Origin of the sequence: Candidatus Bathycorpusculum sp. (genome assembly GCF_009778815.1) — an archaeon.
GTDB classification, from domain to species: domain Archaea; phylum Thermoproteota; class Bathyarchaeia; order Bathyarchaeales; family Bathycorpusculaceae; genus Bathycorpusculum; species Bathycorpusculum hydrogenotrophicum.
Genome location: NZ_WRFL01000008.1, coordinates 1 through 53,663, shown reverse-complemented (window position 1 = coordinate 53,663; position 53,663 = coordinate 1). Strand labels below are relative to the sequence as shown.

The following is a 53,663-nucleotide window of genomic DNA, read 5'->3' as shown; positions in this document are numbered from 1 at the left end:
ACACCAATTAATCTGAAAAACCCACCGGCAACCCCAGCCGCACTTATCAATTTAATACATTGATTAGCAGAAATAACAAGAGAAGACCCTGTAAGCTGAATATCATTTGCAAGAGTAATAACTGCAGAAACCCCTGCCGTAGCATTATTGATGGCATTTCTAAGTTCAAACTCTGTTCTAACAGACATAAGTATCCCCCAGAGAAGAAAGCCTAACACATGATGCCAATACACAGCAAGATAAAGAAGAAAATCGCAGTACAAACAACCGATTTGCATGAATATCGTTTAACTCAAATTGGAATTTTCCAAAATTCATACACAGCCCATCCCACATTACTAAACATACAATACTATAACAACATATAAACAGTCACATATTAGATATCATATGAAATAATACAATCGAAGGAAAAATCAGTAATTTTTGTGCTGGGTATGAGTTAAGCAGAGCAACAGATATTTAGGATAAAATGAAAAGTAGGAATACAAAAATAAGGAAGGACTATTGGACGAGTTCGACGCGGCGTTTGCCACGTGCCATTGAGGAGGTTCGGATTTTTCCGCTGACCTCAAGGTTTAGTAAGAGCTCGTTGAAGTCTTTGAATCCTAGGTCTTCGTATTCGTCTTTGAGTTGGTCAAAGAGGTCATCGTCTGCCATGTCGCCTTTTTTTTGCAGAACTTCTAGGAGGTAAAAGAATGCTGGACGGGTTTTCCAGGTTTTCATTTGGGGCATAGCGATTCCTTCGTGTTATGCAACTGGGGTTGCTGGCTTTTGTACTTGTCGGATTTGTTGCATGAAACTCTTGTACCATTTCTCCATGTCAGGTGTGATTGAGGGTCCCATTTCTTTCATTGCGTCTTGGAAGTCTTTCATGGTGACGTTTTGAGAGTTTATGTCGCGTCGCAGGGAGTGCATGGCGGCTTCACGGCACAGTGATTCTATGTCTGCGCCGCTGTAGTATTTGGTTTGGGTGGCGAGTTGGTTTAGATCGACGTCGGGGCTTGTGGGCATGTTTTTGGTGTAGATTTGGAAGATTTGGAGGCGGCTTTTTTCGTCGGGTTCGGGTACGTAGATGAGGCGGTCTAGTCTGCCGGGGCGTATGACTGCGTTGTCGACCATGTCGGGGCGGTTGGTTGCGGCGATGACGACTATGTCTTGGAGGGTGGTGATACCGTCCATCTCTGTGAGGAGTTGGCTTATGACGCGTTCAGACATACCGCTGTCGCCCATGCCTAGGCCGCGTTTGGGTGTGAGGGAGTCGATTTCGTCGAGGAATATGACTGCGGGTGCGGCCATGCGGGCTTTGCGGAAGACTTCTCGGATGGCTTTTTCGGATTCGCCGACCCATTTGCTAAAGACTTCGGGGCCTTTTATGGAGATAAAGTTGGCTTCGGATTCGGTTGCGACTGCACGTGCTAGGAGGGTTTTGCCGCAACCGGGTGGGCCATACATTAGGATGCCTTTGGGTGCGCGGATGCCCATTTTTGTGAACATCTCTGGGTTTTTGAGGGGCCACTCGACGGCTTCTTTTAAACGCTGTTTGACGTCTTCTAGGCCGCCGGCTTCGTCCCAGTGTACGGTTGAGACTTCGATGTAGACTTCGCGCATAGCGGTTGGGGTGACTTCTTTGTAGGCGCCCATGAAGTCGTCCATGGTGACTTCCATTTTTTCAAGAACTTCGGGGGGGATGCGTTCTTCTTCGAGGTTGATTTGGGGGAGGTATCGGCGAAGGGCTTTCATGGCGGTTTCTCTGCTAAGGGCGGAGAGATCGGCACCTGTGTATCCGTGGGTCATTTCGGAGAGTTTGTTGAGATCGACGTTTGCTTCGGCTAGGGGCATGCCGCGGGTGTGGATTTGGATGACTTCATAGCGGCCTTTTTTGTCAGGAACGCTGATTTCGATTTCGCGGTCAAATCTGCCGGGTCGGCGCAGTGCAGGATCGAGAGCGCCTGGGCGGTTGGTTGCACCAATTACGATGACGTTGCCTCGACCGGAGAGTCCGTCCATTAAAGCTAAGAGTTGGGCGACGACGCGTCGTTCGACTTCGCCTGTGACTTCTTCGCGTTTGGGGGCGATGGCGTCGAGTTCGTCGACAAATATGATGCTGGGTGCGTTTTGTTGGGCTTGTTGGAAGATTTCACGCAGACGGGCTTCGGATTCGCCGTAGAATTTACTCATGATCTCGGGGCCGTTTATGGAGTAAAAGTTGGCTTCCGATTCGTTAGCTACCGCTCGGGCAAGCAGGGTTTTGCCGCAACCGGGTGGGCCGTGGAGCAAGACACCTTTGGGTGGTTCAATTCCTAAGCGCTGGAAAAGCTCAGGGTGTCTTAAGGGGAGTTCAACCATTTCTCGGACGCGCTGAAGCTCTTCGTGTAGGCCGCCTATGTCTTCGTAGGTTGTTCGGGGTAAGCCTTTGCCTTCAGGGGCGGGTTCGTTTAGTATGGTTAAGCGCGTCTCAGTTGTGACTTTGATGATACCGTGAGGTCGGGTTTTTGAGACCATAAAGGGTATGGCATGGCCTAGCATCATAACCAAGGTGGTGTCACCCTCAACCAAAGTGCGTTCCATTAGGCGGTTTCGAACAAAGCTGGTAAAGTCATCATCGACGTTAAGACGCATATCCACCGGCGCTAAGGTTAGAGCCATGGCGGTTTTGACTTTGGCAGGTCGGATAACCACATACTCATTTATGGCTACACCGCTGTTTTTGCGGGTAAATCCATCGATGCGGATGACATCGCGATTTTGGTCTTCGCTATAGGCGGGCCAAGCAATCGCACTTGTCGTACGTTTGTTAACAATCTCGATTACATCCCCAGCACTTATCCCCAGCTTTTGCATTGTCCGCTGGTCGATGCGTGCAATACCTCTGCCGACATCTCTTTGTCGTGCGTCTCCAACGCGTAATTGAACTTCACTCATCTATAAGGCTCCAAATAATTGTGTCACTTAAAGTGTCTGTTTGAAAAAGAACGCTTAACATATATAAACTTTAAAGCGGTACCGCCAAACAGCTAAACCGCATAGCTGAAAGGAAAAATAAAACAAAAAAGGGTTAATCGCGGCTGGTTCGCCGGATATTGAAAGCCTCTGCTTGGCTGACACCGGGAATTTTAGCAAGCGCAACCTCAAATTCTTCAACAAGCCCATCTAAATTCTCAGGAAAACGCACCTGAACCAAAAGCGCCACCAAACCAAACGCAATATCCTCAGTACCCCAACCCTCAATAGATGCAGCCTGAGGCAAAATAGCCTTAACTTTTTCTTTTAGAGGCTCAAAATCTTTGACTATATCTTCAGGGAAAACTTTGTAAACAACAAGAATAGCGCCCATCTAGTTCCCTCTATGGCCCTTGAAAACCGCAATTAGGACACTTAAATAGTCTGCCAAACTTGCGGCATTTACCATCGCGCTTAATTTGAATCTCACCGCAGTTAGGACATAGAAACTTTGTCGATTCGCTCCCCGGCGGAATAGGTTTACCGCAACTTGTACATGTGACCAGTGATAGTTTTTCCGACATAACTGACACTTCTTTATTTGCGAAATATTTGGCAAGCTCCCTTATAACTGCTATGCTCAAAAAACCCCCATAAACACCAAACAAACAAACAACACCCACCAAAAACAGAAACCAACCCAAACAAGCACTCAACTTTAACTTGACCCACAGAATTGTGAGGAGCAGTTATGGAGGGTTAAAGGGAAAAGTTTTATGAATTTTTAAAAATACAGAGCTACAGAGACATAAAAACATAAATGCCTGCCCTGCAAACTATTGAGCAGTGCGTCTATGACAGAACAAGAGCAAAGAACAACCGAAGTATTGGATCGAACAACACAAATTAAAATAGTCAAACTTTACACTGAACTTCGAATCAACATAGCAGGATTTTTCGGTTGTTTTATTGGCACTATAGCTTCAATAATCCTCGTGCTTCAAATATTGTCAATCAATATTTGGGGGGTAAATTCAACCAATTTAGGGGTTGTTTTTGGAATAGCGGGTTTGTTGTGTGGTTATGGTGCATATTCATTTATAGGAAAACTCAAAGTTACTCGTAAAAAGATCAATGAACTAACCTAAAAACACAGGCTTATTCCCCCAAATTGTGGTCAAATTGAGGCACTCAACAACCACCCACGCAACAAAGAAAACCAACACTCAACCAACACAAAAAATCAAAACAGAAATACAATAAAATCCCTCAAACCCCACAACCAATTTAGCAACAACCACCACGTGATTTGAACTCTAAAGTAGTGCTTTATATTTTGGTTTTTAGCATACACTGACAAGAAGCGAATACTCATGTCTGATACTGGTGTAACCGTTAAAAAAAACGAAGACTTCAGCGAATGGTACGTTGAAACCATTCTAAAAGCTGAATTAGCCGATTATGCGCCTGTGAAGGGTTGTATGATTATTCGACCCGACGCCTATGCAGTTTGGGAAAAAATCCAAGAAGTCATCAACCAAAAAATCAAAGCCACAGGCCACCGCAACACCTACTTCCCCATGTTCATCCCCGAGGCCTTCCTCAAAAAAGAAGCCGAACACTTCGAAGGCTTCACCCCTGAGGTCGCATGGATCACCCAAGGCGGCGAAACCCCCCTAGAAGAAAAACTAGCCGTTCGCCCCACAAGCGAAACCATCATGTATGCCATGTTTAGCAAATGGATCCGCAGCTGGCGTGACCTGCCCCTTAAAATTAATCAATGGTGCAACATTGTACGCTGGGAAACCAAAGCCACCAAACTCTTCCTACGCACCCGCGAATTTCTCTGGCAAGAAGGCCACACCGCCCATGCCACCCAAGAAGAAGCCGAAACCGAAGTGCTCTGGGCCCTTAACATGTACAAAGAAGTCATAGAAAATTACCTCGCCATCCCCGTGCTCATCGGAACCAAAAGCGAGAGCGAAAAATTCGCCGGCGCCAACTATACCACCGCACTAGAAGCCATCATGCCCGATGGCAAAGCACTCCAAATGGGAACCAGCCACAACCTAGGACAACACTTCGCCAAAGTCTTTGATGTCAAATACATCGGAGAAGACAAACAAGACCATCAAGTCTGGCAAACCAGCTGGGGCATCACCACCCGACTCATCGGCGCCATGATCATGGTCCATGGCGATGACAAGGGCTTGATTATGCCACCCAAAGTCGCACCCACCCAAGTCATCATCGTACCCATCCCATTTAAAGGCCAAGAAGCAGAAGCCATCGACGCAAAAACCAAAGAAATCGAGACCACCCTCAAAACCAAAGGCATAAGCACCATCCTTGACAACCGAGCCGAATACACCCCGGGATGGAAATTTAACCAATGGGAACTAAAAGGCGTCCCACTGCGCATCGAGATTGGCCCCCGAGACGTAAAAAACAACCAAGTGGTTATGGTACGACGAGACACCGGCCAAAAAACATTTGTCAAAGACCCAGACATACCCGCCACTGTCGAACAACTCTTAGCAGATATTCAAGACAATATGCTAACCAAAGCCAAAACCATCCTTGCCGACAAAACCACCACGGTACAAACCTATGAGGAATTCAAACAAATCGTGGAAAGCAAAGGCGGCTTTATAAAAGCACCCTGGTGTCTTGACCCCAAATGCGAAGCAAAAATAAAAGAACAAACAAGCGCAACCATCCGCATCCGACCATTCCAAAAAGAAGAACCAACCACACCCTGCATCTTTTGCGGCAAAGAAGCAAAAGAAGTCGTCTACTTCGCCAGGTCCTATTGACCTGCCCCGCTTTCTTTAATTTTTAGTGCTCTGAGCCATATTTATGGTTGTATCGTTTGTTTTACTATGGCTTAGGTGGGAATGTTTATTTTTTGGGTCTGCGAGTTCTCTGGAGTACAGGTAACGGTATGTCAGGCATCAAAGTAACTAAGCGGGCAAGTAACATTGAATATGCCATACGGGACGTAACAATCTACACCAAAGACCTCATAGCAAACAACAGAAAAATTTACAATCTAAACATTGGCGATCCCGCGGCATTTGACTTCAAAACACCCCCCAGCCTAAAAGAAGCGCTCTGCCAAGCCATAGCCCAAGAAGACAACTATTACTCACCCTCAGAAGGCCTGCCTGCACTGCGAGAGGCAGTGGCACACAAGGAGAAAAAAATCAACAACGTCGACATAACAGCCGATGATGTTTTAGTTACCGAGGGTATCTCAGAGGGTATCCAGATGCTTTTGGGCGCCATTGTAGAGAAGGGAGATGAAATCCTCTTTCCGGGTCCAACCTATCCACCCTACATCAGCTACACCCGCTTCTTTGATGGTACACCGGTCTCATATGAAACCATCGAAAAAGAAAACTGGCAACCAAATATTGATGATCTGCGCAAGAAAGTAACTAAAAAAACCCGTGCGATTGTATTAATCAACCCCAACAACCCAACCGGGGCAGTCTATAACCACAAAACCGTTAAAGAGATCCTCGACATTGCTGGTGAAAACGATCTCCCGGTTATAAGTGATGAAATTTATGATCAGCTGACCTATGAAAAACCCTTTGTCAGCGCCGCCAATGTAACCACTGATGTTCCTGTGGTGATCTTGAATGGGTTTAGCAAAGTCTATCAGATGACCGGCTGGCGATTGGGCTACATGTACTTTAAAGGAAAAAACAAACATCTCGATGCACTCAAAGATGGCGTAGAAAAGCAGTGCCGTATACGCATCTGCGCCAACACGCCAGTTCAAATCGCTGCAACAGCTGCACTCAACGGACCTCAAGACTTTGTCAAAGATATCGTAGAGCGGCTAAAACAAAGACGTGACTTTAGCCATAAACGCCTAAACGAAATCGAGGGTGTATCTACCACCAAACCCGAGGGCGCCTTCTATATTTTCCCCAAAATCGAGGGTATTGGCAAACGATGGAAAGACGATAAAGACTTTGTGATTTCACTACTCAAAGCAACCGGTGTACTAATCGTTAATGGTAGCGGCTTTGATCCAGTGTATGGCAAAGATCATGCACGTATTGTTTTTCTGCCACCCATCAGCGAATTAGAAAACGCCTACAACGCCTTAGAAGACTTTATCAAAAAGGGACAATAACAAAGTAGCAGATAGGAAACAAAAAAGGGTTTCCCCTTTTTAGATTTTTGTTCCGTTTTTGGGGTCAGCGATTACGCTTTGGAATTCAACTACCAATTTTTTGGTGATGGGTCCGGGTTTGCCGTCTCCGATTATACGTTTGTTAACTTCACGGATAGGTACCACTTCCATGGCGGTTCCTGTGAAGAAAGCTTCATCGGCTGTTAGGATCATAAATGGTGTTAGGTTGGTTATGGTTAGTTTGATGTCGAGTTTTTTACAGAGACCAACTATTGCATCAGAGGTTATGCCTTCAAGTGCACCGGTGCTGTTTGGCGGGGTTAGGACTTCGTTGTTTTTGACTATGAAAATATTTTCACCAACACCCTCAGCGACATAGCCGTTTGGTTCTATGCATATAGCTTCGTCGGCACCGTATGCATTTGCTTCGATTTTGCCCATGACACTGTTGAGGTAGTTGAGGGATTTAATTTCGTGGGTGGTGGCATCCACTGGGTTTCGTCGGACCCAAGTAAACGCTGCAGTTATACCGGTGTCTTTTGCGTTGCCGGCTTTGATGTTTATGGTGTCTGTGATGATTATGATGGAGGCTTTGGGGCATTTGCGGGGGTCTAGGCCCAAATCGCCGATGCCTCGTGAGACTATGAGGCGTATGTAGCTGTCTTGCATTTTGTTTTTGCGCAGGGTGTCAACGACGGCTTGTTCGAGTTCTTGTTTGGTTAGGGGGATGGTTAGCATTATGGCGTGTGCGCTGCGGTAGAGGCGGTTGATGTGTTCTTTTAATTTAAAGACAATACCGTTGTAGGCGCGTATGCCTTCAAAGACTCCGTCGCCGTAGAGAAATCCGTGGTCATAGACGCTGATTTTTGCCTCTGATTTGGGGTAGAATGTGCCGTCGATGTAGATTTGAAGTTCATTGGTCATTATCTTTACTCCTGGTTTGTTATGTTGTTGGGTTGTTGGTAATTATAGGTTGTCACTGTTATTCATACGATTCATTTACATTTGCGCTCTAACCGTGGAATGAGGGTCGTTTTGATAGATAGAGGGGCAGGGGTAGGGGTTTGTAGGGTTTGTTGGCGATTTTCTCGGAGACTTTGATTATGAGTTCTGTGGTTGTTAGGGTTTCTTGTTTGCCTTTTTCTTCGCGGATACGTACTGAGAGGGTGCCGGATGCGATTTCTTTTTCGCCCACTACAATGATGTAGGGGACCCATTCTTGTTCGGCTTCGCGGATTTTTTTCTGCAATGTGGAGGAGGAGTCGTCTATGTCTACACGGATGTTGTTTGATGAGATTTGTTGGGCTAATTGGGTGACATTATCTAGGAACTTGTCAGAGAGGGGGATTAGTCGTACTTGGGTGGGTGAGAGCCATAGTGGCAACATAGGGGCTTTGCCGGTTATTTGTTCGCGGTAGGCTTTTTCTAGAAGTGCATAGATGTCGCGTTCGATAGCACCGCTTGGACTACAGTGCAGGATAAGGGGGTATTGTTTTTCTCCTTTTTCATCGACGTAGGTGATTTCGTAGCGTTTGGCGTTTTCGACATCGATTTGATCAGTGCTTAACGCGGCGGCTTTGTCTTGGTTGTCTACAAAGTTGAGATCCCATTTAAGGGCGAAGTAGAAGAAGCGTTCATTCCAGACCTCTGCAAGCATGGGTTTGCCAAACTTTTGGGCTATGGATGCTATGAATTCTTTGTGTTCGGCGTAGAAGTCTTTGGTGAAGCGTATGGCGATTTCATAGTCGTCTTTTACTAGGCCCATGTTTGAGAGTACATCAAGTGAGAGTTCAAAGCGGGTCATGAATTCGGTTTTGGCTTGGGGGTAATCTGCACAGAATGCATGGCAGTCCGGCATGGTAAATGCGCGCAGGCGTTTTAATCCGACGACTTCGCCGCTTTTTTCACGTCGGAAACTATAGCGGGTGAGTTCGAAGAGTTTGAGGGGGAGTTGCTTGTAGCTGATTTGGGCGTCATGGGCCATGAGGAATTGACCAAAGCAGGCAGCAAATCGTAAAAAGAGTTCTTTGTCCTCGGATTTGAGTACGTATTGGCGGGCGGGGAAACGGTTGAGATAGCTTGCTAGGCTGGGATGGTTAAAGTCATACATGAGGGGTGTTTCAACTTCCATACCGCCGTATTGGGCTACACGCAGGCTCACGTATTGTTCGAGGAGGGATTTTATCATGCGGCCTTTGGGGTACCAGCGGATGTTGCCTGGATCGCTGCCTGATTCATAGTCGGCGATTTCAAGCCTCTTCATTAGGGGTACATGGGGCGGCATTTGGGTAACAGCGCGGGTTTTTTTGATTTCATAGTTAGCAAATTTTTGGAGATTGCCATAGCCTTTGAATTTGAATTCTTCCACAGGCACCAAGCTACCATCGGTTTGGAGGATGTGCCAATAGGATTTCATGGTGTCCTCGGCTTTGAGAGCTGCTGAGACGGGTTCTTCGTCTTTTTTACCCTCACAATTTGGGGTTTCAGCCTGAGTTGAGGCAGCAGTATAACTACGGGCCATCTCAGCTAGCGGATGGCCTTTTATGGCTAGGGTGAACTGTTTGTTCCAGCCAAAGGGAGCCCGAAAAGTCTCTATACCCTTTTGTTTGGAGTAGGCTTCCATGTCTTTTATGAGACTAAATGCCTGATTGGGTTGGGAGAGGTTGCTACTAAGATGTGCAAAGGGATAAATGAGCAACCGATTAACTTTGAGTTTACCCAAAAAGGCTCGGGCATCATCTATGGCGCGCTGCACCAAAGCGGTGTTGTCGCCTTCCTCGATGGCTGTGAAGAGTACCACAACCTCTTCAATGCGAACTTCTTCTTTTGATGCCTCCTCAGCAGTGTTGATTTCTTTTTCAATAGGTTTGAAAACTATGGAGTCAGAATGAAACTGGAGAATACGCATAGAAATAACCTCTAATTACGTTTAGCCGTAGCGCCATTTATCCAGGGTCTTGTCCTTCTTGGATTTCTTTTTGTAATCTTTGTAGTGTTCTTTGCAGATATAAGCACGTTTTTCTGCACTGCCAACGTTTAAACCGGCGGCTTTAACCTTATCAACAGATATAGAACGTGCGGCTTCTCCGCTGCAACCAGATACACTGCATTTTTCACCTTTATCTATACGACCCAAACAAGTCACGCTCAAAGGTAATGTTTACAACCGCTATTATAACGCTATTGCTTAAGTTCCTTTTCATCAACAACAAAACATCCAACAAGAGAATGACCAACTGGTAGAAAAGAAAGTAACATCTAATAATCAGAGCAACATCAATCGAATGTACCAGATGTACGAATTATGCGACGTAGCGTATACATGTCTAAAACACTGAGTGTACTAAGACAGCTTGCGTATAAATTTAGGTAAACATTTCCCTCTAAGGGACTCGTGCCATTTCCAAGATTTTATCCAAAAATATTTCACCACTATTAACTACTCACTATTCACAATCTTATCATCCAAATAATTAACCGCTATACTAACCACCGCTAGACCACTTTAGAGACACCTCAAATAAAAAAGAAACAAGCTTGTCTATGCAACATTTCTTGCAAATGCTTTCGCCAACATATAGATCCGCCATCCAAACACACAAGACAGGTTTGACAAGTCAAGCATTACAAAAACATATATTGCGGGCATATCTTTTTGATGATGATATTCCATGGCATCAGTGACATTAACAACAGCAAAAACGGATGTGCGTATTAATTTAAAAGGTTCGGGCAAAGTAAAGATTGATTGGAAAGATGAAAAAAGTGAAGAACTAACCCTTTTAATGAACGGCTCCACATATACGCATAACTATGCTAGCCCCAACTTGGCAACACATGAAATTTCCATAACTGTCCTACAAGATGGCATGATTACGGGGCTTAGTTGTGATTGTAATGAATTAACTGATGTTTTGGATTTAAGTGAGCTTTTAAATCTAAAGACCCTATTTTGCCATAATAACAAGTTAAATACTTTGGTTTTTGGCTCCAATCTTGAAACATTGGAAACAGTTGTTTGCTATAATAATAACTTGACAAATTTAGATTTAAGCGGGGCCACCAATTTAAACACCATAATTTGTCATACTAACAAACTAAACAGCCTACTGGTCAGTAATTGCGGTAAACTTTTTCACATAAATTGCAGCCATAATAGTTTGTCTAATGAAGAGTTAGATAAGCTACTTGGCTCGCTTAATTCTACTACAGGCGTAACTAAAAATCTCTATATCACCGGTAATCCAGGCACTACCAACTATGACGCAACCATTGCTACAACCAAAAACTGGACAACAGATCAGGACCCCACAAACATTACGCCAACACCATTGCCAATGTCAGAAAACAAGGTAAAAATTATTTTAATGGGAAATCCAGGTTCTGCTGTAATTGATTGGGGCGATGGAACAAACACCAACTATACGCTTTCAGGGGATGAATGTGAGTGTACTTATAGTTATAATAGTTCCGCTTCACGCGAAATTACCATAACCGGCACCACAATTACCCAAATAGAGTGTAGAAAGAACCAGTTAACAGCTTTGAATGTAACTGGAACTCCCGCATTAACGACACTTGATTGTTCTGATAATCAGTTAACGAGTTTGAATGTTAAAAAACTAACAAACCTAACAAACCTAAACTGCTCCAACAACCAACTACCAAATTTGAATATTAAAAAACTAACAAACCTAACAAACCTAAACTGCTCCAACAACCAACTACCAAATTTGAATATTAATGGACTAACAAAACTGACGACCTTGAATTGTGAGACTAATCTGTTGTCACGTTTGAATGCTAGTGGACTAACAAACCTAACAAACCTGGATTGTTCTGATAATCAGTTACCAAATTTGGATATTAATAAACTAACAAACCTAACAAACCTAAACTGCTCCAACAATCAGTTACCAAATTTGGATATTAATAAACTAACAAACCTAACAAACCTAAACTGCTCCAACAATAAACTACCAAGTTTAAATATTAATGGACTAACAAACCTAACAAACCTAAACTGCTCCAACAATCAGTTAAGCAATTTAAATGCTAGTGGACTAACAAACCTAACAAACCTAAACTGCTCCAACAATCAGTTAAGCAATTTAAATGCTAGTGGACTAACAAACCTAACAAACCTAAACTGCGCTTATAATCAGTTATCAAGTTTGAATGCTAGTGGACTAACAAACCTAACAAACCTGGATTGTGAAGCTAATAAGTTAACCCATTTGAATATTGATGGACTGACAAACCTAACGACCGTGAATTGCTGGCCTTACACTGATAGTGAAGATACAGAGAACTGATATAGACACTACCCCTCAACACAGAACAACAAAGCAACCCATACAACACAGAAGGACTGATTAGTCCCCCCCCACTTAGCATACGCTCCATTTACTACCTTGTATGCTACCCCACAAACAACGAAGAACAATAACTGATAAAAATACCTCGCAGGCAACTCAACACAATTCAAATTCAAATTACCGTGTCACCATTATAATACTGAAGTCTACATACAAGCTACTATTTAGCGCCTGAAGATAAAAAAGGCCTGCCAAAAAAGGTTTAGGACGTCTGTTTCAAACCAATATCAGGGTTTACATACACCACACGCCATACAAGCCACACTTTTTGCCACATATTCAACATAACCATTATATTAATATTGCTCATTACCACTTTATACATATAGCATTTCCATAATTCAAACATCTTCCACCCTAATTTCAACAAGGAATAACTTTAATTTGACAACCGTTTAGAAAGTAGACAAGTTATTGTTTGATGCCGCTTTCAGATATGGTTTGGGCTCTTTGGTAGATTTGGTCTTTTTTGCCCATGTATGTGGGTCCTATGCCTTCTACAACAAATGATGCGGCTGCGGAACCCACACAAGCACACCACAAAGACTCTTTTTGTCGTATGTACTCGGCTAGAAAGCCGCCTATAAAGACGTCTCCTGCGCCGGTTGGGTCAACGAGCACTTCGGGTGGATAGGCAGTTATGGTGTATTGGGCGCCTTCGACGGAGAGAAAGGCGCCTTTAGCGCCGTTTGTTATGATGACTGTTTCTATGCCCACATCGTGAAGGGTTCTAATTGCGGCTTTGAGGTCTGATTCGCCTGTTAGGGTGTAGAGTTCGTTTTGGGAGGATTTGTAGATGTTGACTAAACTAAAGATGCCGTTGTCTATGAGGTTGTTTGTGTTTACGTTTCCTTCTTTATCGAAGCTTCGTAACAATCCTTGGGGATCAAGGGAGACTATGTCGGCAGTTTTTTTGAGTTCCTCGGCAACTTCGAGGGGGATTTCGTTGGCAATTGGGGCTAGATGAAGGGCTTTGGCGTGGAAGTCTTGGGGGATATCTTGGGGGGTTAGGGGGTTGCCTTTGCTTTTGAGTTTGAGGGTTCGCTCGTTGAGATCTTTTGTGTAGGTGAGTTCAAAAGCTGTTGTGGATTGTTGGGGGTCTCGGGTTATGGTTGTGATATCGATGCCTTCTTGTTCGAGCCACCAGAGGTATGCTTGGGGAAAGCTGGCACCGATTTTTGAAATTATCATAGCTGATGCGTCGAGCTGTTTTGCGGTAAAGGAGGTATAGGCTGTGGCGCCGCCTAATACGTTAAAGGGCATTTTTCGGGTTGGCAGTACAAGAGTGTCAACTGAGAAGTGGCCTGCTACTGCGATGTCAAAACAGCTTAGTGCCATATTTTAATCAACTCAATAATGAAGTGGTCCTATTTATTTAGAATTAGCCCATTCTAACGATCCCCAACAGAACAGAGGTGGTAAAGTTTTAATATATTTAGTGTCGATTTGCTTTGGCTATGGCATTAGCCCTGGCAGACACCAAAACCGCAACCGCATGGATGCTAATAATGCCTACCATTACAAAATGGAGAGGTACAAAGTGAAGTGGTTGGAATTTGCGCTTTTGGTAGCAGGTGCAGTTGCCGGAGCTTATTTGCGCTATCGCATGGTAGAATCGCCCATAACAATCTGCGGGTTACCCGTAAATATCATGCTTGTAAACGTAGCGGGGAGCTTTATTTTGGGTTTGTTCTCTGTTTTTTTGGTTGCGCTAAATTTGAGTTCGCAGTATGCAATTTTGGTTGCCGTGGGTTTTTGCGGTTCGTTTACCACGATGTCCTCTTTTGCCCTAGAAACCACCACCTTGCTTGAAAAAAATCAGTTAGTGCTGTTGACCCTAAATATCTTGGCAAACGTAGGGTTATCAATTGGTGCAGTCATTGGCGGCAGAGCCACAGCTAACATATTAATGGGAAAATTTATTCACTAAATAGCCAATGTGACCAATGATTTTTGAACATAAATACCGCTCCACAAACATACTCAATATAATCATGAGAACTCACACACATCCCGATGCTTGGAGAGTAAGGTAAGGTATATTAGGAGTTTTTTTCTTTTGAATTCTTGATTTTTGGTGAAATTATGGAGAAAGTAAGAACGTTTACTCTACCCAAACTACCATACGACTACACTGCATTGGCACCCTACATATCTGAGGAGCAACTAAAAATTCATCATACCAAGCACCATCAAAAATACGTCAATGACGCTAATGCTCTTTTTGCCAATATAGATGAAGCTATGAAAACAGATACCCAAATGGATTACTGGGTTAAATTTGGATATGTAAAAACACTCGCTAAAGAACTTGCCTTCAACATAGGCGGCCACATGCTACACACTATCTTTTGGGAAAATATGGCACCCGCAGGCAAAGGTGGCGGAGGAGAACCACACGGAGCTATTGGAGAGCTTATCAACAAAGAGTTTGGAAGTTTTAACACTTTCAAAAAACTATTCTCAGCCGCAGCCGCAAGCACGGAAGGTTCAGGCTGGGCAACCCTTGCTATGCAACCCTGCCTAGAACGACCCATCATAGTTCAGATTGAAAAACACAACATTAACCTCATTCCCAATTTCCAAATTCTGCTAGCCATAGATGTCTGGGAACACGCCTACTACTTAGACTACAAAAATGAACGCCCCAAATTCATAGAAGCCTTCTGGAACATAGTCAACTGGGACAAAGTCAACCAAACCTTAGCCACAATAAAATAATAAAACTGACTTTGTCAGTTACCTTCTTTTTTAACCTGAGTGGTTTGCTCCACCTTTTTAACCTGAGTGGTTTGTTCTACTTCTTTTAGCACTGCACATTGGCGTTTGGTATAGCGAGTTGTTACGCCCTTCTGCAGATAGATCGATACGGCAGCTAGACTTTTGGTTGGGTCATTGCGCATGGTAATGGTGTGTAGATGGAATAGTTTTATGCCCACGGGGTCTTTGGATATTTGTCCGCTGGTTAATTTTAGTGCCAAACTGATGGCGTCATTAATTGAGCCGCCGGCGGCAACGATTTTTATTTTGTCAAACTTGGCCAGACGCAGAAGACTTATGGTAAGCAAGCGTTCAACAGTTGCAACTCGGCTAACACTTACAGTCTGCTCGGTGGTATCACGTAAGTCTTTATCCTCGCGCTCAGCCAATGCGGCATAGTCACCTGCTTCTTTTTGGGAAAGATGGGCTGAAACAGCCGCTACGCGGCCCAAGGCGGGCACTTCAATAGAGGCTATGTCGATATCATCAACATAGACTTTAGCGATATCTGTTGCCATATTGATGGCTGCACAAGCTAAAAACAGAGAATCGTTTAAGCCGACAACATTTACTTCACCTGATTCAAGTACATCAGTTAGCATGCTTTCAACTACATCAGTTGTTTTTGCTGAAGCATCTGTAGGTTTGAGTAGTATGATTTTGCCTGTAAACTCTTGACTCATATCTGCACCAATAATTACTCAGACAACAGCCAATATAACGCTTGCCGATGAAAAACTCCTCAAGGGGTTGGAGTGATCTTTATCGCAGCCGCAGGACACTGCAACTGGCAGGCTAAGCATTGAATGCAGTCTTTTTCGCGGGCAGGATCGGCTTTTCGATTGGACAGCGGATGATCGGGCGTATCGACCATATCGTAGAGTGCAACAGGACAAACATCAGCACACACCCCATCACCAACACAAACATCCCAGTCCACCGCCACATTAGTTCCGTGAATTCCAAGTTTAGCAGGAGACTCAACAGGCCCCCAAACTTTATGACCTCTATGTTCACTTACAACTTGACGTCTAGTTTGAAAATCAGAATCAATCGGCAAAAATTAGTCACCATAACAATTTAGAAAAAGACATAGTTAAGGATTTGCTTCAAACTCCAACCCAAAATTTAGACAGATGCACCGAGGAAAAACACAAACGGACCCGGCTAAACAGAGATAAATCATAGAAATGTGGCCATTAGAATTGAACAAAAAAAGAAAAAGGGATTGATTTAGAGTCTGTTTTATGGCTTTTTGTTTAGGATAAAGATCGTTGCAATGCCGACTACTATGATTGCAATGACTATACCGATGACTGCTGGGATAAAGTATTGATCGGTTATGGATGGTTCGGTTGTTGGTGGTGCTTGTGTTGGTGCTGCTTCGTCAACTGCAAAGGCTGAGTGTGAGTTTGAGCCATAGAGACCGCCTGTGCCTTCAAATGAGGCAATCACGGTGTATGGACCAGTGATGTCAGGTATCCAGTTGAAGCTGTAGAAACCGGTTATGTCAGTAGTTGCAGTTCCAATTACGCGTATGTTGTTGTTTGAGTCGATGACACTGATTTTTACGTCAACGCCTGTAAAGTTGGTGGGTTTTGGCTGTTGCATATAGACGTATTCCATCCAGGCACTCATAGATGCATCAGAGGCAACTGGGACTCCGTTGGGGAATCTGGATGCCTGCTCATGCTGGTTGGTGCCTGCGGAGATGTCGGTAACGGTTCCGCTGATAACTACGCTCTGGCCAGCGGTAGCGGCCAGACTTGGAGCGTTTACAGTGGTTTTAGTTGGACCTTTGGCAATGCAGTAGAGTTGGTTGTCGTAGTAGTTGTAGTATACTAGTGAGCCATCGGCTAGAATACTGGTAGAGGTTCCGGTTCCGCCGGTTTGGCCTGCCCAACCTAGCATCTTGTAGATTTCTTCACCGGTAAAAGCGTCTATGCAGTATGTGCAGAAACCCTTGTATAGGGGAGCGTTTGGTGAGTGTTGATTGTTAAAGGCGTAGACTTTTCCATCAGCAATTGCTGATATAAAGGTTGGCATAAGACCCCAAACTGTATCTAAACCGCTGTTTGTATTGTTGTATCTCCAAAGTAATGATCCGTTTGTAGTGTTATAGCAGAAGATTTCGCCGCCAAAGCCTTGTGCATATAGATTTCCATATGCAGTGACTGCTCTTTGACCTGAACCTGAACCGCTACTAAAGTATTGCATTGCGTTGAGGTCTGTTTTTGTTGGACCCCAGAGGAGCTTACCGTCTTTGAGGCTGTAGCCTAGCCATTGCATTGTTTCAGCATCAGTCATAGTCCAAACTCGGTTAACTGGATCGAGAGGACCAAGTGTTCGTGTCATGTTGCCAGATGGTGCAGCATAGGATTGTTTCCATAATAGTTCGCCTACTCGGTCTTCTTCCAAGTTTAGTGCCCAAACTGTGTATGGATCAGGGGTGCCTCTGTTCGTGCTTACGCCCGCGGTTACAGCTGAGGTAGTTCCGAGAATTATGTCACCAGGTAGAACATATGAAATAGTAGGGATAGTAGATGTGCCCGTTAAATCAGCTTTTACAGTTACATTCCATGAATATGCATCGCTACAATCAATGTTTTTGCCTACTGGACGGTATTGTAGAGCGTTAGTGCCGGTTCCCGGTGCGCCTGCGGCAACATTTGGTGCAGCAGTCCAATTCCATAGAGCCAGCCAGCCAGTCTTTGTAGTAGAGTCGTAGTTTAGGAAGTATTTGACAATCTCACCGTTCTCTGTGTACGCAATAGTTCCGCCATTTGGGACACCAGTCAGGTTGAATAGATTATTGCCCGTTAGTGTGTCATATGCTATCCAAGTTTGGTTTGCTATTGGTGAAGTATTGTCATTTGGATCTGTTCGGATGTTAACCATTTGCCATAGGTAGCCGCTTGGTAGGACGCCGTGTTGGTTGGGTGATTCATAGCAGTAGAGTTGACCAAAGGTTGGGTTGATATCGGGGTTTGTCCAGAGTACTTCACCGGTTCTCAAATCCATGCAAGTGTAGGCGCCACCGTTTTGACTGCCTTCTGGGGGTTTGAAGTAAAGTCTGCCATTTACGATTAGTGCATTTACAAATCTGCCTTCGTATGAACCACCTGAATAGTATGTAACACCTTCAATAGCAGTGTCTGATCCACCGACAATACCGCCAGCTTCAAGTGGGCTGGTCCAAAGTATGTGGGAGCTTTCTGGTCCGGTTCCGCTGGACTGCCATAGGTTAAATCCGCTTTGTTGGAAGGTTCCAAGTGAGTTAGAACCCAACCAGTGTGAGGCTATGGTGTACCATAAGAAGTTCTCACCAAATATTGGGCGTGCCCAGTATTCTGTTGGAAGAGGTGTAAGGGGACTTACGCTGACTGGTTCGGTTTGTACTGTTAGGGTTGTTGTTGCGTTAGCAGGCAGGTATTTTATTCCATATCGGCTTTGCTGAGCAGTAGTTGCATTCCAAGTGTATGTTTGTCCTGCATATATGAAAGTCAAGTTGTAGGTGCCGGGTTTAGTAGGTGTGAAGCTTGTCGATTGAACGCCTGTTGTGTCAGAAATAACATCCCAAGTCTTGGTTTCTGTAACGCCGTCGGGGTCTGTTATGATGAGTTTGTAGTCATGTCGTCTAATGTTGTTGGCCTCTGATGCATCAGGTAAGGGAACGTCAACCCACATTGCAACGTAGGTTGTTTGATCTACGCCGATGGGATTGGGCGCTACCGAAACGAATGCATATGATGCCATTTCACCTGAGGTCTGTGCGTCAGCAGGTGTCACTGACAAAAGCGTTGTTGCGACCATGGAGGTTAGAAGCAATATGCTAAGTATAGTCAAGGTTTGTTTTTTCATTTTTTCTTATCTCCTATTTTTTGTAGGCTCTACAAAGTGGCAAATGGGTTTAAACGTTTGTAGCAAGTATAACTGCTGACAAACATCAAATAGGGGCATGATTGGGAAAATCTTTAAAACAGCCAACCACCCCTAGTTTTTAAAGGAGCGAGCCACCATCCAAGACCCCAAAATTCTCGATGCACTAACACAATTAGGACTCACCGAACTACAGGCCAAAACCTACCTAACACTCACACGCATAGACAAAGCAGAAGTAAAAAAAATCTCAAAACTCTCAAATATCGCCAGACAAGACATCTACCGCATACTACCCACCCTTGAAAAGCTCGGACTCGTAGAACAAATTATAGCCACACCCAAACTATACAAAGCCCTACCCCTAAACGAAGGCACCACAAAACTCTTCCAAAAAATAACCGAAGAACACACAAAACTCAAAGACACTCTCACCCTGCTAATAAAAAGCCAAGAAGAAAACCCCACAGACCAAATACAGGACAGCGACACAGAATTTATAATAACCTCAGAAAAAGAACGCCTAATGAGCAGACTAGAAAAACCAATCACTACCGCACATAACTGCGAAATGATGCTCCCCAAAAACACACTAAATTTTATAATATTTAACCTCTATGAAGCCCTAGAAACCGCCGCTTCAAAAAACGCAAAAATACAAATCATAACACAAAAAACAAACCTCAACCCAACCACCGAACGCAAAATCACAAAACTAACCACCTACCCAAACTTTGAAATCAAATACAACCTAACAAACGAAATCAGCATCATCATCCTCAACCAAGAAGAAGTAAACATCGGCCTAACCGACGGAAACGAAATCCCAAACCTATGGACCAACAACCCCCAAATCCTAAAACTATCCCAAACAACATTCAAAACCCAATGGAACAACACCACCACAAACCAAAACAACAACAACCCAACCGAAGAAGAAGAATAACCAAATACCATCGACTGGACAAACCACAAACAACCAACCGCTCAACCCATACCAAAAATCGATCACAAAACAACCCGTCTTATTCATTGAACAATCGCTAGCGGTAGCAACTGCGCTCTCCACAGTTGCACACCACCGCTAAATAACCCAAAGCAACCATCTAACAAATAATACAGGGGTCAGTTAACACCTGTCCAGTTTTTAGACAGGACCAGAACAGTTGGTCGCTGTAGTGTTCTGGGTGTTTAGGGGTTGTTTGAGGGAACAGTTGTGGTTGAAAGGTTTATCTATTTGTTAAATTCGTATTATTTTAGGAAGTTTTATTTTTGGAACAGTTTGATGTTTTAGTTGTTGGTTCGGGTTCGGGAATGTTGGTTGTCTCCGCTGCAGTGGAGCAGGGGTTTAAAACAGCGTTGATTGAGAGCAACAAGATGGGCGGTACATGCATAAACACCGGCTGTGTCCCCTCAAAGATGCTACTCTACCCCGCAGACCTACTCACCAGCTTAGGCGAAGCAACAAAAATAGGTATCAAAATCGACCACAAATCAGCAGATTTTGCCGACATTATGAACCGCATGCGAGCCCTTACCCAACACGACTCAAAACACCTATCCGCCTCGGTGGAGATCACCCCCAACCTAACATGGTTTAAAGACCCAGGCGAATTCATCTCAGACTACACCCTACAAAGCGGCAACCATACCATCAAAGCTAAAAAAATATTCATCGCCTCAGGCGCCCAAACCATCATCCCAAAAATCAAGGGCCTCCAAAACATCAACTACCTCACAAACGACACCGCACTCCAACTCCAAACCCAACCCAAAAGCATCCTTATTGTAGGAGGCGGCTACATCGGCATAGAATACGCACACTTTTTCTCAGCCCTTGGCACCCAAACCACCCTAATCCAACGCGCCAAACACATCCTACCCCAAGAAGAACCCGAAATATCAGAACTCCTGCTAAAAGAACTATCCAAACGCGTAACCATCTATACAGACTATGAAGCCCTCGAAGTCAAAAAAGATGAAAACCAAAACATAACCCTAACAACCCAAAACCAAACAACCAAAACACAAAAAGAACACACCGCACAAACCCTCATGATAGCCACCGGTCGAAGCTCCAATGCCTATCTGCTCAAGCCCCAAAAAATAGGCCTCAACCTCAATGAACAAGGGTTTATCACAGTTAATGAGTATCTAGAAACCAATAAAGAAAACATCTACGCCTTTGGAGACGCCCTAGGCAAACAGATGTTTAAACATGCCGCCAACTATGAAGCAGGCATAGTGTGGCACAACGCAACCCATGATGATCACAAAGTAGCCATGGACTTCAACGTCGTACCCCGAGGCATTTTTACCTACCCCCAAATCGCCGCAGTAGGACTAAGCGAACAGCAAGCCAAACAATACTACAACACCCTAGTCGGTATTGCAGCATACCGAGATACAGCCATGGGCGCAGCTATGGGTTTTCCAGAAGGCTTTGTCAAAGTCATTGTAGAAAAAGAAACCGGCAAAATCCTAGGCGCACACATCATCGGACCCGAAGCAACCGTACTCATCCAAGAAATCACCAACGCCATGGTCAGCGGCAACGGCGACTACAGCCCCATCGCACAAGGCATGCACATACACCCAGCACTAAACGAAGTGATACAAAACGCCTTTATCAACCTACACCAACACACCCAAACCCAACAACAATAACCAACAAAACAAGCGGGCAGATAAACAGTTATATGCGCCCAAATCCCCAGTTTATTGGGGATATTTTTAGATGCAGTTTTTTAAGGTTTCTGGAAAGAAAAATGAACATAAAGTAGCACTCTACGCACTTAGCACTTGCGTGTGGTGCAAATTAACTAAACAATTTTTAAGCGACAACAACATCACCTACGAATTTGTCGACGTAGATCTCCTAGATCCAAACGACAAAACCCAAGTACACCAAAGTATCACAAGCAAAGGCGGAACTCTAAGCTACCCAACCATCATCGTTGATGATAAAACCATCATCACCGGCTTTCGCAAAGACAAACTCAAAGAGGCTCTAAAAATTTGAGCCTAACCCTTGAAACTGTTCGCAAACGCGCAGAAGCCGACGCAAAAACCAACGGCTACTATCTTATCCCACAACCCGAGCTACTCCAGATGTTCCTTGAAGGCCTAAAAACAAACGAAGAACGATTCGGTTACCCCGTTTGCCCCTGCCGCCTAGGCACAGGAAACTTAGACATAGATCGAGATATAATATGTCCCTGTGACTACCGCGACCCTGATGTCGCCCAATACGGCGCCTGCTACTGCCGGCTCTACGTCAACAAACCCACCTACGAAAGCCAAAACCTACCCCAAGTCCCCGAACGCCGACCCAAAGAAAAAATAGACCGCGCCTATGGCACACCCACCCCCCAACAACAACCCTCCACAACAAATACTACACCAACAAACCCCCAACCCCAAACAACTGCACCAAAGCAATCTCCCGAAGTTAAAAAGCGCCTATGGTACTGTAAACAGTGTGGATATGTTGTTTATCGAGAAGAACCGCCCTATGTTTGTCCTATCTGTAGAGCAAAACAAGAAATGTTTACAAAAATCGATGCAACCATAGAATTCAGAGAGCCTCCCGGCAACTCACAGGCGTAATGAAGCCACTTTAACCGTTAGACCCTTGCAGATCCAAGAGTTCAACAAGTTACAGGCACAAATTGTTGTGACACTAAGCTTATTTGATTAGCTTTTGTGTGAGGCACGAAACGATATCACTCTACAATTGGCAATTCCTTGCAGATGTTTTCGTTTTGTTTAATCACCATGTTTAATACTTTGGAAATAAAAGTAATAATCAAAGTATTTGGCGAAGCAAATTGATTGAAGATGAAATCCAAACTTTGTTATATCGTTTCGATAGGTTAAGCACTAAAACAGTTACACCAACCCGATGCTTAATCCTTAGTCTACTTAGCTACTTTATTGATGGAATCCAATATCGAGAACTAAAAGCGGCCCTAAAAATCTCTGATGGAAAACTCATCTCCAATCTCAACCAATTAAAAACCATGGGTTACATCACCAAAACAGCGGTAAAGATCGATAAAAAAACAATCGATGTCTACACCTTAACTGAAAAAGGAAAAAAAGAACTGAACAAAATCATTGAATGGACAAAAGCCATAGAAACAATAACTAACAAGGAGACCTAGAAAATGTCAAAGATTGATAAAGTTATAGCAGTTCTTAAGCATCTAGAGGTATCGCCTAAGATCAAAGATAAACAAGATTATTGCGGGCGTTTCTTCACTCAAAAAACTGTTTTTCTAGCACAAATTTTGGGTATAGACCTAAATTATGTGTTTTCACTCTATATCGCTGGACCTTACTCGAGAGATCTTGCCATTGATTACTATGCTAACGCTGATAAAATAGAAGCAATGAATTCAAATTATACATTGACAGCAAACGAAACAGCCATTCTTGATAGAATAAAAAATTGCTCAAAACTCTATGACAGCATGGCGCTTATGGAAGCAACTACAGCATCCGTATACATAAAACATTGTAAGCCCGAGATATCAGAGGACGATTTATTTGCAACACTCAAAGAGCTCAAACCAAACCTTACAGAATATGACAGATTGATAGGTATACAAAAAGCCAAATATTTGCTCTTTAAACCGAAGTATTTAACTGAGGAGATAAAACAAGAGCTATCCGCTTGGGAAAACATAGATTAGACGGCGTGTTTAATGCATAAAATTCAGCCGAAAGATATTTGGCTAATACAGCTTCCAGATACACAAGCCAACGAACAAACCGGCGTTCGTCCAGCAGTCATCTTGGCAGTTCATTCTGATACAGCTATATCAGTAGTTGTACCTCTGACTAAAAACTTAGAAACACTACGTTTTGAATACACTTACAAAATAGCAAAGTCTCAGACAAATGGGTTAACATTTGACTCAACGGCACTAATTTTTCACATACGTTCGCTGACAAACGGCACCATAAGATTTAAAGAAAAAATTGGAACACTTGAAGAAACTGATTTTAAGAAAATCAAAGAATTAATAAAATCCTACCTTGCAATCACATAAGATAATTAGGGGGTAGTTGATTTTTCGATTTGTATCTCGATTTTATGCCAATTTGCATCTACTCCATGTAGCGTTGTCACCGCACCAGCTATGGTTCCAGCAAGGATCGATTCAACAAACTCGTTTAGAGGGATGCTTTTGTTATCTACAGTTAATTTTACGCCCATTATGCTCACCAAACTAGTTTAGGCAGAGAAAGCAAAAAAGATTGTGCAAACACCCCGCAAAAAACAGATGAATAAAAAGCAGAGTTAAAAACTAGGCGTATAGATAGTGATAGAGGTTTATTTGTGATTGATCTTGAACCCAAAGAGCGCATCCAAAAGATCATAGAGCTTCTTGAACAGCAATATCCCAAAGCTAAAACTGCGCTTACCTACACTACACCCCTTGAGATGCTCATTGCCACCATGCTCTCAGCACAGACCACCGATGTTCGAGTCAATCTCGTAACCCAGAGTCTCTTTAAAAAATATCACACCGCCCAAGATTATGCAAACGCCGATCTAAAAGAACTAGAAGCTGATATCCACTCAACAGGTTTCTATCACAACAAAGCCAAAAATCTCAAGGCCTCATGCCAGATACTTGTGAAAAAATTCGGCGGACAAGTTCCCAAAACCATGGCAGAACTACAGGAATTACCAGGGGTAGCGCGCAAAACTGCCAATGTTGTTCTCTACAACAGCTATGGCATAACCGCAGGTATTGCGGTTGATACACATGTGATGCGACTTTCCAAACGGCTCGGATTAACTGAACAGAAAGATCAAGATAAAATCGAGAAAGACCTCATGGCATTGACGCCTAAAGAAAAATGGATGAAACTAACAGATCTACTAATCTTCCATGGACGCCAAGTGTGCATGGCAAAAAGTCCTCGATGCGACATTTGTGTACTCAACAAAATTTGCCCCAGTGCCTTCACATTCAACTAACTATGAACAATGTTTAGAAAAAGATCAGTTACAACTAACACACTATTATGACGACGTAAATTAGATGATACTTTGCGTTTTTAAGTTAAACCGTGTCAAAACTCATTTTGCTCATAAACCAAACTAAAGACCATGTTCTTAAAAAGAACGCCTAAAGAAAAAGGTGTTCGGAACGGACTATTATATACAGCTCTGAGAAATAGAGGGCGGTGAAAACAAAAAAATGAAAATTGAAAAAAAACTAGTATCTTTAAGCATAATCGCCTTAGTCCTTGGAATAATAACAGTTGTACCCATAGCACTTATGCCCTCAGCAGCAGAACCCCCAGTTCCACAGGGCATCCAAATGTTGTCTGCTGAAGAATTCTATGAGCGCTATGGCACCAACGCAACAGAAGTCATAGCGTATGCTGCTGTTCCTGCCACAGACAAAGATGATTTCGTCTATGAAGAGGCTTGGGTTAAGCTTATACCTGCTGAAGAATTCTATGAGCGCTATGGCACCAACGCAACAATACCGGACCTGACTTTCTGGATGTTTGAATCTGAACCTTTTCGGATGCTTGAATCTGAACCTGGAGCGTAGGTGAATGGATAGCGACGAGTTGGAAGGTTATACGTTAAGTGTTTATGCGTATATTGTTCGTGCAGATAGACCTGTGGGGACAAGAGAGGTGACTCGTGGTGCAGAGCTTAGCAGTACCAGCGTCGCTTACCATCATCTTCAGAAACTAGAAACTCTTGGCTTAATAGAGAAAAACAGCTACGGCAACTATGTCTTAAAGGCAAAAGCATCTGTCGAGGGACATGTGTGGGTCGGCAAAAACCTCGTGCCCCGATTGATGTTTTACTCCTTCTTTTTTATAGGAGCATTCGCAGCAGAAATAAGCCTGATACTGCTCAGTTTATTTATTCTTGATAATTCAATAATTGATGTACGATTCATAGTTTTAGTAGGAATAACATTTGTAGCAATGATGCTATTTAGCATGGAAGGCTTAAAGCTATACCGTAAATTGAATCCTAAAAATGTAAATGAGAAATAACAAAAACGCAGTTTAATCACCTGTGTCATTTTTCAATACATCCACAGACAGTATACAAGTTATGGGGCTGAATTTTCACACAGACACATGCACACGTGTACTCTGGTCTGTTTGACGTTTGTATCCCTCCCTATATTTTAAGGCTTAGACTTTGCGTTATGGGACTGATGGCTCTTTTGACAGCGGTGGGTACGGTTGAATTGTTGCGGAAACAAGCTAGAGGATATTTCCTCACAAATCAGGCGATGGACAATTCACAACTGTAAACGATTGTTGAGGCAATCATTTTATATGGGCAGAGTCTTCCTTTTTATGGACGATTTTTATGGCAATCAAAATTGGTGATAGCGCCCCAGATTTCACTCTGCTCAATGTAGATATGGCGCCTGTTAGTTTACATGAGTTTTCGGGGAACAAAGTTGTTTTGGCCTTTTTTGTAGGCGCCTTTACTTTGACCTGCACCAAAGAAGCATGTACCTTTAGAGATTCTATGGCGCGCTATACAAATCTAGAGGCACAAGTTATTGGAGTGCGCGTTGATGATCCCATAGCAAATAGGGATTTTGCGAAGAAAAATCGGCTACCGTATCCAATTTTAAGTGATCCTGACCGTGAAACCAGTAAACGCTATGGTTTAGAACCTCCCAGGCATGCCATATTCATACTAGACAAAGAGGGCATAGTGCGCTACATCTGGGTTGCGCCAAATCCTGCGATGGAACCAGACTATGGGGAAATCCAAGATATTCTAACAAAAATAAGCTAACATACACAGTTATCAGCCGATCAAGGGGTATAATAAACAAAATAGTTATAGAGCACCTAACCATTAGCCTACAATAAATTAAGCATTGGAGTAACTGTTTATGCCTCAGATTCGTGTAGCAATCGTTGGCGTTGGTAACAGCGCGTGTACTCTTGTGCAGGGAACTCAGTATTACAAAGACGCAAAAGAGACTGAGTCAGTTCCCGGCTTGATGCATGTTAACTTTGGCGGTTACCATATTCGTGACATAGTTTTTGTCGCTGCCTTTGAAGTTAATAAGGATAAAATTGGCAAAGATCTTTCAGAAGCCATCTGGATAAAACCTAATGTGTGTGAGAAATTCTCTGATGTTCCCTATTTGGGTGTAAAGGTTTCACCTGCACCTATCTTGGATGGTGTTGCAACTCATATGCGTGAGGTTTTTAATGTCTATGATGACAGTGCAACCAAAGAAAGCGTCGTTCAAACCCTAAAAGATGCCAAAGCAGAGGTTATAATTAATTATCTGCCGGTGGGCAGCCATGATGCAAGTCGGTTTTATGCTCAGTGTGCCCTAGATGCGGGGTGTGCATTTGTTAATTGTATGCCTGAATTCATTGGCTCAGATGCCTCAGGGGAGTGGCCTAAGAAATTTGAAGCCGCCGGATTACCAGTTTTGGGCGATGACATCAAAAGCCAAGTGGGCGCAACCATACTGCATCGCAACCTTGTGCGGCTCTGCATTGATCGCGGAGTCATCGTTGATGAAACCTATCAACTAAACTTGGGCGGCGATACTGATTTCCAAAACATGACAGAAGAACACCGCCTCAAGTCTAAGCGTATTAGCAAAACTGAGGCCGTGACCAGCTTGGTGCCCTATGCAGTGCCAACCCGTATTGGTCCAAGCGATTATGTGGAATTTTTGGGGAATAAAAAAATCTGCTACATAAGTCTCAAAGGCCGCAAGTTTGGCAACCGCCCCATAAACATAAGCGTTAAACTCGAAGTTGAAGACAGCCCCAACAGTGGCGGTGTCGTCATTGATCTTATCCGAGCTGCAAAAATCGCTCTAGATCGCAAACTCAGCGGTGCGCTAATCAGCATGCCTGCATATGCCTTCAAGCATCCACCCAAACAAATCCCAGACAGCCAAGCACACCAATGGACCGAAGAGTGGATTGCAGGAAAACGCGAACGCTAACCCCGCTCATCTTCTTTCCCACTAAACCTTTTATAGGCTTTCTCTGTTGGTTATCTTAGGAAGCTACAGTTATGGTTAGAGTTGAACAGTACGAAGTGCCCGAGGGCCTCTACTATAGCAAAGATTTTGCCTGGGTTAAAATTGAAGACGGCAAAGCCCGGGTAGGTATTACCGATTATGCCCAAAAAGCACTGCGCGAAATCGTCTACGCCGAACTTCCCAGTAAAGGCACCGAGGTCAAACAAGGCGAACCCTTTGGAACTCTTGAATCAGTAAAATCAGTTTCAGATTTGATTGCAGCCATTAGCGGAACCATCGTAGAAGTCAACGAAGAAGTCCAATCCAACCCCGAGATGCTAAACGACGACCCCTACGATAAAGGCTGGCTACTCCTCATCAACCCCAGCAACATAGAGGGCGATCTAGCCAATCTTATGGATTTTGACAAAGCGGTTGAGTGGCACAGAACACAAACAACAACAGCAAACCAAGAATAATTGGCGAAGAATATGGTGCGGCAAATAGTTATTATTGGAGCTAGTGCAGCAGGTATAGAAGCAGCCGCAGCCGCACGTAAAAAAGACCGCACCGCAGAAATCATTCTTATCACTCAAGAAAAGACCGCGGGATATAGCCGATGTGGCCTGCCCTTTGTCATAGCTGGACACATCCCCAACTTTAGAGATTTAGTGGTTTATCCCCCAGCATTTTTCCAGATGCAAAAACTAGATCTGCGCACCCAAACCAAAGTTAGCGCCATAAACACCAAAGACAAAACCCTAACGATCCAAACCAAAGAAAACAGCACCCAAAGCCTACCCTACGATACCTTGGTGATTGCCACCGGCGCAGAACCCTTTATGCCGTCCATAAAAGGAAAAGAAAAAGCAGGCATTCACTCGCTTCGCACCCTCGAAGATGGCGAAAAAATCGATGCCGCCATAAAAGCAGGTGCCCAATCAGCTCTTATTATGGGCGCAGGACTCATCGGACTAGAACTAAGCGCAGGCTTAGTGGAGCGGGGACTCAAAGTTACCGTAGTTGAGATGCTACCACAGATTCTACCTCAATTTCTCGATGCTGATATGGCAAAGCTAATTCAGCAACACCTCGAAGAAAAAGGAATAACAATTCTGCTAAACACCATAGTAGAAGAATTTTTAGGCGAAACCCAAATCAGCGCAGTCAAAGCAAACGGACAAGTTCTCGAGGCAGATCTGATTATCAGTGCCTTTGGGGTGCGCGCATCAACCAACCTCGCCAAAGAAGCCAATATCCCCTTAGGCGAAACCCAAGCAATTAAAACAAATGCACGCATGGAAACTGAGATCAAAGACGTTTACGCTGTGGGCGACTGTGCCGAAGCCCCCAGCCTAATCACCCATCGCCCCACCTGCGCGCAACTGGGCACTATTGCAGTAAGAGAAGGCAAAGTGGCAGGCACAAACGCAGGCGGCGACTACAGCCTATTTAACGGTGTTTTAGCCTCAGCGGTCACCCAGCTCTTTGATATCCAAGTAGCCAACACCGGACTAACTCAGACTGCCGCACAGCGCAACCGTATCGAAGTTATCACTGCAACTGTGAGCAGTAAAACCAGAGCCAGCTATTTCCCAGGCACCAAACCCATAAAAATCAAACTCGTTGTCGAAAAAGAATCCAAACGCATCATCGGCGCTCAAATCGTTGGAGGCGAAGAAGTCACTCAGCGCATAAACAGTCTCTCCTTTGCCATCCAACAAGGCATGACCATCCAAGAACTCGCCAAAGCAGACACCGCCTACGCACCACCCCTATGCGAAACCTGGGAACCCATGATCCTAGCAGCTGAAATGATCCTTATGAAACTACGCTAAAAAAGAAAAGAAGCAGATTTGCAATTGCTTTGCTATGGGTGTATTCATCGCTTAGAGGGATAGGAGAAATTCTTCTTCGCGGTGTCTATTTTTCAGTAGCTCTTCTGATTTTTGGTTCAATTTTGAGTTAAGCGACGTCTCAATTGTATTCATGTTAGTTAGCAAGCGGTTCATCTGCTCTGCGTTGTCTTTGACTTGGTTGCGTATTGATAAGTCGGTAAAGATGTTATCGAACCAAAAATCGATGGTACGTTGACTAGAGGAGATTTCGTTGAACCCCGACACGGTCAAACCCTCAACATCGTTGAGTTCAGATTGTAAATTGCTTAATTGCGATGAGAGAAGGTGATAATTTTTTTCCGCTTCGTCAATATGAGAATATTTTTTCACGTGAGTGATGATGCCGCCCCGTGTGAATGCATCATATGTTGCCCAATTCTGGGCACTTTTGAGGGATTTAAGCATAGTTTTTACCGTTGATTTAGCATGAGCTAAGGCAGTAATCGCCTGTTCAATCTCAGTTATTTGCGCAATGATAGCATTTCGTTCAGTTTCCAATTCTACATATTGCGCGCCTTCTGACGCAACTTGCTGGTTGCTGACATCGCTCCGCTTGTTTTCCAGTTCTGTTTGGTAGGTTTCTTTGTCAGCTTGCAAGGATAAAATGTCGAAAGCCAGTTCAGTTTTCTCCTGCTCAAGACACACAAGATTTGTAACGGCACGGTCATACGCAAGCTTGGCGTCTATTTCCTTGCGTTGCTCTTTTTCCAGTTTGCCATCATATTTTCCGGCTATTTTAAACATGAAAGCCGAAAGTGAATTTTTTTGTATACGTTGCACATCACGACAATCCTGCTCATAGCGCCGAAGCAAAACAGAGACAGTACTTGTTGCCTCCAAAATCTCCTTTTCTAAAAGATCCATTCTTTTTTCAAACATCGGCAACGTTAGTACCCGATCGCGCAATTCAAACAGATTCATATCCATTTTCTCTATTCACAGTATAAATAAGGTTTCCTCGACACAAACTTCGTGTCAAATTTTATGAAAATGCGAAGCCCATTTAGAGCCAAGCAGTCACTTGAAACTCAGAGACCATAGATAAATGAAGAGGAGGTTGAATTAGAGTGGAATGTCTTCTTTGGGTGCAAAATTGGCGGCAAAGGTCCATATGTTTGCTATGCCGTTTTTTAGGCGGAAAACAGAAAACATGTTATAGAAATCCTGCTTGGTGGCACAATTGGCTTTCCAGCTTTGCATAAAAACACGGGTAGGATGGTTGGTTATTTCATCTTTGAGGGCTGGGTCATCCAATTTTTCAAGGGTGCCGCGCACGCGAATTTGTATGTTTTGGGTTGCATCGTAGAAGCACATTTGCACATGGGGATTCTTTAGAATTTGATGATATACCTCTTTTTGTGGGCCTGTGTGGAAGATAATGCCTGATTCATCGGCTCTATAGAGCATCATGCCTCGAACACGAGGTTCAGTTCCTTCTACAGTTGCCAAAAAGAACACGAGATTTTTGTTAAGCAGATCAAATATCTGTGATTTTTGCAAGAGATCAACACCTAACAAAATTGACCCCACACAACATAAAAACATTCAGTATTTGAGAGTGCTGAGTTAGTCAGGGTTTTTCTGGAAGAGTTTGAGTATCAATTTTTCACCTAACCATCCCAAAACAAACAATACACAAAAGGGACCTAAAAAGAGACCGAAAACGATTTCGTTATTCTGAGTTGCCGCTTGTCCCAAAATATCAGGAAACAAAATGAGACCTGCAAAGACTAGGCAAACGGTCAATATGAATACAACACTAAACGTTAAGAGTTTCATACGATTCCTTGGGGAGGTTGGATAGTATTATCGTTACAAGCACTGCTTAAAAACCAGCCGCATATTTGATGACAATGATTTGCTTTTCGCAGAGGCTTTGGAGAATGTGTTTACTTGTGATTGTTTCCATGTTGCTCCATTGGCTTGGCTATAAGGCAATAGATTACTAAGGGGCCATCACTGGTTCTAATTTTAAGGCTCAGACAGAGTTTTTACGAAATACATAAGAGAAAACATGGACTTTGAATAGGTAGGCCTGCTCTTTGCGTGTTAAACTCACTGTATTAGGTATTGTTCAAGGTGTTGGTTTTCGTCCCTTTGTTTATCGTACTGCGGTTAATCAGGGCTTAGTTGGGTATGTTCGTAACAGAGGGGATGCTGGAGTTGAGATACTAGTTGAGGGCAGTGCCCAAAATATTGAGCGGTTTATGGCGGTGTTGATAGAGGAGAAGCCGCCGAGGGCAAGAATTGAGCAAATCAAAAAAACGGAATTGCAAGGTGTTAATCAGTATAGTAGTTTTAGTATTTTTGAGAGCGTGCAAGAGGGTGAGATTGGAGGTTCAATCATTCCCGCTGATATTGCTGTTTGCAATCAATGCTTAGGGGAGCTTTGTGATGTAGTGGATCGGCGGCAGGATTATTTTTTTATAACTTGTACGGATTGTGGGCCTCGGTTTACCATAATTGATCGGCTTCCCTATGATCGGGAGAACACCGCTATGCACGAGTTTGCTCTATGTAACGCTTGCAGAGAGGAGTACAAAAACCCGGTGAATCGGCGGTTTCATGCTCAGACTATGGCGTGTCCTGTTTGTGGGCCTCAGGTTTATCTCACAACCAACAAAGGTGATCCCATAGAGATTGGTGATCCGGTTCGAGAGGCAGGCAAGTTGCTCTCAAGAGGTAAAATTTTGGCTATCAAAGGATATGGAGGGTTCCATATTGCGGCGTCTACAACACTTGAGGCTCCGCTTTTGAGACTCAGAGAAACCAAGCATCGACATGAGAAGCCGTTTGCGGTTATGGCTAAGAGTTTGGAGGCAATTGAGGAGGTTTGTGAGGTGAGCACTATTGAGCGGCAGCTACTTGTTTCGCCTCAGCGTCCCATAGTTTTGCTCTCTAAAAAAAAGATCTGTGATTTTTCGGGTTTGGTTGCACCGGGGCTTCATAATATTGGGGTTATGTTGCCCTACACTGCTTTGCACTATATGCTCTTTGATCAGGTGGATGATGATGCGTTTGTTATGACCAGTGCGAATCCTGCTAATCAGCCCATAGTGAAAGATAACGCTGAGGCTCTCAGAGTTCTGGGGGAGTCGGTGGATTATTTTCTGTTTCATAATAGAAGAATTGCGCAGCGTTGTGATGATAGTGTGATGCGTGTTCATAACAACGCTGATGCGGTGTTTTTGCGTCGGGGCCGGGGGTATGCTCCTGAGCCGATCCGTCTCAAGCATAGGGCTGGGCGTTGTGTGGTTGGTTTGGGGGGTGAACTCAACAATACGGTTTGTGTGTTGGGTGAGGATAGGGCTTTTATCAGTCAGCATATAGGGGATGTGGAAAACCTAGAAACGCGGGCGTTTCTTCAAGAGGCTCTTAGTCATCTGCAGTATCTTACAAACACTCAAGCTGAGGTGGTTGCTTGTGATATGCATCCTAAATTTACCACCACTCAGATAGCTAAAGAGATGGCTGAGGCAAGGGGGTTGGCGTTGGTTTTGGTGCAGCATCATTATGCGCATGCCGTAGCGTTGATGGCTGAGCAGGGGTTGGATAGTTTGGTGGCGGCGGTGTGTGATGGGTATGGGTATGGTTTGGGTGGTGAGGCGTGGGGTGGGGAGATTTTGCATACTGTTTATGGTTTATCGGAGTTTAGTCGGTCGGCGCATTTGGAGGCGCAACCGTTTTTGGGGGGAGATTTGGCTAGCCGCTATCCGTTGCGTATGGCCGCAGGTATACTGGGCAAAGCAGGGGTGGATGTGGAGGCGTGGCTTATTAAAAACCGGGTTCATCTGCCGCATGGAGAAGGGGAGGCTAAACTTATAGCCGATCAGCTCACGTCGGGCAGGGGGTTTGTTGAGACGACCAGTTGTGGGCGGGTGTTAGATGCGGCGGCAGCCGTTTTGGGGGTTTGTTTTGAGCGTAGCTATGAGGGAGAGCCGGCGCTCAAGTTGGAGTCAGCAGCACTGTTGGGCAGAGATGTTTTAGGCTTAGAGCCTATTGTGCACAAAGGGGTTTTAGATACTACTCAGTTGATGGGAACAGTTTATGAGGAAGTGGGTAGAGTAGCGGTTGAAAATTTGGCCCGCTCGGTTCATGCTTATCTGGGCAGGGGATTAGCAGAGTTAGCTATCCAAACCGCAGAAGCACAAAAAACAAGAAATGTTGGGTTAACGGGGGGTGTTGCCTGTAATCAGCTGCTGACGGGGTATATGCGCCAAAGAGTTGAAGCTGCGGGGTTAGATTTTTATGTGCACAGAACCGTTCCAGCGGGTGATGGGGGGATCTCGTTGGGTCAGGTGGTTGCGGCATCATTTTCGTAGTTTAGACCAATCTGTTTTTATCGCGCCAAACCAGTTTGATTTGGTGTTTGTTTATGTGTTTAGCCATTCCCGCAAAAATTATTTCTCTCCAAGGTGAAAAAGCCCAAGTAGACTTTGGACAAAATGTACTGCGCGACATAAACGTCTCACTTGTGGAGGCTAACATAGGCGAGTATGTACTGGTTCACGCAGGCTATGCCATAGAAGTGATTGAAGAAAAAGACGCCCTAGAAACCCTAAACCTCTGGAAAGAAGTTTTAGCCTCAGCAGGAGAATAGATGAGGAGGACTCTCGATGGTAGAGATGGTGGGGCAGTTTAGAAACCCGAAAACAACACAAGATATAGTTCAAAAAATCCACAACCTCACAACAGCTAAAGCAGACCCGATTAAGATCTGTCATGTCTGTGGAACCCATGAATGGACCATAACCCACTATGGGTTGCGTAGTCTGCTGCCCTCCAACATAGAAGTTATCGCAGGCCCAGGATGCCCCGTATGTATTGTGCCCGCCTCAGAAATTGACCACACCATAGAACTGGCCAAAGAAGGCAAAGTCATCACCTGCTTTGGAGATGTTTTGCGCGTACCGGGAAGCCAAGCCACCCTTATAGAAACAAAAGCCATTGGATCAGACGTACGGGTGGTCTATGCAGTCTCAGATGCCATCGAGATGGCAAAAAAAGAACCGCAAAAAGAATTTGTGTTCTCAGCGGTCGGATTTGAAACCACTGCACCCATTACCGCAATCGAAGCCCTAAGCGAATTACCCCCAAACTTTAGCTTTCTGGTTTCCCACCGCCTAATTCCACCAGCAATGGAGATGCTCCTAGGCATAGAAGACCTCCAAATCGATGGATTCATCGCACCCGGCCATGTAAGCGCCATAATCGGATTAAAACCCTATGAACTCTTCACAAAAATTTACCGAATGCCCACCGTAGTGACAGGCTTTGAACCCAACGACGTCCTTATGGCAATCTATATGCTGCTAAAACAACACAACACAAACAAAGCCCACCTAGAAAACGAGTATAGCCGCGTAGTTAAACCAGAAGGCAACAAAAAAGCACTCAAAGCCATCCACCAAGCCTTCACCACCACAACAGGCACTTGGCGAGGCATCGGACAACTCGACAACTCAGCCCTACAACTCAAAGACCAACTCGCCCAATACGATGCCCGCAAAAAATATCATCTTAAACCCATCCAAAGCAAAGACATACCCCAAGGATGTCAATGCCACCAAATCATAGTCGGAAAAATCAAACCCAACCAATGTCCCCTATTTCTCAAAACCTGCACCCCAACAAAACCAATCGGCGCCTGCATGGTAAGCAATGAAGGCACCTGCAGAGTTTGGGCAAAAAACACGGAAATAAACACGACTCAACCATAACAAAAAAAGAGGCGATAAGCAACCCTCTAACGCAGGGTGCCCACTACAAGAGTTTTTATCGCAACAATAGTAGACTAAGCAGGCAGGTTAGTGTCGGCAACCGCAATCTCTTTCGGCTTTTTTTGATTTCATACAAAGAGCCAAGCTAACAGTGGTTAGTGCAACGCCAAAAAACGCCAATGCTAAAAATTTCTTAGAATGATGCAAAATTTTCACCACTCAAAAAACGGTTATTATAACAGATAAAGATGCGTTGTTACTCTAAAGAGCACCAAAAAGGCGCTCAGAGCATAAAATACCTAAAATAGGCAATTAACGTATGGCTTCGCTGATTTTTGATTCACGTTTTGTGCTGGTAACTTCTTTGAAGAGCTCTAGACACTCTTCTTTTGTGGGCGCTTCAATACAGATGCTACCGTAGGCACCTATATCGATGCGATAGTTCCGTTCCACACGTTCTTTTCGTTCTAAATCTTCTATTTGTTCCAAACTTTTCCCCTCTCAATTAGATTTACACAAAGTACATACATCAGTTATATTCTTAATTTCTTCTGATCGCTAACCATTCAAGAGCAGAGAAACAAGCACTAACACAACAAAAACAGAATAACCCAAAAAAACCGGCTACCAGTATTTGAGCAGTTTTAGTTTGTTTTTTGAGTAGATTAGAGAAGCTATTTTGAGAGTCATATGCACAGTGACTAAGATAGTGACTGGCCTTGTCTTGTAAACACCGTTTAAGGGTGCAATTGTCTATGGTGATATCGTTTAAATAAAAGAACGGCTACAGGGATTGTAATAATTAGGATCACTACAACAAGCAAGAGCTCAAGGAGAAAATAGTCACCACCAAAGACATTAGCTGGTGGATCTGTAACGATAGCACACATCTGTGAAACAAATGCAAATGGTTCATATGTGTAAGCCACAGAGCAGATAAAAAGTTCACCGTTACCAACCGCAGGTGCAGAAAAAGTTGTATCGCCGGGTGAATCTATTGAGTAATTCCAAATTTTTGTACCCGTGGTGGCTTTTAGGGCGTAGATGTTTTTGTCAGATGCACCAAAGTAAACTATGCCGTTTTTAACCGCTGGATCAGAAGAAGCAATACGCTCGGGGGAAGAATAATTCCAAAGTTGGCGTCCACTTTTAGCGTCAAGTGCATAACAAACAGAATAAGAGGGATCATTGGAACCCATGAAAACTTTACCGTCAACCACTACAGGTGAAGCCATCTCGTCGATTCCGATATGCCATACTTCAGCGCCAGTTGCTAAAGACAATGCATAAAGTTCATAGGGGGTTGAATAAAAGAGCATACCATCAGCAATAGCAGTCGCAGACATAGCGAAAACATTTTGCCAGTGAGGGGTATGATTCCAGATTTGCTCACCAGTTAAAGCATTTAAAGCGTAAATACCTCTCCATGTACGACCGCCGCCAATGTAGACCCGCCCATTATAAACCACAGGTGTTATACAAAAAAGGTTATCAGTTGTATAGGTCCAAATTTCAGACCCATCCAAAGCATCTAGGGCATAAACAACACCATTGGCGGTTCCAAAGTAAACTATGCCATTAACTACAGCAGGCGTGGTCCCTTCTCCAGCAGGGTAACTCCAAATTTTTGTACCGGTTAAAGCATCCAGTGCAAACAAGCCTTCATCAGAACATACATACAAAATGCCCTGAGCTACAACTGGACACGCATTCACAGTGTATATGCTAATTGTGAAATTCCAGATTTGCTCACCATCAGAAGCCCTTAGAGCACAAATATTGCCAGCCCCAGTTCCAACATATAGTAGTCCATTGTCAACCACTGGCGACGACCAAAAGCCCTCGGGTATGGAAACGGTCCAATTTTGTTTAGGCATAAGCTCTGAATCATAGTGTGATATAATGCCGCTTTGCGAAGGATTCGCACGTAACATCACCCAGTCAGCATCAGCACACGGAAGCAACATAGACCCAAAGAGGAAAAATACAAAAATAAGCGCCAATGCATAAATCAGTCGCTTCAAACGGAGTCACTATTCACATATTTAATAAAGACCGTTAAAAAGTTTACTTAACAACTGAAAATCAAGCAAGTGATAACTCAAAACATTGTTGGAAATAATCAGTTCAAACCAGACGGAATTTTCGACCCGTTATGATTCACGCCCAACACAAGATCTGCCACACAATACTACAAACAATACGAAACATCTAAGAAAACTACAACCAAAAAATTTGCAGATATTGTTAACAGATTCGAGGTATGGGGTCACCGATTGGACGGGCTACTATGCGTTTGCCGCCAATGACTGTTTGCATTGCCACGCAGTGGAACTGTTGGGTGGCTTCGCCAATTATTTGGGCATCTTTCCCCTGAGGAGTCTTTTGTAGAAACGCGAGGGTTTCCTGTGCCTTTTGGGGGGTAACACCGATGATGAGTTTACCTTCGTTGCCGATTTCAAGAGGATCTAACCCCAGCATTTCACAGGCAGTTTGTACGTCTTGTCGGATGGGGATTTTGTCTTCCTCTAGCAGAATGCCGGCTTGGGATTTCTCGGTCCATTCGTTTAGGGCATCAGCTAAACCGCCGCGGGTAGGATCTTTTATGGCAACAATTCCACCGACTTCGCCCAGCAATGCCTGTACTAAGCGGTTAAGGGGTTGGACATCAGATTTTATGTCGCTTCCAAACTTTAAGCCCTGCTGGGCGGAGAGCACCGCTAAACCATGATCACCAATAGTGCCTGTTAGAATTATTTTATCACCCTCTGCCAAGTTGGAATCCAAAGTCCAACGGGCGCTAAATTCGCGGGTTTGGCGAACAACCTCGAGGTTGTGGTCTAATGCGGGGGTGCGTTTACCTATACCCGAAACGTTCATAACTAATCCGCCCAAGGTGCCTTTTTCGACGACTTTGGTGTCGCCTGTAACGATACCTACCTCAGCTTGGATGCAGGCTTCCTGCATGCTACTTAAAACCCGCTCCAAATCCGATAGTAACAAGCCTTCCTCTAGAATTAAACCGCAGGCTAAGGCTATTGGTTGGGCGCCAAGACAGCTAATGTCATTGACCGTACCGGAGATGGCAATGTGTCCGATGTTGCCGCCGGGGAAAAATATTGGTTTTACTGCATGGGAGTCACTTTTAAAGACGATATCGCCAACAACAGCAGCATCATCCATGGCTTCAAGGGGAACCTCTGCATTACCTATACCGCGAAAGGTTTTGACGATATAGTTTTTGACAAGCTCATGCATGACGGTGCCGCCTGCACCGTGCATCAGAGTAATTTTTTCATCTTGCGCTGTCATCTATTTGCGCCTCGGGAGATAATAGTAGGTAGTGTCTGGGAGTGAAACATAAACAAATCGCAATCAAGAACAAAATTCTGCACATAAGAATCAGCGGCTATTTCAGAGAAAGATAATTGGTATGGAAATAATTTATAGGCGTTGGGTGTACTTAGGGTTAAGAGGGAGAATAGTGAGCGCAGACAGAGAGAAACTCGATCAACTGCTAGCTAAGGTTGAGGAGTTAACAGCTACTCTAAACAAGGCTTCAAACGAGCTACGTGAGGTCTATGCGGCATTAAAATTATTGGCCGTTGGACAAATTACGGCACCTAAAACGGTTTCTGCGTCATCCTCAGCACTCTATGCCACATCACCACCTCCACCGCCACCACAAACAGCACCCAAACCAACAACCCCGCCAGCACCAACAGCTTCAGCTGAACCCTCAAGACTACGCGCGCTAGATGACATCCGTATGAGTTTTCCCGAAGAACTTGAAGCCCGTTTGGCATTTGAAGAAAAAGACGACTACATCATAATCAAACCCAAACAGTTTCTAGGCAGCGACAACTTTGCTAAAATCGCATCCGCTGTGCGCGGCATGGGCGGAGAATACATAAGCGCAGGCAGAGACAGCCACTTCAGAGTACCCAAGAAAAAAATCTAAGCACTAAATTATCTCAAAACTTTGAAACTCTGCTTGATATGGCTCCCAAGCCACAGCTACACCTGTTACTGATGCACCTCTTGGACCAACACGGCAAAAATCAACTACAGCCCTGACTGAGGCATCTTCGCCTTCAAAAACTGCTTCCACGCTACCATCATCAAGATTACGCACCCAACCAGTTACGCTTTGATGTAGCGCTTGATTTTTGGTATTTTGCCGAAAATAAACACCTTGAACTTTACCACTGATATATACATGTGCACGAGTTTTGGTCATGCCAAAGTGTTTAGCAGCTGATTTTATTAACGTTCCCTACCACACATACAAACCGCTCATTAAGTTCACGTATACTATAGCGATCATTTTCGGCTTGTTCACTTTTAGTTATCCCTCCCCTGTCTATGAGGGTCGGTTGGTGGTTTGGTTTAAAAGCAGTTTTCATCGATGATGTATTGGAGACGTGTATGTTCACAACCAATAGTAGCAGTGGAAAATTGATAGTTTATGCCTCAGCGGGATCTCAAAGTAGAACTCGTTTTGAATCGGTGCAACAAGCCGCTAAAGAAACTGCGAAGCGTCTAAACCTTGATTTTGAGATTATACGATTTAAACGTTCAACCCTGCCCATCTATGTGTACTATGAAGAAAATCTTAACGGAGAACCAATCCCGATTTATTGTGATGAGGGAAAAATTGCAGGTCTAGAGGAAATTTGTAACGCCATGCGTAATATGATGTTTGTGTTGTCCTTTCACCCAAAGCATCCGTCGCTGGCGCAAATGAGAAATGAACTGACTAAACTTTCCTAAACCGTATTGCTTGGTTTTCAAGCCCGACTTCATAGATTTGGTTAACGTCAAAGTTTATGCCTAAACTGTCGTATTCATGCTCCGTTAGGAACAGAATAATTTTAGGAGTGGCCATTTGGTTACGCTGGGGCAGAAACGGCATCTGGGTTTGAAGCGCCTGCATGATATCTTGCGCCATCTTGGCATCATCAGACTGCGGCCGCACAATGTAGGGATTAACTTCACGTTCTTCAAGCAACTCAATTCGTTTACCTAGATTACCATCTAAATCACGGGTGGATTCAATTTTGTTGACTCTTACACGGAACAAGCTATTCACACTCTTCTTAAGGATAGCAAACCCTTGAATTTAAACTAGCCAGCCCAACCAACACCACAACGATTTTAGCTGTACCTCAAACGCCACTTTTAACTAAAAGACTATATAAGGTCACACTCGATAGTTTCTTTGGGCGCAGATATGGATGTATTTGAAGCAGTTAAAGCGCGGCATTCAATCCGCAGCTACCAAGACAAACCAGTACCAAAAGAAAAACTAAAAAAGATCTTAGAGGCAGCACAATTAGCACCATCAGCGCGAAACATTGCACCCTGGCACTTTATCGTAGTTAGTGATAGAGAAAAATGTCAAACCCTCGCCAAAGGAGCCTACGCCAAATTCACCGCACAAGCACCCATAGTTATAGTGGCATTAGGTGATAAGAAAGCCTCAGAAAAATGGCATGCCATTGATACGTCTCTGGCAATAGAGAACATGATTTTGACAGCAGTCGCAGAAGGACTAGGAACTTGCTGTGTGGGTAGCTTCAACGAAGCGGATGTCAAAGAAACACTCAAAATCCCCGACAACTTTGAGATCATCGTTATGTTAACGATTGGTTATGCTCAAGAAAAACTGGATTTAACCAGTAAACTTTTGGGAATAATACACAACAAAAAAGCCCTCAACGAAATCACCAGTGCAGAAGAATACGGAAAAACGCTCGCACTCTAAATGCATTTTACCGGGCTCTTGTCAACATTCTTTAACTGGTGACAATTTGTCACCATGTCAGTTACTACAAATTTAATGGTTTAGGCTATTTTTTCTTGGTGCCTTTGCCTGCTTTGGCTTTTTGTTCTAGTTTTGCGGGAAGGTATTCATCAACGATGTAGGTTAGTCCGTATCTGCTGAAAGCTTCAAGTTCGGTTTTGCGTTTGATTTTTAAGAATACTTTGATTTCGCGTTGCCAGACGGGGTCGTTTTGGTATCGGGGGTCTTTTTGAAGTTCGTAGAGTCGTTTGATGTCTACTTCATCGAGGGGGTCGGTGGGTAGTTTGTAGTCAATAATGTCGCTTGCCCAGACTCCGCTCCAGACAGCATCGGGGGTGTTTAGGTCGCGTAGGTGAGCGGCGTTGGCTGAGCCGCTGATGATAACTTGGGCGATGTGCATTCCCCAGGGGTCGCCGTCAGTTAGGATGTAGACGGGCAGGCCTAGTTCGTCGTGGAGTCGGCGTATGAAGCTACGGGTTTGGCGGGGTGCTTGGCCTCCGCAGGAGATAAGGAGAGATTTGTGTTTGTTGTGTACGTTTTCTTCGATAAATCGGGTGAAAAGGGCACCTTTTTCTATGGCTATGACTTTGTCGGCGCTGGTTTTTATGAAGTCGGCTGAGGTGATAGCGGGGCCGATAAGGACGCCGTCGGGGTGGCTGGTTAGGTTGACGGTTTTGCCTTCATATCCCGGTACGGTGTAGCCGACGTCTATGTCACCAAATATGGCGCTACGTTCTTCGGGAAAGATGTTGAAGTCTTCGCGTGCAAAGCCGGTTAGGGTTTCGAGGTCGGTGATGATGTTGTTTGATTCTTGCTGATCTTGGAAGGTCATTTCGTAGGCTTGTGCGGAGTAGTAGACATCTCTTAGGGTGCTGGTTTTGCGGTGGCTGGTTAGTTCGTTGCTAAATAGTGCTACCCAAGCTAGTTGGGTGAAGGGTTTGATGTGGCGAATGTTTCGGGTGCTTCGGCCGACGCTTTTTTCGCCTAGGACGTATTGTCGTACGGCTTCGTCGTAGGTGATGTTTTCGGTGCTTCGGCTGGGCATGGTAACGGAGGGGAATTGGCCTTCTTCTAATTGGTTATAGATGTTTTTGCCGAAAGCTTGCAGACGGTTTAGGACGTCTTGTTTTCGTTCGGATATCTTAGCTTTCTTCTGTGCCATATTTTTGTACACTCTTTAGCAGTTTTTCTATGTCGGGTTGTTTTGTTTCTTTTGCTAGGGTTGTGGAGAATTCGGCGATTTTAGGCAGATATTTACTAAATATGCCCAGTCGTTTCTTTTCGTTATGTACGTGTTCTTGTCGGGCGAGGAAGTGTTGAAGTTGTCTTGCTACTTCGCGTATTGCGTTGGCTTCTTCGCGTCTGACTTCGGGGCGGTCTGAGATGAATTCTTTGCCCACGGTTTTGTAGGGTACTTTTGTGCTACAGATATGCACCACTATAGCAACCGGCATGTCAGGGTGGACTTTGTAGCGTTTCCAATTTACGTTGGCAATTACGCGGTAGGCTACGTCGCTTGCTTCATCGTAGAGCAGGGGGATTTTGTTAGCATAGCGGTAAATAACAAAATTGCTGCGTTTGGGTACACCGCCGCCATATGCCATGGCCATCTCGACTATGAAGGGGTGGCCTGCATAGGTGCTGGGTTTGCGTTGATGTACAACAAGGTACTCAGGGTTGAGTTCTTTTGTGACACCTGCTTTTAGGAGCTCTTCACCCAGTGGTGAGAGACAGCTTGCGTCGGGGGGTAGGAAGTCTTTGTATTTTTTGAGGTTTTGCATCAGCCGCACGATTTCTTCGTGGGTGAGCTTTTTGGGGTTTTTGTTAGCTGGAATCCCGGCGAATTCTAGGAATTTTTGGGCAGTTATTTCGCCGACGCGGTGGAAGTGTCCGCGTAGAAATGTAGACATGTTCATAAATTCAGTTATTTGGATAAGTCTTTGCAACAACTCGACGTCTACGCCGTAGGGGTGGGGCATGGTTTCTTTGGGTGGATCGGGCATGGTGGTTGTTGCACGTGTAAATTTGTAGAGGCGCCCCTTGGGATCTACAAAGGTGAGATTGGCATAGGGATTAACCATGGCTGTTTGTTTAAAGTATTCAATAATTTTGGGCATGGCACGTAAATAGTCGCCTTCGAGGGTGAACTCGATTATGGTGCCGCGCCAATTGTCTTTGTTTATGAGGACTTTGCGATCCAAGATTATGGGTTTGTTGCGCTGAATATCGATCATTAATTTAAAGATGTAGATTTTTTCTTGGCCGGTGCTTGAGGTTACTGTGACGGGTTGGTGGGTGGTGATTTGTCCATATAGAACCGCCATTTTGCCGCCAAGTCCAAAGGTGCCGCGGGCTTGTTTGAGTTTGTATTTGCTTCCATAGAGTACCTGACCAAATGCGGATGGGATGAAGCGTGAGGGGATGCCGCAACCGTTGTCTTCGACTCTGAGTTTGTAAACTTGAGTTTCTTTTGTTGCCTCAGATTCAAAGGATAGACGTACATAGATATTGGGGGGAATTTTTTGGCTCTCAGCCGCGTCGAGGCTGTTTTCTACTGCTTCACGTATGGCAACAAATATGCTTCTGGAGGGGTTTGATAAGCCTGCTATGTCTCGATTACGGTAGAAAAAATCAGAGGCACTCATTTCTTCAAAGGTTGCTTGAGACACTTGCTGCTTACACCACTTTCCCATTTTTAGGTTTGCGAATGCTTAGTATACTTGATGCTTGTTCTTTAAGTTAACTGCATCACACGTATAAAGCATACGTTCTAAAGCACCAGCCACAACCTGTTTTAATGGAAAACTTGCCGTAAAAATGTCAAATACTCACTCACAAAGAAGAGATGAGACAAAAAATAACACAATTCGTCTCTCTTCTCACACCACATAATATAGTATACGCGTACAGGTAAATTGTAGGCTAAGGTATCAGGTTAATTAACAAATCAAAATTTTTTACGATCATCATGTGCATCGCTTGATGTACAGATAAAAGGTTGGCCAGCTAACAAGGGTTAGTTGGGGGTTTTTTGCCGTTGTAGTCGGTTTTGAGGACGTTCATACCGGTTATGACTGCTTCCATGCTGGCTTTGACGATATCTTCACGAAGACCCATGGCAGTAATGGTTCGGTTGCCTTTGCGCATGTGCACAACGACTTCAACCATGGCATCGGTTCCGCCTGTGATTGCTTTGACGTTGTATTGTTCAAGGGTTATGGGTTCGGTTTCGACTATGGCGTTTTTGACGGCATTTATTGCAGCGTCTACAGGTCCGACTCCGATGGCACTGCCCCAGAGGTCTTTGCCGTAGACTTTTAGGCGTACAGAGGCGGTGGAGGTGACTTTGTTGCCGCCTACAAAGGTTAGTTCGGCGAGTTGGATGGGTTTGTCGCCTTCTAGGCCCATAACAGTTTCTGCGATGGCTAATACGTCTGCATCCATGATTGTTTTGCCTTTGTCGCCTAGTTCTTTTATGCGTTGCATGATGTCGGTGAATTGTTCTTCGTTGGGATTTAGGCCCATGTTGGTGAGGCTAGCGCGTATGGCGTTTGAGCCGCTGTGTTTGCCGGGGGCTATGCGTCGGGTGCATCCGACTAGTTCGGGTGCGATGGGTTCGTAGGTTAGGGGGTTTGCTAGGATGCCCTGGGTGTGGATGCCTGATTCGTGGGTGAATGCGTTTTCGCCGACGATGGCTTTGTTGGGTTGGGTGTGGATGCCGGTTAGGCGGCTGACTAGTTGGCTTGTGCTGTAGAGGAGTTGGGGTTTGATGTTTATGGTTTGTTTGTAGAGACTTTGCAGGGTTATGGCGATTTCTTCAAGAGCGGCGTTGCCAGCTCGCTCGCCTAGACCGTTTATGGTGGCGTGTGCTTCTTGTGCGCCGGCGCCTAAGGCGGCTATGGTGGTGGCGACGGCCATGCCAAAGTCGTTGTGGCAGTGTACACCAACGGGGACTTGGATGTTGTTGGTGAGTTTGGTAAAGAAGTCAAAGCTGCTATCGGGGGTTAGAATACCCACTGTGTCGCAGGGGGTTACGCGGTCTACGCCGGCGTTAACAGCTGTTTGGAAGACTTGGACTAGGTAGTTAAAGTCTGAGCGTGTGGCATCTTCAGCGAGCAGGTCTACGTTTAAGCCGTGGTCTTTGGCGTATTGGACACATTCTTGGGTGGTTTTTAGGACCTGTTCGCGGGTTTTACGGAGTTTGCACTCTATGTGAAGATCAGAGGTGGGTATGATCATACTCATAGTTGAGGCTCCACATTTTAGCACTGCGTCTATGTCGCCTTTGGTGCCTCGTCCAGCGCTACTGATTTCTGCGCGTAGGCCCTGTTTGGCAATTAAGCTCACAGCCTCCATTTCGCCTTCTGAGACTGCGGCAAAGCCAGCTTCAATCACATCCACGCCTAGCTCATCTAGTTTTTGGGCTATACGCAGTTTATTTTCAGCAATAAGAGATACACCGGGTGTTTGTTCACCATCACGCAGAGTGGTATCTAAAAATTTTATAGATTTAGGGAAACGGTTGAATAAAGCAATACCCCATTGAAATCACATCGCTAACTTTAGAGATAAGCGGAGATATAAAATTATGGGTAACATCATATAGGGTTTTTAGTCTTTCACACTTGTTTTGATTTAGGTTTTGGGGTTAGGATAGTTTTTCTCTTAGGCACCAGAGTCTGTTCTATACGGTGTGCATTGTGTTTGTAAAACCATCTTTTGACTACTTCTGCAAGCAACGCGTATGCTCCTAGGATGCCTACTAGGGCCAAATAGAACATGGGCGGGGGTGGTTCAAAGCCAAAGAAGGCGCCTAAGGGCGTATAGGGCACTATTAGGGCAAATCCAATGACAAATAAAAGCATGGCAATAAGGTATTTACTTGGTTTGCTCTTCCAGAAAGGTACTTGTCTGGTTCTGATAATTAAAACTACAAGTGTCTGTGAAGTTAGAGATTCTATAAACCAAGCCGTTTGAAACTGTGCTTGCTGGGCAACTGTTGCTATTGGAACGCCAGCGCCAGTCAATCCGAGGGGGATGCCGAAAACAAATATCATTATAAAAAACGTTACATAGTCAAATAAAGAACTCACCGGTCCAATGGTGATCATGAAGCGTCTTATGAAGGAAATATCCCAGCGTTTGGGTTTTGTGATGTATTCATCATCTACGTTATCGGTTGTCATTACCGTTTGCGATGTATCGTAGAGAAGGTTGTTTAGAAGTATTTGAATCGGCATCATCGGTAAAAAGGGTAGAAAAATCGAGCCGCCAGAGGCGCTAAACATGTTTCCAAAATTGGAGCTTACACCCATCAAAATGTATTTCATGGTGTTGCCAAAGGTTTTGCGTCCCTCAAGAACACCCTCGCCTAAAACGGTAAGATCCGTCTTTAGTAAGATTATGTCTGCTGATTCCTTAGCAACATCAACTGCATTGTTTACCGAGATGCCAACATCTGAAGTTTTTAGGGAAGGTGCGTCGTTAATTCCATCACCCATAAATCCGACGACATGTCCGTTGCTCTTTAGCAGATGGATGATTCGGTTTTTTTGGTCAGGAGTGACCCGAGCAAAAACGTTGGCCTCCTCAATCACTGCGGAGAGAGCTTCGTCACTCATTTGGGTAATTTCGCTTCCCAAAACAACAGCTTTAACTTCAAATCCAAGTTCACTGCAAACTTTTCTTGTTACGAGTTCGTTGTCGCCTGTGAGAATCTTTAGTTCAACACCCGCTTTATCTAGTAGTTCTATTGATTGTTTAGCTGTTTCTTTAGGAGGGTCAAGGAAGGCGACAAATCCCAGAAACACCATCTCACTCTCATCGTTTACATAGTAGGTGGCTTTTTCTTCTTTGAGATTCTTACAGGCAATCCCTAGAACGCGCAGGCCTTCAAAACTTAAATCGAGGTATTTTTGCTCAATTCTTTTCCGAGCTTCCGCTGAAAGATCAGACACTACGTTATTTAGCTCATAGTAGGAACATACTTTAAAGATTTCTTCAGGAGCACCTTTGGCTATGAAGAATCTTTGTTTGTCTTTTTCTACTACTACAGAAACTCGTTTTCTTACAAAGTCAAAAGGTACTTCATCGACCTTAGAGAAAGGCGCTATGTTTAGTTCAGTATATTTGAGTATGGCTTCATCAAGGGGACTTTTGAGGCCGGTTTGGAACCGGCTGTTTAGGTAGGAGTATAGTAAAACTTTTGGGTCGTCTTTGCCATTTAGGTCTATGTGAAGAACTAGTTTTATCTGACTCTGGGTGAGTGTTCCTGTTTTATCGGTGCATAGTACGTTCATGCTGCCAAAGGTTTCGATTGATGATAAGCGCTTAACAATAACGCCCTTTTTAGACATTGTTTGAGCCCCCTTGGAGAGGTTTATGGTTATAATCATGGGAAGCAATTCGGGAGTTAAACCAACGGCAAGGGCCACTGCAAAAAGTAGAGCCTGCAATATCCCCTGTATGTTAGGATGGAGAAGGGCTTGAATCATAAAAACAAATAGAACCAAAAGGAAAGTCACTTGCATGATAAGAAAACCGAATTTTTTAATGCCTACTTCAAATTCAGTTTCAGGTGCTTTTTGAGCAAGTTTTAAGGCGATTTTTCCATATTCAGTTAAGTCACCTGTTTTGACAACAATGGCTGTTGCTGTACCGCTGACTATAGCGGTGCCCATAAAAAGATAATTTGTCCACTCAGTTATCGAGCTCCCTTTGGTCTGGATTGGATTGGGAGTTTTTTCTATAGGGAAGGATTCACCAGTTAGTGCTGATTGGTTTACAAATAAGTCTTTGGCATCAATTACTCTTGCATCAGCGGGTGTTATGTCACCAGCTGAGAGGTAAACGATGTCGCCAGGGACAATATCATAGAGTTTGATTTCCTGTTTTTTTCCATCCCTTAGTACAGTTGCGGATGTAGCTACTTTTTCTCTGAGGAGTTCAGCGGCTTTTGAGGCATTGTTTTCTTGGTAATAACCTAATGAAACACTTAAAAAAACCATAATATAGATTACAAGGGCACTCGCATAGGATCCAAAGACGGCAGATATTCCACCTGCAATCATTAAAATTACTACAAGGGGACTTTTGAAGCGGGAAAGAAAATTAAAGATAGCTGCTCGGTTTTTTTTGCGGGCGAGTTCATTTCGGCCATAAATTTCAAGGCGTTTGTCTGCTTCCTTAGAAGTTAAACCTGCATTCGTTACGTCTAGGCGTGAAAAGAGGTCAGGTATTGGAAGACTGAGTAGTTCTTCGGTATCTAAAACTTGTGCGGAGTTGTTGTGGTAATTAAGTTTTTCATTAGACTTATCTTTATGTTCACTTCCCATGTTTTTTCCTTCATTTAGAGCATGTTTACAAAAAATTAAACGGCTAGTTTGCCTTTCTTAATCACTTTGTAGACTTCAAACCAAACGATGTTGCCAAAACCTGCCAAAAAACATAACAGCAGATTCAAAGGCGACAAAGCGGAGAATGCAAACAGACCAGCCAGCGGCGGCACATAAATCACCAGCAGTATAGCAACTATTGCAAGTACCAGTATTTGCCAGAAAGCTTTGTTTGGCCTGCGAAAGATGCTAACTATTGAGTGACTCCAGGACCTATTAGTTATTATCAAAGCTAAGTTTGCCAAAACTATCGTTGTGAAAGTCATCGTACGAGCTGTATCGACACTTAAACCACTTGCAGTTGCATATAGGTAAATCACTACTGCCAAAATCAATGCAACTATGCCCTGGATTGCAGACAAGATTGCAGCTTTTCGGTTAAATAATTTAGTGTGTATACTTCGGGGTTTGCGTTGCATAATATCGGCTTCTTCTGGTTCTGCTTCGAACACGGTTGTACATGCGGGATCAATTATGAATTCTAAGAAGACTATGTGTACCGGCAACAGAAGCAATGGCCAGCCAAGCAACACAGGTAATGCTGAGAGGCCCGCGATAGGTATGTGCACTGAAAAGATGTAAACTATGGCTTTTTTGAGGTTGTCAAAGATTCTGCGGCCTGTCTTTACGCCATCAACGATCGAAATAAAGTTATCATCCAGCAAAACTATGGTGGAGGCTTCTCGGGCTACGTCTGTACCGCGCTCACCCATGGCGATGCCAATATTTGCTGATTTAAGAGCGGGCGCATCGTTGACACCGTCACCGGTCATTGTAACTATTTCGCCGTTTGCCTTAAAGGTTTCTACAATGCGAAGTTTCTGTTCGGGTACAACCCGTGCAAAGATGGTTACAGTTCTAATGCGTTCTTTTAGCTCCTCGTTAGTTAATTTTTCAAGCTCTGGGCCTGTTATGATGTTCTCGGGGTTTCGCAAGCCAATTTGTTGACCAATTTTCTGCGCAGTCAGCGGGTAATCACCAGTGATCATCACTACGCGTATACCTGCGTTGTAGCATTCATTAACTGCATCTGAAACGTTGGGTCTTATTGGATCGATGAAACCGATTAAACCTAAGAATTTGAATGTAAAGTCATGTTGGTCTTTTGGAAGGTCCCCGCCGGTCACCTTAAATGAAACCTTGGCGACGCCTAAGACGCGTAGACCATCGTTAGCCATTTTTTGGGCATTATCAGAGATTTTTTGGGCTTCTGAGGCTTTCAGATGACATAGGTCGATTATGGCTTCAGGGGCACCCTTAGTTGCTATGAGGTAATCGGTGCCGTTGGGTGAACCCCAAACATTAGACATAGCCAGCAATTTTTGAGATAAGGGGTACTCATGGATTAGTTGCCAATCGCTGTGGACATGCTCTGTTTTTGCGAATTCGCCATCAACAAAGGTTGTAATGGCCTTTTCCATGGGATCAGAGGGAGATTTTTTGCAGGCCAATACACTGAATTCGATGAGTTCATGGCAACAATCGGGTGGACTTTTGAGCGCTGAGTCTATCTCATACATTTGGTCGTCTGCGCAGAGTCGAGATACAGACATTTTGTTTAGGGTTAAGGTGCCTGTTTTGTCGACACACAGCACAGTAGCTGATCCCAAGTTTTCGATAGCGTGAGGCTGCTTAGTTAATACCTTTATTTTGGATAAGCGCCATGCACCAAGGGCTAGAAAGATTGTTAAAACTACGGGGAATTCTTCGGGTAGAAGCGCCATTGCTATTGTTACTCCGGCCAGTATGCCGCTTATCCAATTCAACCGTGTTAAACCATAAACAATGATAACTAAGAGACAAAGAGATAACCCAAAGATTGCAAAATTACGAACTAAATGGGATACTTCAACTTTGAGTTTAGTTTCATCGCGTTCAACATGTTCAAGTTCCACTCCGATTTTGCCCATTTCCGCATGTATGCCAGTTGCTTTGACTATGGCTATGGCTTGACCTTGTGTTACAAGAGTTCCCGAGTAGATGTAGGGTTGATCATTTCCGCCAGGTCGCCAATTTTGCTCTTCTAAGGTACCAATTGCTTTTCTAACGGGAAGGGATTCTCCGGTTAGAAGTGATTCGTCAACCATCAGGTTATTGGAAGATATCAGTAATGCATCTGCGGGGATACGGTCACCTTCCGCTAAAAGAATAAGGTCACCAGTTACAACTTCCCGTCCGGGGATGCGAACCTGTTTTCCATCTCTAATAACTATGGTGCGCGGGCTTGAGAGGTTTTTTAGGGCGTCTAGAGAGTTTTCGGTTTTCCGTTCTTGATAAACTGTTATACCCATTACAACAAAAACAAAACTCAGTAAAACTAGACCCTCAGCGATGTCGCCTAAGAAAAAGTATATGCTACCGCCGGCTATTAGCAAAAAGAAAATTGGTTCTTTAATTACACTTAAGGCAATTTTAAAAATGCCTCTTTTCTTAGACGAGGGTAATTCGTTGTATCCTTCTTGCTCTAGTGTCTCTTGAGCTTTGTTGGAAGTAAGTCCAGTTAACGTATCAACATCAATGTTGTGCATTAGCATACGTTTCCTTTGTTGGTGATTGTTGGGCAGGTTTCTTTTTGCAGGCATGCAGTTTACTGATCTAACAAGGGAAATTGGAAAAGCTTAAAGGGATTTTGTCACTTTTGTTTTTTGTCAGTGGTGAAAAAAGTGAATATCGTAGAACTTCAAAAGGCACTCGAAGTCATGGGCTTAACTGAATACGAATCAAAAACATACATCAGCCTAATCCAAAAAAATACATCAAACGCAGGCAACCTAAGCAAAATGGCGGACATACCACACTCCAAAATATACGAAGTCCTAAGCCGCCTTGAAAAAAAGAAACTAATAGAAGTCCAAAAAGGCCGTCCGCTATTCTATAAAGCAATAAAACCATCCGTCGCATTGGAAAGAATAGAAACCAAATTAAAAAATACACTACAAAAAGAACTTACCCAAAGAAAAAATGACATAGAAGCATTTTATGCAAAAAAATTAGAACAAATATCTCAAGCCTACAACATACTTGACGAATTAGACAATTTTTATGAGAAAAATACAGAAATTGAATCTTCAGAAGAATTCATTTGGACAATTCACGGAAAGGACAACTTGAACAAGCAAGCCAAAGAGATTATCCAAAGTGCATCAGGGGAAGCACGATTAATGATGCCTCATGACGACTTCTCCGAATTAATTCCAACAATCAAAACAATGTCTTCCAAAGGCATCAACATCCTGCTGGTAATTCATGAACTTACAGAAAGTGTACAGAAACTCAAAAACTCAGCCAATATTTTCTATGACAAATCACCGCTACCTACAAACTGTGGAATAATTTTAGCTGATGACAAAAAAGGAATGTTTATTTCAGAAAACTCGACGATTGGATTTAAAGTATCCAGTAAAAGCGTCTTGATGGTTCTCACCCAATTTTATCACCATGAACTTGAAGAGTCAACAAAAATGAACTAACATCCCCCTTTTTTATTGCGTTTTGTTGGTGGGCCGAGCCAGACTTGAACCGGCGACCTTTGGCTCGTAAAGCCAGACATAAATTGGGCTTCTTTTAACAAATGGCTCGAAAATAAGGGGTTTTCTAAGCATTATAGACAGATGATTTATTACCAAGCTATAAAACATCAGGAATGCTTGAGAACTGGCAGTTTCGAGTCAATCATCGGAACTAAAGGACAGAGACATAAGCTGTGTGCACTTGCTAATTTAGCAAAGTATCTTAACAGATATAGCCAGTTTAAGGAACAAATGCATAATGCTGGATTACATTGGAATAATAACGATTCAGCTTTCAAGGGCTTTCTATCGATATTTAGTAAAAACCATAATGATGTCCCCAAATATCTTGAGGATATTTGGACAGCTCTCAATTGGAATGAACAGATATTCGTAAAGTTCCTTGCCATTACAGGCCTCAGAGCTGGTGAAGGCATAGATTCGTTTAATTTAATCATTGAATTGAATGATAAAGGAAGGCTTGGAGAGTATTATAATAAAGAATCTTGTGTGCTGGAACACTTCAAATATAAGGAACTGTTTCTGAGGAAGACTAAGAATACTTTCATCAGTTTTGTATCCCCACAATTTATTGAGGAAATATGCAATGCTTCCCCAGTTAATTATAATATCATTCAATGCAGGCTTAAAAGATTGAATAAGAGTTTAAGATTTAAAGAGTTAAGGAGTTTTAATAATACGTTCATTCGGAAACATAATGTTCTGGGGGAATTAGTTGATATTTTAGCTGGGAGGGTTCCGAAGTCAGTATTTGTGAGACATTACTTAGGTGCGGATATGGATGAGTTGAGCAAGCAAGTGCTGATGATTCAGGAGAGTTTGGTGGAGGTTTTGTTTGGTTTTTGAAAGTTTTTCAGTGTTTTTCACGTGTATGTGTATCGTTAAAGTTCCGATATCATTTTTCTCTTTTTTTAGGTTTTTATCGTGTATTTTACGATACCTCACCTCAAATTGAGGTGTTTTCACGTTTTAAACCCTGTTTTAAGCTCGGATTTCTGGGACAGTTGGGACTGTTGGGACAGGCTTTTAAAACTATTAAGGATATATAATTTTAAAATTATTTTTCGTTGATATTTGGAGAGTGTTCACTTATAGATAATTTTATGTGATGCTGTACATATATCGCCAAACAAGGTTAGTTCGTATGGTGCATTGCAAAAAATGTTTGTCTGAAAAAGTCGCCAAGGGCGGGTTTGT

Annotated in this window: 54 protein-coding genes and 1 riboswitch; of the genes, 28 read left to right on the top strand and 26 right to left on the bottom strand. The window is 43.8% G+C overall.

The genetic code is table 11. From position 1 onward, the window contains the following. From FWF39_RS03105 to FWF39_RS03085, 5 genes are all read right to left on the bottom strand, one after another. The coding region (locus FWF39_RS03105) for a hypothetical protein (RefSeq protein ID WP_343381976.1) at window positions 1-188 on the bottom strand (188 nt) is incomplete at its 3' end. A gap of 316 nt (window positions 189-504) precedes the next feature. After that, a complete protein-coding gene (locus tag FWF39_RS03100) occupies window positions 505-735 on the bottom strand; it encodes a hypothetical protein (protein WP_343381975.1) in 231 nt (76 codons plus the stop codon). Window positions 736-750: 15 nt separating this feature from the next. Beyond that, window positions 751-2,925 (bottom strand): CDC48 family AAA ATPase, encoded by a 2,175-nt coding sequence (locus FWF39_RS03095; protein WP_343381974.1) that lies wholly within the window; start codon window positions 2,923-2,925, stop codon window positions 751-753. A 133-nt stretch (window positions 2,926-3,058) separates the two neighbouring features. Beyond that, entirely contained in the window at window positions 3,059-3,337 is a 279-nt protein-coding gene (locus tag FWF39_RS03090) for an elongation factor 1-beta (RefSeq protein ID WP_343381973.1), read from the bottom strand. Between the two features lie 10 nt (window positions 3,338-3,347). After that, window positions 3,348-3,527: a zinc finger domain-containing protein gene (locus tag FWF39_RS03085; RefSeq protein ID WP_343381972.1), complete on the bottom strand. Its 180-nt coding sequence runs from the start codon at window positions 3,525-3,527 to the stop codon at window positions 3,348-3,350. 270 nt (window positions 3,528-3,797) lie between these two features. Between FWF39_RS03085 and FWF39_RS03080 the strand changes: the two genes are divergently transcribed. The 3 genes from FWF39_RS03080 to FWF39_RS03070 all read left to right on the top strand — a co-directional run bounded on the left by FWF39_RS03080 (window position 3,798) and on the right by FWF39_RS03070 (window position 7,093). Then, window positions 3,798-4,091 (top strand): hypothetical protein, encoded by a 294-nt coding sequence (locus FWF39_RS03080; protein WP_343381971.1) that lies wholly within the window; start codon window positions 3,798-3,800, stop codon window positions 4,089-4,091. Between the two features lie 225 nt (window positions 4,092-4,316). After that, window positions 4,317-5,759: a proline--tRNA ligase gene (proS, locus tag FWF39_RS03075; protein WP_343381970.1), complete on the top strand. Its 1,443-nt coding sequence runs from the start codon at window positions 4,317-4,319 to the stop codon at window positions 5,757-5,759. A 56-nt stretch (window positions 5,760-5,815) separates the two neighbouring features. Beyond that, window positions 5,816-7,093, top strand: coding sequence for an aminotransferase class I/II-fold pyridoxal phosphate-dependent enzyme (locus FWF39_RS03070; RefSeq protein ID WP_343381969.1), 1,278 nt, complete (start codon window positions 5,816-5,818; stop codon window positions 7,091-7,093). A 39-nt stretch (window positions 7,094-7,132) separates the two neighbouring features. Here the strand turns inward: FWF39_RS03070 and ilvE are convergent, their stop codons facing one another. The 3 genes from ilvE to FWF39_RS03055 all read right to left on the bottom strand — a co-directional run bounded on the left by ilvE (window position 7,133) and on the right by FWF39_RS03055 (window position 10,229). After that, window positions 7,133-8,017, bottom strand: a complete 885-nt coding sequence (gene ilvE / locus FWF39_RS03065; protein WP_343381968.1) for a branched-chain-amino-acid transaminase — start codon at window positions 8,015-8,017, stop codon at window positions 7,133-7,135. Between the two features lie 88 nt (window positions 8,018-8,105). After that, complete coding sequence (locus FWF39_RS03060; protein WP_343381967.1) at window positions 8,106-10,001, bottom strand: threonine--tRNA ligase; 1,896 nt, start codon at window positions 9,999-10,001, stop codon at window positions 8,106-8,108. A 21-nt stretch (window positions 10,002-10,022) separates the two neighbouring features. Continuing rightward, window positions 10,023-10,229 (bottom strand): hypothetical protein, encoded by a 207-nt coding sequence (locus FWF39_RS03055; RefSeq protein WP_343381966.1) that lies wholly within the window; start codon window positions 10,227-10,229, stop codon window positions 10,023-10,025. Between the two features lie 535 nt (window positions 10,230-10,764). On the opposite strand from FWF39_RS03055, the gene FWF39_RS03050 reads away from it, so the two are divergent. Beyond that, complete coding sequence (locus FWF39_RS03050; protein ID WP_343381965.1) at window positions 10,765-12,408, top strand: hypothetical protein; 1,644 nt, start codon at window positions 10,765-10,767, stop codon at window positions 12,406-12,408. A 474-nt stretch (window positions 12,409-12,882) separates the two neighbouring features. On the opposite strand, the gene FWF39_RS03045 is transcribed toward FWF39_RS03050, so the two are convergent. Then, the gene (locus FWF39_RS03045; RefSeq protein WP_343381964.1) at window positions 12,883-13,809 is read right to left on the bottom strand and encodes a carbohydrate kinase family protein; all 927 of its coding nucleotides are present in this window, start codon (window positions 13,807-13,809) and stop codon (window positions 12,883-12,885) included. Between the two features lie 106 nt (window positions 13,810-13,915). Next, window positions 13,916-13,993: riboswitch (Fluoride riboswitch) on the top strand. Window positions 13,994-14,011: 18 nt separating this feature from the next. On the opposite strand from FWF39_RS03045, the gene FWF39_RS03040 reads away from it, so the two are divergent. Then, window positions 14,012-14,401: a CrcB family protein gene (locus FWF39_RS03040; RefSeq protein ID WP_343381978.1), complete on the top strand. Its 390-nt coding sequence runs from the start codon at window positions 14,012-14,014 to the stop codon at window positions 14,399-14,401. A gap of 155 nt (window positions 14,402-14,556) precedes the next feature. Further along, window positions 14,557-15,192, top strand: a complete 636-nt coding sequence (locus tag FWF39_RS03035; protein WP_343381963.1) for a superoxide dismutase — start codon at window positions 14,557-14,559, stop codon at window positions 15,190-15,192. Between the two features lie 14 nt (window positions 15,193-15,206). On the opposite strand, the gene FWF39_RS03030 is transcribed toward FWF39_RS03035, so the two are convergent. The 3 genes from FWF39_RS03030 to FWF39_RS03020 all read right to left on the bottom strand — a co-directional run bounded on the left by FWF39_RS03030 (window position 15,207) and on the right by FWF39_RS03020 (window position 19,092). Continuing rightward, window positions 15,207-15,914, bottom strand: a complete 708-nt coding sequence (locus tag FWF39_RS03030; protein ID WP_343381962.1) for a hypothetical protein — start codon at window positions 15,912-15,914, stop codon at window positions 15,207-15,209. 59 nt (window positions 15,915-15,973) lie between these two features. After that, window positions 15,974-16,291, bottom strand: a complete 318-nt coding sequence (locus tag FWF39_RS03025; protein WP_343381961.1) for a ferredoxin family protein — start codon at window positions 16,289-16,291, stop codon at window positions 15,974-15,976. Window positions 16,292-16,476: 185 nt separating this feature from the next. Then, complete coding sequence (locus FWF39_RS03020; RefSeq protein WP_343381960.1) at window positions 16,477-19,092, bottom strand: PQQ-binding-like beta-propeller repeat protein; 2,616 nt, start codon at window positions 19,090-19,092, stop codon at window positions 16,477-16,479. Between the two features lie 544 nt (window positions 19,093-19,636). Between FWF39_RS03020 and FWF39_RS03015 the strand changes: the two genes are divergently transcribed. The 7 genes from FWF39_RS03015 to FWF39_RS02985 all read left to right on the top strand — a co-directional run bounded on the left by FWF39_RS03015 (window position 19,637) and on the right by FWF39_RS02985 (window position 24,167). Continuing rightward, a complete protein-coding gene (locus FWF39_RS03015) occupies window positions 19,637-20,056 on the top strand; it encodes a hypothetical protein (RefSeq protein ID WP_343381959.1) in 420 nt (139 codons plus the stop codon). Window positions 20,057-20,382: 326 nt separating this feature from the next. Further along, on the top strand, window positions 20,383-21,777 hold the full coding sequence (locus tag FWF39_RS03010) for a dihydrolipoyl dehydrogenase (protein WP_343381958.1): 1,395 nt from the start codon (window positions 20,383-20,385) through the stop codon (window positions 21,775-21,777). 70 nt (window positions 21,778-21,847) lie between these two features. Beyond that, on the top strand, window positions 21,848-22,132 hold the full coding sequence (locus FWF39_RS03005; RefSeq protein ID WP_343381957.1) for a glutaredoxin family protein: 285 nt from the start codon (window positions 21,848-21,850) through the stop codon (window positions 22,130-22,132). Further along, window positions 22,129-22,719 (top strand): ferredoxin-thioredoxin reductase catalytic domain-containing protein, encoded by a 591-nt coding sequence (locus tag FWF39_RS03000; protein WP_343381956.1) that lies wholly within the window; start codon window positions 22,129-22,131, stop codon window positions 22,717-22,719. Before FWF39_RS03005 ends, FWF39_RS03000 begins: the two co-directional genes overlap by 4 nt. Window positions 22,720-22,940: 221 nt before the next feature. Next, a complete protein-coding gene (locus FWF39_RS02995; protein ID WP_343381955.1) occupies window positions 22,941-23,276 on the top strand; it encodes a transcriptional regulator in 336 nt (111 codons plus the stop codon). Window positions 23,277-23,279: 3 nt separating this feature from the next. Continuing rightward, window positions 23,280-23,807, top strand: a complete 528-nt coding sequence (locus FWF39_RS02990; protein WP_343381954.1) for a hypothetical protein — start codon at window positions 23,280-23,282, stop codon at window positions 23,805-23,807. A gap of 12 nt (window positions 23,808-23,819) precedes the next feature. Then, complete coding sequence (locus FWF39_RS02985) at window positions 23,820-24,167, top strand: type II toxin-antitoxin system PemK/MazF family toxin (protein ID WP_343381953.1); 348 nt, start codon at window positions 23,820-23,822, stop codon at window positions 24,165-24,167. A gap of 5 nt (window positions 24,168-24,172) precedes the next feature. Here FWF39_RS02985 and FWF39_RS02980 read toward each other — a convergent pair whose 3' ends face one another. Next, window positions 24,173-24,334 carry a hypothetical protein gene (locus FWF39_RS02980; protein WP_343381952.1) on the bottom strand — a complete coding sequence of 54 codons (162 nt, stop codon included), beginning with the start codon at window positions 24,332-24,334 and terminating at the stop codon, window positions 24,173-24,175. A gap of 123 nt (window positions 24,335-24,457) precedes the next feature. On the opposite strand from FWF39_RS02980, the gene nth reads away from it, so the two are divergent. The 7 genes from nth to FWF39_RS02945 all read left to right on the top strand — a co-directional run bounded on the left by nth (window position 24,458) and on the right by FWF39_RS02945 (window position 29,956). Continuing rightward, window positions 24,458-25,105: an endonuclease III gene (gene nth / locus FWF39_RS02975; RefSeq protein ID WP_343381951.1), complete on the top strand. Its 648-nt coding sequence runs from the start codon at window positions 24,458-24,460 to the stop codon at window positions 25,103-25,105. 223 nt (window positions 25,106-25,328) lie between these two features. Next, window positions 25,329-25,691 carry a hypothetical protein gene (locus tag FWF39_RS02970; protein ID WP_343381950.1) on the top strand — a complete coding sequence of 121 codons (363 nt, stop codon included), beginning with the start codon at window positions 25,329-25,331 and terminating at the stop codon, window positions 25,689-25,691. A gap of 4 nt (window positions 25,692-25,695) precedes the next feature. After that, window positions 25,696-26,151 (top strand): hypothetical protein, encoded by a 456-nt coding sequence (locus FWF39_RS02965; RefSeq protein ID WP_343381949.1) that lies wholly within the window; start codon window positions 25,696-25,698, stop codon window positions 26,149-26,151. A 325-nt stretch (window positions 26,152-26,476) separates the two neighbouring features. Further along, window positions 26,477-26,917: a peroxiredoxin gene (locus tag FWF39_RS02960; RefSeq protein WP_343381948.1), complete on the top strand. Its 441-nt coding sequence runs from the start codon at window positions 26,477-26,479 to the stop codon at window positions 26,915-26,917. 100 nt (window positions 26,918-27,017) lie between these two features. Continuing rightward, window positions 27,018-28,100, top strand: coding sequence for an inositol-3-phosphate synthase (locus tag FWF39_RS02955; RefSeq protein ID WP_343381947.1), 1,083 nt, complete (start codon window positions 27,018-27,020; stop codon window positions 28,098-28,100). Window positions 28,101-28,171: 71 nt separating this feature from the next. Beyond that, window positions 28,172-28,597: a glycine cleavage system protein GcvH gene (gene gcvH, locus FWF39_RS02950; protein ID WP_343381946.1), complete on the top strand. Its 426-nt coding sequence runs from the start codon at window positions 28,172-28,174 to the stop codon at window positions 28,595-28,597. Window positions 28,598-28,609: 12 nt separating this feature from the next. After that, the gene (locus FWF39_RS02945) at window positions 28,610-29,956 is read left to right on the top strand and encodes an FAD-dependent oxidoreductase (protein WP_343381945.1); all 1,347 of its coding nucleotides are present in this window, start codon (window positions 28,610-28,612) and stop codon (window positions 29,954-29,956) included. A 51-nt stretch (window positions 29,957-30,007) separates the two neighbouring features. On the opposite strand, the gene FWF39_RS02940 is transcribed toward FWF39_RS02945, so the two are convergent. From FWF39_RS02940 to FWF39_RS02930, 3 genes are all read right to left on the bottom strand, one after another. Further along, entirely contained in the window at window positions 30,008-30,937 is a 930-nt protein-coding gene (locus FWF39_RS02940) for a hypothetical protein (RefSeq protein WP_343381944.1), read from the bottom strand. Between the two features lie 141 nt (window positions 30,938-31,078). After that, window positions 31,079-31,561, bottom strand: a complete 483-nt coding sequence (locus FWF39_RS02935) for a pyridoxamine 5'-phosphate oxidase family protein (protein ID WP_343381943.1) — start codon at window positions 31,559-31,561, stop codon at window positions 31,079-31,081. Window positions 31,562-31,582: 21 nt separating this feature from the next. Continuing rightward, the gene (locus FWF39_RS02930) at window positions 31,583-31,795 is read right to left on the bottom strand and encodes a hypothetical protein (RefSeq protein WP_343381942.1); all 213 of its coding nucleotides are present in this window, start codon (window positions 31,793-31,795) and stop codon (window positions 31,583-31,585) included. A gap of 263 nt (window positions 31,796-32,058) precedes the next feature. Here FWF39_RS02930 and hypF point away from each other — a divergent pair, with 263 nt between their 5' ends. From hypF to hypD, 3 genes are read left to right on the top strand one after another with little or no spacing between them, the layout of a single operon-like run. Continuing rightward, entirely contained in the window at window positions 32,059-34,338 is a 2,280-nt protein-coding gene (gene hypF, locus FWF39_RS02925; RefSeq protein ID WP_343381941.1) for a carbamoyltransferase HypF, read from the top strand. A 53-nt stretch (window positions 34,339-34,391) separates the two neighbouring features. Further along, entirely contained in the window at window positions 34,392-34,616 is a 225-nt protein-coding gene (locus FWF39_RS02920) for a HypC/HybG/HupF family hydrogenase formation chaperone (protein WP_343381940.1), read from the top strand. 16 nt (window positions 34,617-34,632) lie between these two features. Continuing rightward, entirely contained in the window at window positions 34,633-35,736 is a 1,104-nt protein-coding gene (hypD, locus tag FWF39_RS02915) for a hydrogenase formation protein HypD (RefSeq protein ID WP_343381939.1), read from the top strand. A gap of 312 nt (window positions 35,737-36,048) precedes the next feature. On the opposite strand, the gene FWF39_RS02910 is transcribed toward hypD, so the two are convergent. The 3 genes from FWF39_RS02910 to hypE form a co-directional block, all read right to left on the bottom strand. Further along, window positions 36,049-36,225 carry a hypothetical protein gene (locus FWF39_RS02910; RefSeq protein ID WP_343381938.1) on the bottom strand — a complete coding sequence of 59 codons (177 nt, stop codon included), beginning with the start codon at window positions 36,223-36,225 and terminating at the stop codon, window positions 36,049-36,051. A 248-nt stretch (window positions 36,226-36,473) separates the two neighbouring features. Beyond that, window positions 36,474-37,760, bottom strand: a complete 1,287-nt coding sequence (locus tag FWF39_RS02905; protein WP_343381937.1) for a PQQ-binding-like beta-propeller repeat protein — start codon at window positions 37,758-37,760, stop codon at window positions 36,474-36,476. A gap of 223 nt (window positions 37,761-37,983) precedes the next feature. Further along, on the bottom strand, window positions 37,984-39,048 hold the full coding sequence (gene hypE, locus FWF39_RS02900) for a hydrogenase expression/formation protein HypE (protein ID WP_343381936.1): 1,065 nt from the start codon (window positions 39,046-39,048) through the stop codon (window positions 37,984-37,986). 172 nt (window positions 39,049-39,220) lie between these two features. On the opposite strand from hypE, the gene FWF39_RS02895 reads away from it, so the two are divergent. Continuing rightward, window positions 39,221-39,697: a hypothetical protein gene (locus tag FWF39_RS02895; RefSeq protein ID WP_343381935.1), complete on the top strand. Its 477-nt coding sequence runs from the start codon at window positions 39,221-39,223 to the stop codon at window positions 39,695-39,697. A gap of 3 nt (window positions 39,698-39,700) precedes the next feature. Here the strand turns inward: FWF39_RS02895 and FWF39_RS02890 are convergent, their stop codons facing one another. Further along, window positions 39,701-39,976 carry an acylphosphatase gene (locus FWF39_RS02890; protein WP_343381934.1) on the bottom strand — a complete coding sequence of 92 codons (276 nt, stop codon included), beginning with the start codon at window positions 39,974-39,976 and terminating at the stop codon, window positions 39,701-39,703. 188 nt (window positions 39,977-40,164) lie between these two features. Between FWF39_RS02890 and FWF39_RS02885 the strand changes: the two genes are divergently transcribed. Then, complete coding sequence (locus FWF39_RS02885; protein WP_343381933.1) at window positions 40,165-40,509, top strand: hypothetical protein; 345 nt, start codon at window positions 40,165-40,167, stop codon at window positions 40,507-40,509. On the opposite strand, the gene FWF39_RS02880 is transcribed toward FWF39_RS02885, so the two are convergent. Continuing rightward, window positions 40,496-40,828 carry an arcadin 1 gene (locus tag FWF39_RS02880; protein WP_343381932.1) on the bottom strand — a complete coding sequence of 111 codons (333 nt, stop codon included), beginning with the start codon at window positions 40,826-40,828 and terminating at the stop codon, window positions 40,496-40,498. The two genes, FWF39_RS02885 and FWF39_RS02880, sit on opposite strands and share 14 nt — an antisense overlap. Window positions 40,829-40,969: 141 nt before the next feature. On the opposite strand from FWF39_RS02880, the gene FWF39_RS02875 reads away from it, so the two are divergent. Then, entirely contained in the window at window positions 40,970-41,503 is a 534-nt protein-coding gene (locus FWF39_RS02875) for a nitroreductase family protein (protein ID WP_343381931.1), read from the top strand. An 85-nt stretch (window positions 41,504-41,588) separates the two neighbouring features. Here the strand turns inward: FWF39_RS02875 and FWF39_RS02870 are convergent, their stop codons facing one another. From FWF39_RS02870 to FWF39_RS02850, 5 genes are all read right to left on the bottom strand, one after another. Further along, a complete protein-coding gene (locus tag FWF39_RS02870; protein WP_343381930.1) occupies window positions 41,589-42,704 on the bottom strand; it encodes a DNA topoisomerase IV subunit A in 1,116 nt (371 codons plus the stop codon). Then, the gene (locus tag FWF39_RS02865; protein WP_343381929.1) at window positions 42,685-44,211 is read right to left on the bottom strand and encodes a DNA topoisomerase VI subunit B; all 1,527 of its coding nucleotides are present in this window, start codon (window positions 44,209-44,211) and stop codon (window positions 42,685-42,687) included. The genes FWF39_RS02870 and FWF39_RS02865 overlap by 20 nt, the downstream gene beginning before the upstream one ends. A 337-nt stretch (window positions 44,212-44,548) precedes the next feature. After that, window positions 44,549-46,048: a 2-isopropylmalate synthase gene (locus FWF39_RS02860; protein WP_343381977.1), complete on the bottom strand. Its 1,500-nt coding sequence runs from the start codon at window positions 46,046-46,048 to the stop codon at window positions 44,549-44,551. A gap of 113 nt (window positions 46,049-46,161) precedes the next feature. After that, window positions 46,162-48,876 carry a magnesium-translocating P-type ATPase gene (gene mgtA / locus FWF39_RS02855; protein WP_343381928.1) on the bottom strand — a complete coding sequence of 905 codons (2,715 nt, stop codon included), beginning with the start codon at window positions 48,874-48,876 and terminating at the stop codon, window positions 46,162-46,164. Between the two features lie 35 nt (window positions 48,877-48,911). Next, window positions 48,912-51,518, bottom strand: a complete 2,607-nt coding sequence (locus tag FWF39_RS02850; protein WP_343381927.1) for a cation-translocating P-type ATPase — start codon at window positions 51,516-51,518, stop codon at window positions 48,912-48,914. A gap of 81 nt (window positions 51,519-51,599) precedes the next feature. On the opposite strand from FWF39_RS02850, the gene FWF39_RS02845 reads away from it, so the two are divergent. Both FWF39_RS02845 and FWF39_RS02840 read left to right on the top strand, forming a co-directional pair. Then, window positions 51,600-52,406 (top strand): helix-turn-helix domain-containing protein, encoded by an 807-nt coding sequence (locus tag FWF39_RS02845; RefSeq protein ID WP_343381926.1) that lies wholly within the window; start codon window positions 51,600-51,602, stop codon window positions 52,404-52,406. 177 nt (window positions 52,407-52,583) lie between these two features. Beyond that, window positions 52,584-53,312, top strand: a complete 729-nt coding sequence (locus tag FWF39_RS02840) for an integrase (protein WP_343381925.1) — start codon at window positions 52,584-52,586, stop codon at window positions 53,310-53,312. Window positions 53,313-53,663: the final 351 nt, after the last annotated feature.

Coding starts and splice junctions, on each gene's coding strand:
- FWF39_RS03100 (WP_343381975.1), bottom strand. CDS start 735: ATGCCCCAAATGAAAACCTGGAAAACCCGTCCAGCATTCTTTTACCTC.
- FWF39_RS03095 (WP_343381974.1), bottom strand. CDS start 2,925: ATGAGTGAAGTTCAATTACGCGTTGGAGACGCACGACAAAGAGATGTC.
- FWF39_RS03090 (WP_343381973.1), bottom strand. CDS start 3,337: ATGGGCGCTATTCTTGTTGTTTACAAAGTTTTCCCTGAAGATATAGTC.
- FWF39_RS03085 (WP_343381972.1), bottom strand. CDS start 3,527: ATGTCGGAAAAACTATCACTGGTCACATGTACAAGTTGCGGTAAACCT.
- FWF39_RS03080 (WP_343381971.1), top strand. CDS start 3,798: ATGACAGAACAAGAGCAAAGAACAACCGAAGTATTGGATCGAACAACA.
- proS (WP_343381970.1), top strand. CDS start 4,317: ATGTCTGATACTGGTGTAACCGTTAAAAAAAACGAAGACTTCAGCGAA.
- ilvE (WP_343381968.1), bottom strand. CDS start 8,017: ATGACCAATGAACTTCAAATCTACATCGACGGCACATTCTACCCCAAA.
- FWF39_RS03060 (WP_343381967.1), bottom strand. CDS start 10,001: ATGCGTATTCTCCAGTTTCATTCTGACTCCATAGTTTTCAAACCTATT.
- FWF39_RS03050 (WP_343381965.1), top strand. CDS start 10,765: ATGGCATCAGTGACATTAACAACAGCAAAAACGGATGTGCGTATTAAT.
- FWF39_RS03045 (WP_343381964.1), bottom strand. CDS start 13,809: ATGGCACTAAGCTGTTTTGACATCGCAGTAGCAGGCCACTTCTCAGTT.
- FWF39_RS03035 (WP_343381963.1), top strand. CDS start 14,557: ATGGAGAAAGTAAGAACGTTTACTCTACCCAAACTACCATACGACTAC.
- FWF39_RS03030 (WP_343381962.1), bottom strand. CDS start 15,914: ATGAGTCAAGAGTTTACAGGCAAAATCATACTACTCAAACCTACAGAT.
- FWF39_RS03020 (WP_343381960.1), bottom strand. CDS start 19,092: ATGAAAAAACAAACCTTGACTATACTTAGCATATTGCTTCTAACCTCC.
- FWF39_RS03015 (WP_343381959.1), top strand. CDS start 19,637: ATGAGCAGACTAGAAAAACCAATCACTACCGCACATAACTGCGAAATG.
- FWF39_RS03005 (WP_343381957.1), top strand. CDS start 21,848: ATGCAGTTTTTTAAGGTTTCTGGAAAGAAAAATGAACATAAAGTAGCA.
- FWF39_RS02990 (WP_343381954.1), top strand. CDS start 23,280: ATGTCAAAGATTGATAAAGTTATAGCAGTTCTTAAGCATCTAGAGGTA.
- FWF39_RS02985 (WP_343381953.1), top strand. CDS start 23,820: ATGCATAAAATTCAGCCGAAAGATATTTGGCTAATACAGCTTCCAGAT.
- FWF39_RS02980 (WP_343381952.1), bottom strand. CDS start 24,334: ATGGGCGTAAAATTAACTGTAGATAACAAAAGCATCCCTCTAAACGAG.
- FWF39_RS02970 (WP_343381950.1), top strand. CDS start 25,329: ATGAAAATTGAAAAAAAACTAGTATCTTTAAGCATAATCGCCTTAGTC.
- FWF39_RS02965 (WP_343381949.1), top strand. CDS start 25,696: ATGGATAGCGACGAGTTGGAAGGTTATACGTTAAGTGTTTATGCGTAT.
- FWF39_RS02960 (WP_343381948.1), top strand. CDS start 26,477: ATGGCAATCAAAATTGGTGATAGCGCCCCAGATTTCACTCTGCTCAAT.
- FWF39_RS02955 (WP_343381947.1), top strand. CDS start 27,018: ATGCCTCAGATTCGTGTAGCAATCGTTGGCGTTGGTAACAGCGCGTGT.
- gcvH (WP_343381946.1), top strand. CDS start 28,172: ATGGTTAGAGTTGAACAGTACGAAGTGCCCGAGGGCCTCTACTATAGC.
- FWF39_RS02945 (WP_343381945.1), top strand. CDS start 28,610: ATGGTGCGGCAAATAGTTATTATTGGAGCTAGTGCAGCAGGTATAGAA.
- FWF39_RS02940 (WP_343381944.1), bottom strand. CDS start 30,937: ATGAATCTGTTTGAATTGCGCGATCGGGTACTAACGTTGCCGATGTTT.
- FWF39_RS02935 (WP_343381943.1), bottom strand. CDS start 31,561: ATGTTTTTATGTTGTGTGGGGTCAATTTTGTTAGGTGTTGATCTCTTG.
- FWF39_RS02930 (WP_343381942.1), bottom strand. CDS start 31,795: ATGAAACTCTTAACGTTTAGTGTTGTATTCATATTGACCGTTTGCCTA.
- FWF39_RS02920 (WP_343381940.1), top strand. CDS start 34,392: ATGTGTTTAGCCATTCCCGCAAAAATTATTTCTCTCCAAGGTGAAAAA.
- hypD (WP_343381939.1), top strand. CDS start 34,633: ATGGTAGAGATGGTGGGGCAGTTTAGAAACCCGAAAACAACACAAGAT.
- hypE (WP_343381936.1), bottom strand. CDS start 39,048: ATGACAGCGCAAGATGAAAAAATTACTCTGATGCACGGTGCAGGCGGC.
- FWF39_RS02890 (WP_343381934.1), bottom strand. CDS start 39,976: ATGACCAAAACTCGTGCACATGTATATATCAGTGGTAAAGTTCAAGGT.
- FWF39_RS02885 (WP_343381933.1), top strand. CDS start 40,165: ATGTTCACAACCAATAGTAGCAGTGGAAAATTGATAGTTTATGCCTCA.
- FWF39_RS02875 (WP_343381931.1), top strand. CDS start 40,970: ATGGATGTATTTGAAGCAGTTAAAGCGCGGCATTCAATCCGCAGCTAC.
- FWF39_RS02870 (WP_343381930.1), bottom strand. CDS start 42,704: ATGGCACAGAAGAAAGCTAAGATATCCGAACGAAAACAAGACGTCCTA.
- mgtA (WP_343381928.1), bottom strand. CDS start 48,876: ATGGGAAGTGAACATAAAGATAAGTCTAATGAAAAACTTAATTACCAC.
- FWF39_RS02850 (WP_343381927.1), bottom strand. CDS start 51,518: ATGCCTGCAAAAAGAAACCTGCCCAACAATCACCAACAAAGGAAACGT.